This is a genomic window from Yersinia sp. IP36721, from assembly GCF_003634395.1.
Classification (GTDB): domain Bacteria; phylum Pseudomonadota; class Gammaproteobacteria; order Enterobacterales; family Enterobacteriaceae; genus Yersinia; species Yersinia entomophaga.
Map to the genome: position 1 here is coordinate 115,344 of NZ_QCZL01000002.1, position 57,671 is coordinate 173,014.

A 57,671-nucleotide genomic window follows, 5' to 3' on the forward strand; every position below is an offset into this window, starting at 1 on the left:
CTTCGGCGATGGTAACCCGACAAACCAGTACCGGACGGCGCTCATTCGGACGCAAAGAACACAGGTTATCGGACAGATCTCGCGGCAGCATCGGGATGTTGAAGCCCGGTAGGTAGTTGGTGAAAGCACGTTTACGCGCAATCAGATCCAGCTCGCTGTTTTCGTCCACGTAGGAGGTCGGATCGGCAATGGCGATAGTCAGCAACAGATTGCCGTCGCCTTTGTCTGCCACATGCAGCGCATCGTCCATATCTTCGGTGCTGGCGCTGTCGATAGTAACGAAGTTCAGTGCAGTTAAGTCTTCACGCTCCAAACCGTCCTGCTTTAGTTCTGCGGCCACCATGGTTGGCGCTTCGCGCTCCAGATTATGACGGGAGAGGGTGACCCACCACGGAACGAAATGATCGTCGGCATGAGTGATAAAGGCGGTTAAATCAGCGTTGAAAGCGCGATCGCCTTTTAGCGGATGGCGGCGCATTTCGGCTACGGCCCAATCACCGTTTTGGAAATCGTGGGTTAACTCGCGTACCGGACGACAAGGGATAGCATCCCGCAGCAAAGGATGGTCTGGAATAATCGACAGGCGGTCATCTTTTCTCTGCACTTTACCGACAAAGCGAGACAGAAAAGGCTCGACCAGAGACTCTGGCTCAGCAATTTCACGATCTTTTTCGGTATGAAGAGTGGCGACTATACGGTCGCCGTGCATGACCTTCTTCATATACGGCGGTGGGATAAAGTAACTTTTCTGCCCATCTACCTCAAGAAAGCCAAAGCCTTTCTCAGTCCCTTTTACCACGCCTTCAACGCGTGGGGTCTGAGTGTGAAGTTGCTGTTTAAGCTGCGCCAGCAGCGGGTTATCTTGAAACATATCGTCCAGTGAATGGTGTAGTGAGTCGAGTGATTCGCGGCTGACAGTTTTACGCGAATCAGCCGCGTCGGGCAAGCGTCATATCACTCTGATGCACAAATCCCTTAAATAATTCAGGGCATAATGAATGCCCTGCATAAGAGAAATATTTCTAACTCAGGCAATACGTTGCGAGCGTGGCTCTTGCCACGGACGTATCACCACCGGAATAGATTTGGACGTTGGCGTATGGGTTTGATCGCCAAAACTTGATAGCGGGACTAATGGATTGGTTTCCGGATAATAGGCCGCCAGATTGCCACGGGGAATGTCATAACTGACCAGTTTAAAACCGTTAACCTTACGGGTAATACCGTCATTCCACAGCGTTTCAATTTCTACCTGATTACCATCCGCCAAACCTAAATCCGCCAAATCCTGCGGGTTGATAAACAGGACTTCCCGCTGCCCATAAACGCCCCGATAGCGATCGTCCAATCCGTAAATGGTGGTGTTGTATTGATCGTGAGAACGAAGGGTTTGTAGCACGAAAGGCGCGTTGGTATTGCCAATCTGCGGGAACAGACTGTTTGGTAAAGGCGCGTCGCTGAACTCGGCTTTTCCGCTGGCAGTGGCGAATTTCAATTCGGCGGCGGTACTGCCGAGATAGAAACCGCCCGGCTGCTCGCAACGGGCGTTAAAATCGCTAAAACCCGGCACTGTGGCGGCGATATGGTCGCGAATCAAGTGATAATCGTCCGCTAACGCTAGCCAGTTCAGTTTATCGCAGCCCAGCACTGCATCGGCGATGGCACAGACAATGGCGGTCTCCGAACGTTGGCTATCGGACAGCGGTTTACCCACGCCTTCAGAAGCGTGCACCATGCTAAAGGAGTCCTCTACGGTGATGTATTGCGAGCCGGTGGCTTGCATATCTCGTTCGGTACGCCCCAACGTCGGCAGAATTAAGGCGTCGGCACCGGTCACCAAATGGCTGCGATTCAGCTTGGTGCTGATATGCACGGTTAAATCACAGCAGCGCAGCGCCTGAGCGGTCCGTTGGGAATCCGGTGCGGCGGCGGCCAGATTCCCACCCAGGGCTATCAAAACTTTCACTTCACCACGCAGCATGGCTTCCAGCGCTTCCACGGTATTGTGACCGGCTTCTCTCGGCGGAGTGAAATCAAAGTGTGCGGCCAGTCGATCCAACATAGCGGCGGACGGTTTTTCGTCGATACCCATGGTTCGGTTGCCCTGTACGTTGCTGTGACCACGTACCGGACACAGGCCCGCTCCCGGTTTACCGAGCTGACCGAACAGCAACTGCATGTTGGTCATTTCCCGCACCGTGGCCACGGAGTGCTTGTGCTGAGTAATGCCCATTGCCCAAGTGAAAATAACCCGTTCGGCATGCTGGTAAACCCGTGCAGCGTGGCGCAGCTGCTCTTCGCTCAAGCCTGATTGTTGGGTGATTTTCTGCCAGGAGGTGCGGTCGACGGCGGCAAAGTAGGCGGAAGAGCCTCGCGTATGCAGATCGATAAACGTCTGATCGAAAATGCCGTCTAACCCCATAGAGATCTGTTCGCGATGCGTTTCCAGCAGGGCTTTCACCATACCGCGCACCGCCGCCATATCACCGCCTAAATTCGGCTGATAATAGGATGAGCTGATCGGAGAAGACTTCGGCGTAAGCAGCTCAATCGGGTTCTGCGGGTCGGCAAAACGCTCCAGACCGCGTTCCCGCAGCGTATTAAAACTGACAATGCGCGCGCCGCGATCCTTGGCGTGACGCAGGCTGTGCAACATTCGCGGATGATTGGTGCCGGGATTTTGGCCAAAGACAAAAATGGCGTCCGCCCGTTCAAAATCTTCCATACGAATGGTGCCTTTACCCACGCCGATACTTTGGCTTAGCCCGGTGCCGCTGGCTTCATGGCACATATTCGAACAATCAGGAAAATTATTCGTACCCAGCATTCGGCCAAACAGTTGGTATAAATAGGACGCTTCGTTACTGGCGCGACCGGAGGTATACAACTCTAACTGATTCGGATTATTCATCGCGCCGATGTGATGGGCAATCAACCCCAACGCTTCTTCCCAGCTTACCGGGCGATAGCGGTCGCTGCTGGCATCGTAGCGCATTGGGTGGGTAATACGGCCTTGGTATTCCAGAAAGTAATCGCTTTGCTGGCTAAGCGTTGTCACGGTATGCGTGGCGAAGAATTCTGGATCGACGGCTTTGCGCGTAGCCTCCCAACTGACGGCTTTGGCACCGTTCTCGCAAAAACTGAAGGTGCTGTGATTATCATCACCCCAGGCACAGCCGGGACAGTCAAAACCTTTGACCTGATTGACCCGCAGCAGATTACGGATATTGGCAAGCGCACGTTTGCTGTCCAGCACAAAACGGGTCGTAGCTTCCAGGGAACCCCAACCACCGGCTGCGGCAGTATAAGGTTTGATCGATGGTTTGAATTTCATGATTAATGGCCGCAGATGTTGTTTCGAATAAGTAAATTATTATTTAAATACTTGAGAATAATTTGTCACAAGTCTAGTGCGGCGGCGGGAGGGCGTCTAATCGAATGCCGCAATCGCGGCATAGAGGATATTTATCGCGGTAAAATAGCGTTGATTTGGGATGAGGCTAGGCTGTGAAGCGCGGCTTTGCGGGATAGCAGGGCGAACATCATCAGTTTTCCGGGTAAACCTTATCTTTAAATTCGCATAAATCTTCAATAATGCAGGAACCACAGCGAGGTTTACGGGCAATACAGGTGTATCTGCCGTGTAAAATCAACCAGTGGTGACAGTCCTGCTTGAACTCGGCGGGCACGACTTTCAGCAACTTTTCTTCAACCTGATCGACATTCTTACCAGGGGCAAAGTGGGTGCGGTTACAGACCCGGAAAATATGGGTATCGACGGCGATAGTCGGCCAACCAAAAGCGGTGTTCAGTACCACGTTGGCCGTTTTGCGGCCCACCCCCGGCAGTGCTTCCAGTGCCGCCCGATCCTCCGGTACTTCCCCCTGATGTTTTTCCAGCAGAATGCAGCAGGTTTTAATCACATTTTCCGCTTTGGTATTAAACAGCCCAATGGTTTTGATATAGGACTTCAAACCGTCCACGCCCAAATCCAGTATGGCCTGCGGCGTATTCGCCACCGGATACAGCTTGGCGGTAGCTTTATTGACGCTGACATCAGTTGCCTGTGCCGATAGCAACACCGCAATGAGTAGCTCAAACGGGCTGGTAAACATCAATTCGGTGGTTGGGTGCGGATTGTTCTCGCGCAGGCGAGTCAAAATCTCGATGCGTTTCTGTTTATTCATCAGGCTTTCTCAACCATTCCTTTGGGCACCGCCTCAGCGGCGACTCGCCGGGCTTTACGGGCTTTCATTTTTTCATCAATCACATATTTTACTGCCAGTAATAATCCGAGGCCGATAAAAGCGCCGGGCGGCAGCATGGCCAGAAGAAACGGACTATCCAGATGCACGATTTGAACCCGCAGCACCTTAGCCCAGTTGCCCAGCAGCAGATCTGCGCCGTCGAATAGGGTGCCGTTGCCCAGAATTTCCCGCAGCGAACCGAGAACAAACAGAGCGCCGGTTGCGCCTAACCCCATTGCCAGCCCGTCCAGCGCCGAGAGCCCGATTGGATTTTTGGCAGCATAAGCTTCGGCGCGGCCAATCACGATACAGTTGGTCACGATAAGCGGAATAAAGATCCCTAAAGACTGATATAAACCAAAGGCATAAGCATTAATCAGCATTTGAACCGTGCTCACTACCGAGGCGATAATCATCACGTAAATAGGGATGCGAATCTCGTTTGGCACCCAACGGCGTAGGGCTGAAACGGCCGTATTGGTACAGACCAGCACCAACGTCGTCGCCAGCCCCAGCCCAAGGGCGTTAGTCGCGGTGGAGGAGACCGCCAGCAAAGGGCACAGCCCCAGCAATTGCACCAGCGCAGAGTTATTCTTCCACAACCCTTGCACCATCAAATTCTTAGCTTCACTCATTGTTCAACTCCGCAAGTTGGCAGGGTAGACAGCCTGGCTGGCAGGGTTTCCATAAACAGCGCGGTATTTTTAACGGCGCGAACTACCGCCCTTGGGGTGATGGTGGCACCGGTAAATTGATCGAAAGTACCGCCGTCTTTAATGACTGCCCAGCGCTTATCGTCTTTGCCTTCAACCTGTTGATTACTGAAACGGGTAATCCAGTCAGAAATGCGAATATCAATTTTATCTCCCAACCCAGGCGTTTCGTGATGTTCCATCACCCGGCTGCCGAGGACTTTACCTTGAAAATCTGCGCCAACCAACAGCTGAATAGCACCGGAATAGCCATCTGGCGCGGTACTCTCTATGGCGGCGGCAACGGGCTTGCCGTCTTTACGCGCCAGATACAGGCGATGTGGCGCGGTGTTGCCTAAAGCTGGATCTGTGACAACGTAACACTCACCCTGCATATCGTTATCGTATAACTCTGCGGGAACCACTTGATCTAACAATGCCTTCTGCTGCAAGGCTGCCTGATGAGCAATGGTATTTTGTGTCAGGCTGTTCACTACGGCGGTCAGGCCGGTGGCCAGCGCGGCAAAGACGGCCAGCGTCACGCCGTGACGTTTCATGGTAGCTAGCATGGCACTCTCCTTACTTGTGGCCGTAAACGCGTGGCTGGGTGTAATGATCGATCAACGGCACGGTGATATTCGCCAGTAGCACGGCAAAGGCGACGCCGTCCGGATAGCCGCCGTAAACGCGAATTAACCAGACCAGCAACCCGATCAGTGCGCCAAAAATCAGGCGACCACGCGGTGTCGTGGAGGCGCTAACCGGATCGGTCGCAATAAAGAAGGCCCCCAGCATGGTCGCGCCAGAGAACAAATGCAGCAATGGTGAACCGAAGCTTTCCGGTGCCAGCAGCCAGCTTAATCCGGCGCAGACGCTCAAAGACAGCAGAAAACTGAACGGAATATGCCAGTGAATGACTTTTCGCCACAGTAAGAACAGGCCGCCGCCTAAAAAGCCAAGGTTAATCCACTGCCAGCCTAAACCGGCCAGAACGCCGCCAAATAGCGGTTGCTGTAGAATTTCTCTCGCCGGCAGGCTGCGCAGCGAGGTTTTGAAGCTGTCCAACGGCGTCGCCTGGCTGACGCCGTCATAGCCTAGCTGTAAATCACGAATGCTCGCGCCTTGAGAGGTGTGGCCGGTAAAAATGGTCAACAGACTGTCGTAAAAACCAATGCTATTGGCTTGCAGGCTGATCGGGGGCATCCAGCTGGTCATTTGCACCGGGAAAGAGATCAGCAACACCACATAACCCACCATCGCCGGATTGAAAGGATTTTGCCCTAAACCGCCATACAATTGCTTGGCAATGACGATCGCAAAAAAGGTGCCCAACACGATCATCCACCACGGAGCCAGCGGCGGCAGGCTAATTCCCAGTAGCAAACCGGTAAGTAGCGCAGAATTGTCGGCCAGCCGCGTTTTAATCGGCTGTTTACGTAAAGCCAGCACTGCACTTTCGGTCAGCACTGCGGTTATCATGGCCAGCACCATCTGAATCAGGCTACCAAAACCGAAGAAATAGGTCTGAGCGGCGATGCCGGGAAGACAGGCCAGCATCACCAGCACCATAATGCTGCGGGTGCTGCGCTGATTATGAGTGAAAGGGGAACTGGCTATTTGTAACCCTTTGGTGAGGGTGTGTTGCACTGGCCTGAATTTCATGAAGTTACAACCATAGGTTCGTATCGGTAATCAAGGTTCTTAACGTTGTTGTGCGCCGCCGGGCGGGGTACTTGCCGGGGAAACACACTTGGCCATTAGGGATATATTGGGCTGGCGCATTCTACCCTAATCACGGCAAGGGTAATACGTCTTAATTATAAGGGTATTATCCCGATAAAGGAGAAATGATTAAACGATGCTAATCGGAAGGTGATTATTCGCAGTGTACATTTCTCTTGCATTTCTGCACTAATTAGTGACAACGCGTTCGGTAAAAATGCACTTTTATTTATGTGGCTACCGGTTTGTTACTTAAAAGTAATGAAAGTCGCATCAAAAAAGCAAGGCTTGTATATTAATGTAAATCAACTAACACCCTGTATTTATACGTATTATTTGTTGATTTTAGCCTTGGCTAAAAAACCATTGGTTTCAGGTCAGATTAATGTAGTATGCAGTGTAATTATATATTTGAAGATCTCAGTAATGATGAACGAAGACGTATTGTTTATTGAAGAACTTATTGAATGGATCGAAATTAATTTAGAGAAAAGACCGACGTTGGATGATGTTGCCAAAATCTCGGGTTATTCAAAATGGCACCTACAACGGAAGTTTAAAAGTATTGTCGGCCTGCAACTGGCGTCTTATATCCGTGGTCGGGTTTTGACTCGCGCGGCGGTGGCGCTGCGTATTTCTCGCCGTCCTATCATCGAAATTTCCGATGCGTTGGGCTTTGACTCGCAGCAAACTTTTACCCGTACGTTTAAGAAACGTTTTGGCACCACGCCCAACCATTTCCGTCTACAGGATAAATGGAACGTAGAGGGCATGATCCCGCGCTTTAGTTTCTATGAGAACTATACGCCGGAGATTAAACCTCTGACGCTGGAAGCCAAAGAGCTGGTCGGTATTACTCGCCGTCTGAACTTTGATGAACGTAATCTATGCAGCGGACAGCATGCGTCCTGCATGGCAATGAAGGATGAGATTCTGCTCGATTTCTTTAAGGAGATGAATTTCACCAGCCAGCGGATTTATGCGGTTTTCTCAGTCGATCCTGACGAGCGAGATCAAAGCAGCTTCTATTACTCAACGGCGGTAGATAAAGATCAGCGCCATGAGTTGCAAGGTAATAGCGAAACCAACAGTTTCACCATCCCAGGGGGGGAATTTCTGTCTATTTCTCATCAGGGTAGTGCGAAGGAATGCGTGAAGTTTTCTTCTTATTTGTTCAATGAGGTTTTGCCGAAGATTCGAGAGGAAGTGAAGGGCAGCATTGAGATGGAAGTGATTGAAGTAGAGCACTGTCATTCGGAAGCGAAAATGCGTGATATCGACGTGGTATATCAGTATTTGATTTCCGTAGATTAATCCAGTTTTCACTCCCCCGCATCTGATCGTTCGGCCATCCAAGTAACGGGATGGCCGATGACGCTGATTTTACGAAGATATTGCTGATTTTTCTGCGGCTTTTTTGGCTTTGACTCTGGCAATGGCTGCCGCCACCGCCGCTTTACGCGGATCGTCCGTCGGGTTATTCACGGCTTCGCTGACGACGGGAGTGACGCTGGCATCTTGTTGACTCTGCGCGGCTTTCTTGGCTTTGACTCTGGCAATAGCCGCCGCTACCGCCGCTTTACGCGGATCGTCCGTCGGGTTATCCGCGGGTTCGCTGGTGACGGGAGTGGCGCCGTCATCTTGTTGATTTTGCGCGGCTTTTTTGGCTTTGACTCTGGCAATGGCTGCCGCCACCGCCGCTTTACGCGGATCGTCCGTCGGGTTATCCACGGCTTCGCTGGCGACGGGAGTGACGCTGTCATTTTGTTGATTTTGCGCGGCTTTTTTGGCTTTGACTCTGGCAATGGCTGCCGCCACCGCCGCTTTACGCGGATCGTCCGTCGGGTTATTCACGGCTTCGCTGACGACGGGAGTGGCGCTGTCATCTTGTTGATTTTGCGCGGCTTTTTTGGCTTTGACTCTGGCAATGGCTGCCGCCACCGCCGCCTGACGATCGTCGGTTGATTCTGGTGTAGACGTTGTCGCTTCGCGTTTTTCTGCCTGACGTGCTCGAGCCTGTGCTTTTCTGGCTTCTCGAGCGGCGATGATGGCACTGTTATCTGGCATTTCACCTGGTTGTACGTTAATCGCTGTGTCGGAAGATTTCTGCGCCGCAATTCGCTCCATCGCAGCCTGTACTGCCTGTTGATCGCTATCGGTCAATTTGACCGCTGCTTGTTTATGTCGTTGTTCTCTAGCCTGTTTTTCCCGTTCCAGACGAGCCTGTTTGGCCTCAAAACGCGCCTTGGCTTCGGCCGCTCGCGCAGCCTCCTGATCCAGCGCTTTAATTTCGGCTTTTTCTTTTCTGTAATACTGCACTAACGGAATATTACTCGGGCAAACATAGGCACAGGCACCACACTCAATACAATCAAACAGATTATGATTGCGGGCTTTTTCATGCTCTTCGCCGCGGCTGAACCAGTAAAGCTGCTGTGGCAACAGCCCCGCCGGGCAGGCATCGACACACAGCCCGCAGCGAATACAGGCTTCTTCCTGCTCGCTGATACCGATCTCGGTTTCAGCGGGAGCCAGAATACAGTTACTGATTTTGACTATCGGCACATCCAGACTTGGCAGCGTAAAGCCCATCAGTGGGCCGCCCATAATCACCATTGGCTGCGCTTGCGGAGTAAAGCCAGCCAGCGCCAGCAGATGGAGCACCGGCGTACCGATCCTGGCCCAGAAATTGCCGGGACGAGAAAGGGCGTCGCCGGTCAGAGTCACGACACGCTCAATCAGCGGTTCGCCGTCGATAATAGCTCTTTTGATCGCGACGACGGTTCCAACGTTTTGCATCAATACACCGATGGCTGAGGAATGCTTACCGAAAGGCACTTCCTGACCGGTCAGAATTTTAGTGAGCTGTTTGGCTCCGCCGGAAGGATATTTGGTCGGTATGACGCGTAACAGAATCGACGGATGGCCGGCCAACGACTGCTTCAGGGCTTCAATGGCTTCCGGTTTATTGTCTTCGATGCCAATCAACACCCGCTCAGGTTGTAGCAAGTGAATTAAGATATTGATTCCGCTGACCACTTCGTCGGCATGATCCTGCATCAGTCGATCATCGGCGGTAATATAAGGTTCACATTCGGCGGCGTTAATGATTAAGGTTTTAACGCCGTTTAAACCACCCTGTAATTTGCTTGCCGTAGGGAATCCCGCGCCGCCCAGCCCGGCAATACCGGCCTGATGAATACGTTCCAACAAATCGTGGGGCTGAGCCTGCTGATAATCGGGTAGGGGATGGCGTTCACACCAGCGGTCTTCTCCATCCGGTGTAATATGTACACAAAGCTCGGCTAAACCAGATGGATGCGCAGTCGTGTGTGGCGCAATCGCAGTGATCAAACCGGATGTCGGCGCATGAACCGGGACGGTGCGTCCGCGCCCAACGGTCAGCGGCTGACCTTTCAACACGTTATCGCCCGCTTTTACTCGTAGTTCGCCTTCCGGCCCTAAATGCTGCTGGAGCGGGATAATAAATTGATCGGGAAGCGGCGCAATACGCATGGGTACGCGGCTGGATTGCACTTTCATTTCCGGTGGATGAATGCCGCCATCAAAGTCCCAGATTTTATCTTTCTTACGCGGTGTAAATAGCTTAAACATGTTGCTCCACGTCGATCAATTTCACTGGAATAATCTGTGATGGGACGGTTTTCACCGGAATAGCGTTGAGATCCCACTTCCAGTTGGCGGTCGTGGTAGGAACCGGAATCATTTCAATACAATCGGTTGGGCAAGGATCAACGCATAAATCACAACCGGTACAGAGATCCGGCAATACTGTATGCATGGCGCGGGTTGCGCCCACAATGGCATCGACCGGGCAGGCCTGAATACACTTGGTGCAGCCAATACAGTTGCTTTCATCAATAAATGCCACTTTCCGCACCGGATTGGCCAGCGTTTCGTCGCCGTCCAACGGTTGCGGTTCTACGCCCAGTAAATCAGCCAGTTTAAGCATAACCTGCTCGCCGCCGGGGGCACATTTATTGATTTTTTCGCCGCTGTTGGAGACCGCTTCAGCATAAGGACGACAGCCGGGATAGCCACATTGGCCACACTGGCTTTGTGGCAGAAGCTCGTCGACCTGCTCAACGATGGGATCTTCGTCTACCTGAAACCGGCGCGCGGCAAAGCCTAGCACCACACCGGAAATTAGCGCTAGCATGCTGAGTGCGCCAATAGCAATCCATAACGACATCATTAGAATTTCACCAGCCCCGTAAAGCCCATAAAAGCTAATGACATCAGCCCGGCCGTAATCAATGCAATGGAGGAACCACGGAATGGCGCGGGAACATCGGCGACCGCCAGACGCTCGCGGATAGCCGCGAAGAGAACCATCACCAAAGAGAAGCCCGCCGCGGCGCTAAAACCGTAAACGGCTGATTGAAGGAAATTATGTGACTGGTTCACGTTCAGCAGGGCCACGCCCAATACCGCGCAGTTGGTTGTAATCAATGGCAAAAATATCCCCAGCAGACGATATAGCGCCGGACTGGTTTTGCGTACCACTAACTCGGTGAATTGCACCACTACGGCAATAACCAGAATGAATGCCAGCGTTCGTAAATAAACTAGCCCCAAAGGCAGCAAAATAAAGCTGTTCACCATCCACGCGCATACCGACGCCAGCGTCAGTACAAAAGTGGTTGCCAGCCCCATGCCGATAGCGGTTTCCAGTTTTTTGGAAACGCCCATAAACGGACACAGGCCAAGAAATTTGACCAGCACAAAGTTATTTACCAGAACGGTGCTAACGAACAAAAGCAGGTATTCAGTCATTGCGGAACCTAAAAAAATAAAAGCCGCCTATTATCCGAAATTGGCGGCCTGACGACAACAGATGAAATGCAGGGTTATTGCATTTTTCCCTCGATTTTATGGGGAATTAGTGCGTTGCGGCCTTAAATCTCCGTAAAAGTCCCTTTTACCCGAACAGATTTTTGCATATAGGGTACAAAGCAAGCTGCTGCCAACAGAGGCCAGCCGAGGGCTCTCAGGGCAACTTCATCGGAAATTGGTGCGAAGGCGAAGGCTTTCAGTGCCAGAAGAACCGTCAGCAACAGCCACAAAATAAACAGTTTAGGGAAACGGCGGGAACGGCTGCAAAACAGCCATAGCATCCACAGCGTGAAGCCCCACATAAACAGCGTTGTCACCACAGAAAAGTACCATTGAAGGGTAAATGCCTGTGAGTTGGCCATAAGGTATTCCCGCGACTCTGGTGTGACCACCGCCATAGCATACAGTGCCAACATCAACGTAGCGCTGAGCAAGGTGACAATCAGATAGGCCATTGGTGCCAGTAACCAACCGCCGATTCGCTGATATTCTTCAGAGTGAGACATGACAAAACCTTATTCTTCATTACGCATTAATGGCCGGATAACCGGCCAACAGATCGTTAGCTTAACCCGTAGATATGCCCTTCGTCATCTATATCAATATGATGGTAGGCAGGCAAACTACCTAGCCCCGGCATGGTCATGATATTCCCAGCGTAAACCCGAACAAAACCGGCTCCGGCGGATACGGCGCAAGAAGTAATCGGTAGCGTGAAGTCACGGGGAACGTTCTTTTTCGCGGGGTCTGCACTGATTGATAACGGCGTTTTAGCAACGCACAGCGGCAAGTGACCAAAGCCCTGCTCGGTAATATCCGCCAGTTGCTGGCGCGCCAGCGGGCTGAGCAGTACCTCTTTGGCTCCATAACGTTCGGCTAAACGGTTCAGTTTGGCTTCCAATGACATGTCGTTCGAATAAGGCAATTTCGGTGTATTAGGGTTGTCGCAGGCTGCCAGTACGCTGCGTGCCAGTTGCTCAGTGCCTGCACCGCCGGTGGCAAAGGCATGGCTAAGTTCGCAGGCCTGCGCTCCGGCAGATAAGGCGAAATCTTGCAGGAAGGCAAGCTCCTCCTCGCTATCGGTCGGGAAATGGTTTATGGCGACGACCACAGGTAAACCGTAGCTGGCGGCATTATCAATATGCCATTTCAGGTTAGCGCAACCCTTGGCGAGCAGAGGAATATTGCTGTCAGCAATTTCTGCTGGCAAAGACTGGCCCGGTTTAATGTCAAAATCGCCGCTGTTAGCTTTGAGGCTGCGTAACGTAGCCACCAGAACCACGCAGGAAGGAGCGATGCCAGATTGGCGATATTTGATATTGAAGAATTTCTCCATCCCCATATCTGAGCCAAAACCGGCCTCGGTGACGACACAATCTGCCAGTTGCAGGCCTAAACGATCGGCGAGTACGGATGAGTTACCGTGCGCGATATTGGCGAAGGGGCCCGCGTGAATCAACACCGGCGTTTGCTCGCTGGTTTGCATTAACGTTGGGTGAATACTGTCTTTCATCAACGCAGTCATGGCACCCGCTACGCCTAAATCATCGGCGGTAATAGGTTGACCGCTGGTGGAATAAGCCAGAATAATTCGGCCGATACGACGGCGCATATCCTGCAATCCCTCCGCCAGCGCGAGAATAGCCATAAGCTCCGAAGCGGCTGTTATTTCTACGCGGTCGGCTCGTTCCACGCCGTGGCTGCCACCTCCCACCCCTACGGTAATCTGGCGCAGAGCACGATCGTTATGATCCAGTACCCTTGGCCATAGAATGCGATGTGGATCGATACTTAGCCGTTCCATGCCGGTCTGCGGGCCGAAATCCTCACCTAGACGTTGTTCGTGGTAAAGGCGAGCGTCCAGTGCGGCGGCGGCCAGATTATGGGCTGAACTGATGGCGTGGATATCGCCGGTCAGATGAAGGTTGAGCTTTTCCATCGGTAAAACTTGCGACGCGCCACCGCCGGCGGCACCGCCCTTAACGCCAAACACCGGGCCAAGACTCGGTTGACGAATACAGGCGACACACCGCACGCCGAGTCGGTTGATGCCTTGGCTGAGCCCGATGGTTGTGACGGTTTTACCTTCGCCTAATGGGGTAGGTGTAATGCTGGAAACCAGGACCAATTTGCCCTGCGGCTTGTCGGCATCAATACAATCGATATCAATTTTAGCCATGTGCTTCCCATAGGGAATCAAAGCTTCATCGGCTACCCCAAGGCTGCGGGCGACGGCCTCAATAGGCAGCAAAGCAGGGGCAACGGGCTTGTTTTCAATCGTCGATAATTTTTGTGTCATGGCGATAGGTGTTCCTGTTATTTGGCGGCAGAGCAACTGGCTGAACATAACCCGTGAATTATGTCATAGACCGGAGAGGAAGCTTGGCAGCAAATCAACAAAATGCGAATCAACGCGAAAAATAAAAAGAAACTGATGTAAATAAACCGGGGATATTGCAGAGGACTTGTTTTGAACATATTTTAACCATCAGTGCCGAGGGCGATTTGTTGATAATAATCCTCAAATAAAAATATTAAAAAATAATGTATTAATAGCTGTTAACTTTCATTATTAATGCTTAATAAAGTTTTAATACTATTAAAGAAATGAAGTAGATAGAGAACAAGAAAAAATAACCAAAATCTGTCCATATCGATTGTGATTCCCCTGCCTTTACCCTGAAGCGGATCGAGTTTATGGCATTAAATTTATATGATGTGTTTTTATTTTAATTCATTAAAAACAATATGATAAAGAAATGGATTTATGATAAACCCTTAAAGTTGTATATTAAATGCATGTTTAAGGATATGATGATGCCTCGAACGATAGCCGATGGAACATTGATCACCGTTAGATTCAAACGATGAGCGAAGGAACGGCAATACATTCTAAATGATTTAGAACGAGGTAATGATGACGCAAATATCAATGTCAGATATGAAAGATAAAGGGCGTTTAATCACAGACTGGCGGCCGGAAGATGCTATTTTCTGGAAACTACGTGGTCAATTTGTAGCAAGACGGAATCTCTGGATTTCTATTTTCTGTCTGCTATTAGCTTATTGTGTCTGGATGTTATTTAGCGCATTGGCAGTTAATTTAAATCACGTCGGATTTTCATTTTCGGCAGACCAACTGTTTATGCTGGCCGCATTACCTTCGGTATCTGGCACGTTATTGCGGGTAGCTTATTCCTTTATGGTGCCAATTTTTGGTGGTAGACGCTGGACCGCGGTGAGCACGGGGTTTTTGATTATCCCCTGCGTGTGGCTAGGTTTTGCGGTGCAGAACCCCAAGACCACCTTTGAAACCTTCGTCATTATCGCTCTACTATGCGGGTTTGCCGGAGCCAATTTTGCTTCCAGCATGGGAAATATCAGCTTCTTTTACCCGAAAGATAAACAAGGGCAGGCGCTTGGTTATAACGGCGGTTTGGGCAATATTGGCGTAAGCCTGATGCAATTGGTGGTACCCATTGCTATTTCGGTTTCGTTGTTTAGCGCCTTTGGCAGCGCAGGGAAACTGATGCCCGATGGGGAAACGCTGTGGCTGGAGAATGCGGCGTGGATCTGGGTCATTCCCCTTGGCATCGCCACGCTACTGGCCTGGTTTGGCATGAACGATCTGGCGATGAACAAAACTTCCGTCGGCAAACAGTTCGGCATTTTGAAGAACCGCCATTTATGGGTTCTGGGATTATTGTATCTGGCGTCTTATGGCTCATTCATCGGTTTTGCCGCTGCTTTTGCCATGCTATCCACCATTGAATTCCCTGAGGTCGAGATACTCTATTACGCCTTCTTTGGCCCGTTTCTCGGTGCATTAGCGCGCTCCGTGGGCGGAATCATGGCGGATCGTTTTAGTGGCGTATTGGTCACCGCGCTCAATTTTGTTGTGATGGCGCTACTGATCCTGTTGTTGATTATGACATTACCGGATGCTAATAGTCCTGGCTCGTTTGTTGCTTTTTTCAGCGTCTTTATGCTGCTGTTTATCACTGCAGGGCTGGGCAGCGGTTCAACCTATCAAATGATCGCGGTGGTCTTTCGTAAAAGTACTGCCGACAAAATAAAAGCGCAGGGCGGCAGTCAGGAAGAAGCGGAGCGTCACGGCGTGGCTGATACCGCCACCGCTCTGGGCTTTATTTCCGTGATTGGTGCATCGGGTGGCTTCTTTATTCCGAAAGTCATGGGCTCGTCATTGGCAATGACCGGCTCGGTCTTTACAGCAATGTTGTTTATTTTTGTGCTTTATATTTTATCCATCACGATGACTTGGCTGGTTTATGGCAGAAGAAAAGGGTGTTAACGTCCGCCATAACGCCAGAGAAAAGTTGTTCAGTGTTTACAAAGAGGGTTATATGCAGGAACTCATTTGCTACAAAAAAATGCCGGTTTGGAACAGTCGCACGTTGCCTGCGATGTTCCAGGAAAAACACAATACCAAAGACGGTACCTGGGCCAAGCTGACGATATTGCAAGGCGAGCTGACTTTTTCATTGCTCACGGAAGACGGGGAAGACATTGAGTCCTTCATTTTTAGCAAGGTTAACCAGCCGAAAATGATCGAGCCGCAGGTATGGCACCGGATTGCGTCTTTCTCTGATGATATAGAATGCCAGCTAGAGTTTCTCTGCACGCCAGAAGATTTCTATCATAAAAAATACGCTTTGACGCCGACTCATTCGGAGGTTATCAACGCTGCCCGTCTGATAACACCTTGTAAAGCGATGGATTTGGGCTGCGGTTCCGGCCGTAATTCACTGTATCTCAATCTGCTCGGTTTTGATGTGGATGCCTGCGATCACAACGCTCAGTCGGTGGAATTTATTGATGAAATTATTGAAAAGGAAGGGCTGCAAAACATCCATACGCAGGTACGTGATATTAACGATCTGGTGATCGACGGTCAGTACGGTTTAATTTTATCTACCGTGGTGTTTATGTTTCTCGACCGTCAGAAGATACCGGCGATTATCGACAATATGCAACAATCGACTCAGCCTGGCGGTTATAACCTGATCGTGGCCGCGATGTCTACGGATGATTACCCGTGCAATATGCCTTTTTCCTTCACCTTTAAACACAATGAGTTGAAAGAATATTATCGGGATTGGACTATCGTGAAATACAACGAGGACCTTGGGGCTTTGCATAAGAAAGATGCAGAAGGCAACAGAATCAAACTGCGCTTTGCCACTTTATTAGCCAAGAAAGATTAGCCAAGAAAGGTTAGCAAAAAATGTTTGCGAAGAAAGATTAGCTAAACATGTTTACGAAAAAGTGAGTTAAGAATAATAGTTAGCCAAACATAGTTAGCCAAGGCAAACGAGTGTGCGAATCAATATCCGGTCGAGCGAATCAAGGGGGATAGGCTAAAAACGCAATGTCATTATGGATAAATAGCATGATGAATAAACGCAATGACGCTCTCAAAGTCGCTGTGCCGTATATTGAGCGTTTGCGATAGCTATAGCCTTAAAGGAATAAGGCGCAATAAAAACGCTCTGGCCACTACGGAGCAGAGCGTTTTTTCATCGTCATGATGTTATTTGCGATTACGGTTTTAAAGCGATTAACCTCAGCGAGGTGGGCAACCGATATTTAGCGTTGATCGCCGTTGCTTTCAATCACTTTTTGATACCAGAAGAAGCTTTTTTTACGTTGACGCGCGAGCTGCTTTTGGTGATCAACGTAGACAAAGCCATACTGCTTCTGGAATCCATTAAGCCAGCTGAGCAAATCGATAAATGACCAAGGGTAGTATCCGCGTACATCCGCCCCTTGCTTGATTGCATCTTCAATAGCACCGATATGCTGGTTGAGATAATCAATACGATCGTCGTCCACCACTTCGCCATCGATAATAGGATCTTTAGCGCCTAAGCCATTTTCGGTGATGTAGATCGGAATATCACCATAACGGGCTTTGATATTCATGATGCCTTCGGTCAGACCTTGAGGGTAGATTTCCCAATCCCAGTCGGTGTAAACGCCGTTTGGATTACGGACAAACTTGAACAGTCCTTTGAAACCGAATTCATTACCCTGCTGGTGGCCTGCGCCTTTTTGCCCGGTTGTATTAATCTTTAGCTGAGTATCCTGATTATTGGCGGCGATAGTCTCGCGCTTATAGTAATTCAAGCCAATAAAGTCGCAGATATTGCTGCGTAACAGTGCGTCATCCCCTGGTGCAAACCTCGGAACTCCCCAGATAGCCTGAGCTTGCTCCAGCAGCTCGGCAGGATATTCGCCTTTCAGCACAGGATCGTATAGCCAGTGGGTGAAAATGCCTTCAGCCAGATTGAAAGCCGCCATATCTTCCGCAGAGTGGCTCAGCGGTGTATGGGTTTGCAGCACGTTCACAAAACCAATCTTCCCGTCGATACCGCAGGAACGGAAAGCCGCTACTGCTTTAGCGTGAGCCACAAATACGTGGTGACAGGCTTGAATGGCGCGCGCAGGTTCCTGAACGCCCGGTGGGTGCGCGCCAGTAATATATCCGAAACCAATGAAACACACAGTTTCATTGAATGTTGACCAGAGTTTGACCCGATCACCGTATGACTCATAGCAAAGGCGAGCATATTCTTCGAAAGCATCGGCAGTACTGCGAGCTTCCCAGCCGCCTTCATCCTGTAATGCTTGAGGTAAATCCCAGTGATACAGGGTAATCATTGGCTCAATGTTGTGTTCCAACAAAGCATCGATCAAATCGCTATAGAATTTTACGCCGGCTGGATTGACTTCCCCACGGCCCGTAGGTAACAGGCGAGGCCAGGAAATAGAGAAACGGTAACTTTTCATTCCCATTTCGGCCATCAACGCGACGTCTTCACGGAAGCGATGGTAGTGATCTACGGCCACATCGCCGTTCGTTCCCTGATAGGTCGTACCCGGTAAATGGGAGAAGGTATCCCAGATGGAAAGGCCCTTGCCGTCGGCGTCGTAAGCCCCTTCAACCTGATAGGCGGCGCTGGCGGCGCCCCAGAGGAAATCTTTTGGAAAAGCAGACATAAAACATTCGCTCCACGTAAATTGAAAATGGGATCGTCCAATTTGTTAAGTTTAGTGTAAGCGGAATAGATTTATTCCTGCAACCGGTTTCTGAAACCGGTTGCAGGAAATGAATGTCACTTTGCGCAACATCAATTTTAATCGGTATGAAGAGAATTTCAGAAGAAAACAGAAAAATTCAGCATGTGTGGGAGCGATTTATCACCTTGTCAGATGGGTAACAACCGACTTTAAACATACCAGACAATCCAGTATGAGAACCTGATGCTAGTAAGCGTTTTTGCGGGAAGAACGCATAAGATTCTGAATAAATGAGGGGGAGGTTAACGCGGGTTGAGTGGGATGAATCACTGACTATTGACATCTAGATAGCTGATTAAGAAGGGCTTCGCGTCAATGATTTCCCGGTAGAGAGGAGCAATGTTATATCACCGCCGCAATATTGAACCTCATGATCTTTATCTATCGCATCGTCTATCGCATCGTCTATCGCGAGGACGGTATCACCTGGAGAATAGCGATCACATCGTGCGGATTTAGCCTGATTGTCCGGGTGGAAAGGGAATTAGCTCTTGTTCAGAGTGACATCATGGTGTCAAATCGATCCAGATTTAAAATAGAAAAAACTAATGGCGAGAGGATAAACGATGGCTGAAAATATTAGAGTTGGGTTGCTGGGCTACGGTTATGCCAGTAAAACCTTTCACGCGCCGCTGATTTCGGGGACTCCCGGCGTAGAATTTGCGGCCGTCTCCAGCAGCGATGCCAGTAAAGTGCACGCCGACTGGCCGTCGGTTACCGTGGTGAACGATGCTCAACATTTATTTGACGATCCGAGCATCGATGTCATTGTTATTCCTACTCCCAATGATACCCACTTTCCATTGGCGCAACGGGCGCTGGCCGCAGGCAAGCATGTGGTCGTGGATAAGCCGTTTACCGTGACGCTGTCACAAGCTAACGAGCTAAAACGCCTGGCAGATGAGGCCGGTTTGCTATTGTCGGTTTTTCACAATCGTCGTTGGGACAGCGATTTTCTGACGCTGAAAACCTTGCTGAAGGAAGGTGCGTTAGGAGATGTCGTGTATTTCGAATCTCATTTTGATCGCTTCCGTCCGGAAATTCGTCAGCGCTGGCGGGAACAACCCGGAGCCGGCAGCGGTATCTGGTATGACTTAGGGCCACATTTGCTGGATCAGGCGTTGCAGCTGTTTGGATTGCCGGAAACCCTTAATGTCGATCTTGGTTTGCTGCGTCCCGGCGCACAGTCGGTGGACTATTTCCACGCGGTATTAAGCTATCCTAGCCAACGTGTTGTGTTACATGGCACGGTGCTGGCGGCGGCAGAAACGGCGCGTTATATCGTTCACGGCACTAAAGGCAGCTATATTAAATACGGTCTGGATCCGCAGGAAGATCGCCTGAAAGCCGGTGAACGCCTACCTCAAACCGATTGGGGCTATGACATGCGTGACGGAGTCGTGACATTGTCACAAAATGGCGTATTGGTGGAACAGCCTTTGCTGACGCAGCCGGGTAATTATCCAGCTTATTATGCTGGCATTCGCGATGCCATTTTGGGTGTAGGCGAGAATCCCGTCCCTGCAACCGAGGCGATTACCGTAATGGAATTGATCGAACTGGGGCTGGAATCAGATAAACATAAGCAAGCGTTGCCGGTTAATCCCCGTTAGCACTAACCATTAATACAGGCTATGAGTAATAGCTTTCCTGCACTTTTGATAATTACGTCTATCGTTTAGGTCTATTATTGATGGTTTCCTCTGATTGATATTTTTTATTAATCGGAGGCATTTTGATTGAAGGAATACAGTGGCATGTCTTGGTTGCAACGCTTACGTATTGATACGTTTTTACTGGTATTAATTGGGGTGGTGATCATCGCCTCTTTTTTCCCCTGTGAAGGGGAAACCAAAGTGTGGTTTGAACGATTGACCACCGCGGCCATTGCGCTGCTGTTTTTTATGCACGGTGCTAAATTATCCCGCGCGGCAATAGTGGCCGGCATGGGGCACTGGAAGCTGCATCTGGTGGTATTCCTCAGCACTTTTGCGCTATTTCCGCTGTTAGGGCTGGGAATGAACGTGTTGGTGCCGGGAATTCTAACGCCAACGCTGTATTTGGGATTCCTGTATCTGTGCGCCTTGCCTGCCACGGTACAATCGGCGATTGCTTATACCTCGGTTGCAGGTGGAAACGTGGCGGCGGCGATTTGTAGCGCCTCGGCGTCCAGTATTCTCGGCGTTTTCTTGTCACCGTTGCTGGTGGGCGCGCTGATGCAAACTCAGGGCGGCAGTACAGATACCTTGCACGCCATTGGTTCTATCATCATGCAATTGATGGTGCCGTTTATCGTCGGCCATTTGTCCCGCCCACTGATCGCCAAATGGGTCGAGCGCCATAAAAAACTGGTCAATATAACTGACCGGTCATCGATTCTGCTGGTGGTTTATGTGGCTTTCAGCGAAGCGGTGGTGGAAGGTATCTGGCATCAAATCGACGGCTGGTCGCTGCTGGCGATTCTGGTGTGTTCGCTGGTGCTGCTGGCTATCGTTATTGTAGCGAATACGCTGGCTGCGCGTTGGCTAGGCTTTAATACCGCCGATGAAATTACCATTGTGTTCTGCGGCTCGAAGAAAAGTCTGGCCAACGGGATTCCCATGGCCAATGTACTGTTCCCGGCTTCCGTGGTCGGCGTAATGGTATTGCCGTTGATGATATTCCATCAGGTACAATTGATGGTGTGCGCGGTGCTGGCACAGCGTTACGCTCGTCGAGTGGCGCGTGAGCGGGATGCGAGCGGAAAACGGGAGCAGGGCGAAGCCTGAGTTCACTCATTTATCCACTGATTTTAATCATAAAAAAGGGTCAGATCATTTCCGGCCCTTTTTTTTTATTTTATCGTTTTCACCTGATGCGGGTTTACCGAGCTACACAGGCAAAGCCGTTAACCACGAATTTTATCGCGCAGCGCCTGCTTTTCCGCTTCACTGATAAAGGCCATCGTCAGGCCGTTTTCCTGAGCCTGACGAATTTCATCACGAGTCAGGCCCGCTGCAGGAGCTGCTACGTGGTACTCATTGGTAATTTCAATCCCCTGAACCGCCGGATCGTCGGTATTGATGGAAGCCAACACGCCGTGACGCAGGAAGGTCGCTAACGGATGTTTGGCTAAGGAAACCACGGTACTGGTCTGAATATTGGAGGTCAGGCAGGACTCGATACCGATATTGTTTTCTGCCAGATAATCCAGCAGGCGGGAGTCATCGATAGCTTTGACGCCGTGACCGATACGTTCCGCGCCCAGTTCGTGAATTGCCTGCCAAATGCTTTCCGGACCAGCGGCTTCACCGGCATGAACGGTAATGCGCAAACCCGCATCCCGCGCACGGTTGAAATGGTTGAGGAACAGCCCGCCGGGGAAGCCCCGTTCATCACCGGCCAAATCCAGCGCGGTAATGCCGTCACGGTGAGCCAGCAGGGCATCCAGTTCTTGCAGGCAGGCCTGCTCGCCAAAAGTCCGGCTCAGAATACCGATCAGACGAATATCAATGTCGCGATCGCGGCAGCCAGCCTGAATCCCATCAATGACCGCTTCAACCACACCGGCAACGGGCAGTTGGTGTTTCATCGCCATGTAATAAGGGGAAAAACGCAGCTCGGCATAGTGCAGACCGGCGTTAACCGCGTCCTCTACGTTTTCATACGCTACGCGGCGGCAGGCATCTAAATCGCCCAGTACCGCCACGCCCCAATCCAGTTTTTGCAGGAAGCTTATCAGGTCCGGTTCGGTTTTGGTGATTTGCACATGAGGGCGCAGCGCTTCTAACTCATTGGCCGGTAACGTCATATTGAACTGACGCCCCAGATCCAGAATGGTTTGGGCGCGAATATTGCCATCGAGATGGCGGTGAATGTCTGTCAGAGGAAGGCGGGAATCGATCATGGATGCACTCACTTATATTTATGAATGATATTTATTCTGGGTAAAGTGCAGAACAGTATAAAAACAAATGGATGAAAACATCCAGTGAGTTGCAGAAAAAAGAGATTCAGATCACACTTAATAAGCCGTTTTTTAATAAATTCGTTGATTGACGGCCCAAATAAGGCATATGACAGTGAAAAACACACCCTGCGTTAAGCAGGGTGTGAGGATGGGGGAAGGTTTACGATATATCAGCAGAAACTAGCGAAGCCTAATGATTACCGATGACAGCGTTCAAACCATTTATCAGTTTATCCATTCCGATTTCCACCTTACTGCGGGCGCAACCGACGTTAAGCCGTAGGAAGCCGCGGCCTTCTTCGCCGTAGGTAAAGCCCGGCATTATCGCCACTTTTTCCTGCTCAATCAGTACTTCCTGCAATTGGCGGTCGTCGATATGCAACGGGCGTAAATCAATCCACGCCAGATAGGTAGCCTGCGGCGGTTGCCAGTTAAGCTGCGGAAAGGCCTGATTTAACCGTTCCGCGACGTATTGCAGGTTGGCCTGTAAATAGGCGCGCAGCTCATCCAGCCAGGGCGCGCCCTGACGGTAAGCGGCAATATGTGCCACCAGCGCCAGCACCGCCGGGGAAGACAAACCGTCGCGACTTTTCAGCATGTTGCTGTAGGTTTCGCGGGTTTCACTGTCGCTGATAAAGCCGTAAGCGCCGGTTAACGCGGGAATATTGAAGGTTTTTGAACCCGATGTCAGCAGCGCCCAAGGAGATTGAGCCACCTGACTCCACGGCGTATGGGGCTGTTCTCCCCAGGTCATATCCATATGAATTTCGTCGCTAATGACCTTAACCTGGTGGCGTTCACACAGTTCGGCCATGTGCGCCAGTTCTTGCAGGCTCCACACTTTACCGGTTGGATTATGCGGGCTACACAGCAGCAGGATTTTGGTTTGTGGGCGCGCCAGCAGTGCTTCCAGATGAGCCATATCACAGTGCCAGTGATTATCCACTTTATGCAGTGGGCAAGATAATAACTGACGCTGATTGCCCAAAATCACCTTATAAAACGCATCATAGGCGGGCGTGTGAGTCACAACGTATTCACCCGGCGCAGACCAGCAGCGAATCAATTGCGCAACCATATAAATGACCGACGGGCCGTACACCGCCGTGGCGGTGTCGATACCGCATTGAAAACGTGCCTGATACCAATGGCGAATTGCCCCAAGAAAATCTTCGTGCTGCCAGCGGCTATAACCCAGAACGCCGTGCTCCAGACGTTGGATCAGGGCTTGCAGAATCACCGGCGCGGTAGGGAAATCCATATCGGAAATGGTAAAGGGCAGCAGGTCGGCGCTGCCAAAACGGTCGGCAATATAATCCCACTGGGTACACCAGGTACCGTGGCGATCTACCGGCGTGGAGAAATCAAACATCAGGCTCTCACTTTTTATCGATGAGGGAAAAAACAAACGGGGCACCGGAGCACCCCGCAGAGTTGTATTATCGAGACTTATTATGCTGAGGCTATGAGTGAGTCTAATTCATCTTTCACCGATTGCACCTGAGGGCCGATAACTACCTGTAAATTATGGTCGTTCAATTGGATGACGCCCAGCGCCCGATTGGCTTTCAACACCTCTTTGTCCACCTTACTCATATCTTTGACGGACATACGCAGACGAGTAATACAGTTATCCAGCGAAACGATATTCTCCGCGCCGCCCAGCGCCTGCAAAATAGCCTCGCTGTTATAACCGGATTTACCGACCACACCCGGCGTCGGTGCTTTTTCTACGCTGGCGCTGTCACTCTCGCGACCTGGCGTTTTGATATTGAAATGCTGAATGGCAAAACGGAAAATCAGGTAATAAGCCACGAACCACAGGCTGGCTACCACAGGCACCCAATACCATTTGGTGGCGGTACCGTGCAGAATGCCGAAGACTACGAAATCAATCAGGTTTCCGTCGGTATTACCAATAGTGACCCCCAGCAGTGCCATTACGGTAAAGCCTAGACCGGTTAACAGCGCGTGGATCAAATACAGGAACGGAGCCACAAACAGGAATAGGAATTCCAGCGGTTCGGTCGTGCCACCGATCACGCAGGCGACTACGCCGGAAATCAGCAATCCTTTAATTTTATGGCGATTCTCTGGCTTGGCGCAGTGATACATCGCCAGCGCAGCGCCCGGTAAACCTCCGAGGAAGGCGGGCATTTTACCTTGAGACAGGAAGCGAGTCGCACTTTCTGAGAAGCCGCTAGTGGTTGGGCAGGAAAGCTGCGCCTGGAAGATAGTCAGCGCGCCACTGACACTGTGACCACAGACATCCATCGTGCCGCCGGCTTCAGTGAAGCGAATCAGCGCCACCAGTATATGGTGCAGGCCGAAAGGCAGTAACAGGCGTTCGCCGCTGCCGAAGATCATCGGGCCAAAAATCCCCGCGCCGTTAATCAAGCGGCCCAAACCGTTAATGCCCGCGGCAAACCACGGCCAAATGAGGGGAATCAATAAACCGACCAGCCCCAGTACCACGGTGGTAACAATAGGAACAAAACGGGTGCCGCCGAAGAAGGCCAACGCATCCGGCAGGCGAATGGTATTAAAACGCTCGTGCAGCAGGTAAACGATGATCCCCACGATCACCGCGCCCAAAATACCGGTATCAATCGACTGAATGCCTAAAATATTTTGGATATTGTGGGTTTTCAGCACCAAGGGGTCGGTAGTCGGCAATACGCCGCTGGTGGTGAGATAGAAGTTGGTCGCCAGATTCAGCACCGCAAAACCGACGAAACCGGCAAAGGCAGCAACACCTTTGTTTTCCCGCGCCATACCTAAGGGAATGGCAATGGCAAACATCACTGGCAGGAAGCTAAAGGCAAAGGAGCCAACTTTGCTCATCCAAGTGAATAACAGCTGGAAAGCCGGGTGGCCTAACACCGGCAAAAGGGTAATAACGTCTTTGCTGCTTAACGAACTCCCAATGCCCAGCATAATGCCGCAGAAGGACAGCAAGGCGACCGGCAACATGAAGGTTTTCCCCAGACTCTGGAAAAACTCCCATAGCGTAATTTTTTGTTTTTTTACCGCCGACATAGGTGGCTCCTGGTGTGTGAAAAAGGATCTGTTCTGTGGATCTTTAGCGTCCTGAGGTTAAATTAAGATAAAACGTTTAACCTAAATAATATGCGCGGCAAATCACAGTTATTGTGGCCTTTAACGCCGGTAAATGAAATTCTGTGAGATACGCCCGAAAATGCCATTTTGTCGATAGAAACTCACTTTAGCTCAAGCTAATGATAAGCCGAGGGTGAAGTTTCCAGCCATAACAGGCACGCTGATGTTTAGGCTCAGGCAGGTCTTCCCGGCTTTTGGGGCGCAGGCCTGGACGGGTGCCGCCAGTAGGTGGATGAGAGGTTAAAATCGCTATGTAGCGCACAGATACTGATTAAAACGATTAATCGTTTTACCCAGATTATTGAATTGGGTGTAACATTTGCCCCGAAGCATAGATTTGTCTGCCAAAGGACGTGAGACAAAAATGATACCGAATAGCCGCGATGAATCATAAAAAGATCACCATTACCGATGTTGCCAAACACGCCGGAGTTTCTGTTGCCACGGTCTCGCTGGCCGTCAGCGGCAAAGGTCGTATTTCACCGACAACCGCCGAGCGGGTGAATCAGGCCATCGAACAGTTAGGTTATGTGCGTAATCGGCAGGCGGCTCAGCTGCGCGGGGGGCATTCCGGGGTGATTGGGTTGATTGTGCGCGATATCGGCGATCCTTTTTATGCGGCGATGACGGCAGGACTCAGCGAAGCTATTGAAGCCGAGGGGAAAGTGCTGTTTCTCACTCAAAGCGGCAAAGAAGGGAAAGGTCTACAGCGCTGCTTTGATTCCCTGATAGAACAGGGGGTTGACGGGCTGGTTCTTGGCGGCGGCGCGAATCAGGAAAGTGGCCTGAAAGAGAAGGCCGAGCAACAGGGCATCCCGTTGATTTGTGCCGCGCGTGCCAACGTATTGGACGGCGTCGACGTGGTTCGCCCGGATAATATGCAGGCGGCCAAAATGGCGACGGAACTGCTGATAGGCAGAGGACATCGTAAAATTGCTTATTTGGGCGGTCACGGTCATTCATTGACGCGGGCAGAACGATTGGGCGGATTTTGTGCCACGCTGGTGCAGTACGGTCTGCCGTTTCGTTCGGATTGGGTGATTGAATGTGATAGTCAGCAGCAAGCCGCGGCTGATGCGGCGGAAAGTTTGCTTAGCCATCATCCCAACGTTAGCGCGATTATTTGTCATCAGGCTTCCGTGGCGCTCGGTGCTTATTTTGGCATTCTGCGCACCGGCAGAGGAATTGGCAGCGCTGGGGTGGATACTTATCTCGATCAGCAGGTGGCATTGATCGGTTTTGGCGACGTACCCGAAGCAGAATTAACAGAGCCGCCGCTCACTTTTATTACCAGCTCGGCGCGAGAAATTGGCTATAGCGCCGGCCAGCGGTTATTGCAGCGTATTGCCGGTGTCGATTTGCAATTGCAAAACGTTATTCTCCCGCCGGTGCTTATTCGTCGTGGCTCGGTGTAGCCGGCACGATTGGCGCTATTGGCACGTAACAATCCATTTATCCTTCTGTTCCAGATTCGCTATAAACATCGCAATAATCCTATTCAATAGTCGACGATAATCGTCCGATCAAACAGGGACACCGATCCCTGTCTCAATTCTGACTGCCTACTGATGATTTAGATATTTGGTTCATTTTTGAAAGTAAAATTTAGCATTCACAGTTCTAATGAATCTGCATGTATTATTCTTTAAATCTATAGTTCCAATCCGTTTTACAAAAAAGTGCCGGATGCATTTTTCGATTTTTATTAAATCAAGGAGGGGATATGCCAATTATTAGTTCTCCAATGTTGCGCCGCTATTTAAATTTAAATTTGGCGACTAAAGAATTAAAAACGCTGGAAAAAACGAACCTGCTGAAGGTTTCAAATGTAGTAATGACATGTTTGACCAGTACGTTGAGCAGCACAAAAAATATAAATAAAATCAACAGAATAAATAGCATCATAGCAAAGATAAACGATGTCAGATATCTCGCCGTCGTAGATAAACGCCGTAATGAAGTCAGTGAAGAGTTATCCGATTTGATGCGGATGAAAGTGACGCTAAACAGATTAAAATTCATAGAACAGGAAAAGGCTGCCGCGGCAGTGGAAGCCAGTAAAATAGCCGCCAAAGTGAGTGAGGCCAATCATCGTCGGTTAATAGAACAAAGTCAGAAAGAACACATCATCACCGGTTTGCTTTATTCCAGCACCACACCGCCAAATATGAACATCGACCCAGCTCCGGTTACGGCTGAATTGCAAAAACTGCCGCTGAATATATTAAAGACTGCGGACTCTTTGGGGCAGTTTATAACATTGACCAACGATAATATAACCAATCACCCACGAATGAACGCGCTGAAAGGTCAAACGCCGCGTGGTTGGACCAATGGCAAAACCTGGGATTCAGTCCCCGGAGTTGGGGCTTTGGGTAAAGGGGCAGAAAATGAGTTTCATGCCGATGAAACCGTGGTGGCATTAACGCAACTCGCCAATGGCAGCTGGCAATTAGCGACGGAGCATGGTTCTGCCAATCTGGTTTTGCATGAATACGCGCATGCCATTGATCGCAGCTTTGGTGAAAAGGCAAATATGGGAGATAAAGGTCTTGGTGAGGTTGGCGATAGTTTGAGCTGCCGTCAAAGTTTCCGCGATATATGGCAGACGGAGCTGGGGTCAACCTCCCAAACCGATAGCAATTATTATTATTGGCAAGGCGGTAGCGACGGCGGCGCGGAAGAAGCATTTGCTGAGGCCTTTAGCGATCTTTACGGAGGAACTTCCCAGCGTCCGTGGCCTAATATAAAAGCTTATATTGCCGCAAAAATGGCATCGGTTAATCCGGAGAATTAATCCTGTCGGATAGAGAGTTATCTTCGCCGTACTGATATTGCTGTCATTTTACCTCGGGCGCAGCTAAACCCACGCTTACTCATCTACATCTATCGATAATCAGGAACGTGGCCATAAAAAATGCCAGCCCTGTAGCAGGGGCTGGCATTAATCATTATGTTTCGATCTTGGCCCAATCAGCGTTTACCTGAGGATAAGCGACTTCTTGTTCCGAATCGATATTACTCTGCGGCAGGGGCTTCAGCAGCAGGGGCTTCTTCTTCCTGCGGCATACCGCCAAACATACCGAACAGACCGGCAAATTCCTGCAGCGTCATTTTCTGACCGTTCAGATCGATTTTGTTATCGGCGAAGCTGAAGCTGCTACTGATAACGTCATCTTTGGTCGTGGTCAGTTTGAACATCTGGCCCATCGCGGCAACGCCCTGAACCTGCTGAACGGCCATTTTAGCGGCTTCTTCAGCGCTGTAACCCTGCAAACGTGCAGCCTGAGTCGTGAACTCGGTCGCCATTGGCATTGGGATGGTCAGATTAGCGTCGATTTTCTTGATAGCACGAGTCAGGATTTCTTCCTGGCTGGTGATTGGCGTTGTCACTTTGCTTGGATCGGCCAGCACGACGTCCAGTTTCAGGGCGCTTTCGCCTTTGCCGTTTTTCCAGCTCAGCGGAGAGATGCTGAAGCTAGGATCGCCTTTCAGCAGGCTTGGCAGCTTGGTCAGAACCAGCTCGGTCATCTGCAACTGGTAAGTTTCAGGATCGATGTTACCGGTTTGCAGACCCTGCATAGCGATTTGGTTGTAGGAGGTAGCGAAGTTCTTCACTGCTTCGCCGTCCAGACCGGCAAAGGTAAAGTTCAGCTTACCGGAACCAAAGTCATTACCATGAATTTTCAGGGAATCCAGCGTGTAGCTCAGCTTACCGTTCAGGTTTTTGTCCGACTCGCCCATCTGCGAAGTTAGCGTAAAGCCATCAAGAACCAGCGCTTCTTTGCCTTCCACGCTCAACAGAACCTGTTTGATCGACAGATTCTGGTCGCCGATGCTGAGATCAAACTTACCGGTTTTGCTGTCGTTCTTCAGGCTAAGGCCTTTAACAGTAAAGGTTTCTACCTGATCCATTTCGTTTTTCTTGAACAGCACGATGCTATCGCTTTCGCCGTTCAGTTTAACGTCACGCATATCTTTAGAGAAAGCAGCGTCAAGGCTGGCACCGGAGAAGTTCAGGTTCAGGCCGTCTTTCTCGTAGGTGATAGGGATCAGTTTGATCGCAGAATCGGTGCTACCGTTATAACCAATGCGTGAATCAGCGGTAAACGGTGATTTGCCTTTGGTGATATCAAACAAAGCTTTAACCGCAGCCGTGTTTTCCAGTTCGGAGTGAACCGACGCCATGCTAGGGATCAGGTTGAATTTCTTCAATTGAGCCATTGGGAAAGGACCGTGATCGATAGTTTCGATAAAGGCGATCTCTTCACCTGGCTTCATCACTGCATTTTCGCCGGTGATAGTCCCGTCTGGTTGCAGGATATAACGGACTTTACTGCTGAAGGTTCCGCGGTGGTAATCGGTATAAGCCAGTTTCAGACCGGCCTGTGGCGCCAGTCGTTTAATTTGTGAATTGGCGTTATCGACGATTTCACTCATCCGCTGTTCCATCAATTTGCCGGTGTACCAAGAGGCACCTGTCCATGCAGCGCCGAGAACGACAATAACGCTGACAGCCACTAACGATTTTTTCATGGTTCTGTTCATCCTTTTCTAATTCAGCAAATTCAATACGTTGAACGCGGTTGTAGGCACAATAACGCCCATAAGCGCGTTATTGTGAATGCAATAGCTACTGATTGGCAACAAATAAGAAAGATTTGTAACACCAATTAGTTAAATAATGTTGTAAACCCGCGCAATATGACCAGAACCGCGGAGGTTAATAGGGGATTCATTGGCGGAAACAAAGCAGGATTCCCCAGGTTGTAGCACAATCTGCTGTGAGTCTTTTTGCACAATACTCTGTCCGTCGATACAAAAGATAATCGCCGCGCTGTTCTGCTCGATGTTTTCCGACTCGTCCGTCAGGCGATGAATGGCAAAGGCAAAATCATCCACAGGGATCGGGAAGATCAGCGCGTTACCCTGATCCTTCGGCGCGGTCAGTAACTCCGACTCCGGCTTGGGAACAAATTTCACGTTAGCAACTAACTCGGGAATATCGATGAATTTCGGCGTTAACCCGGCGCGTAGTACGTTATCCGAGTTAGCCATCACTTCCAGACCCACGCCGTCCAGATAGGCGTGCGGCGTTTCTGCATACAGGAACATGGCTTCACCCGGCTGTAGAGTAATAACGTTCAGCAGTAGGGGGGAGAACAAGCCGCTATCCTCAGGGTAGATTTGCGCAATGTGACGAATAGTATCCCACGGTTCGCCTCGCTGATTATTCAACGCGGATTTCAATACGCCCAGCGCTAACGCTTTTTGCTCGCCTTCCATACTTAACAGGCTGGCAAACAGCAGCGCCAGATGTTCGGCATCCGGCTGAAGCAGGAAGGCGCCGATATCCGGATGCGCCGCAGACACTGGCTGCAATAGCCCAACTAACTGCTCTGGCGTGCGGAAACCATTCATAGCGTGGAAGGGCGTCAGTGCATAAACCAGCTCCGGTTTATGGTTGGCATCTTTGTAATTACGCTCGGCGGCGTCTAAAGGAATACCGGCGGCATTTTCACGGGCATAACCGATTTCCGCCGCCTGTTTACTAGGATGAACCTGAATAGACAGTGGCTGAGCCGCACAGAGTACTTTGAACAGGAAAGGTAGCTCGCCAAAACGTTTAGCGACTGCATCCCCTAAATGGCCCGACGGGTCGCTGTCGATAAGCTGGCGCAGTGATTGTGGCTGCCCCTGAGCATCGACTATTTTTGAACTGCTTTTAGGATGCGCGCCCATCCACAATTCCGCCATCGGGATATGTTGCGGATTAGGAATGCCATAAAGACGGGTCAGGGCGTCGGTACTGCCCCAAGCGTAGTTTTGTACTGCATTGATCATCTTTTGCATGATTGAGGTCTGCTGTCTCAGCGGCTGAAAGGAATTCAGGCCAGATTAAAAATATAAGCTAGTAAACAATGAGGTTAGATGGGTTGCAAGGATTGCACACCGGGAATTATGCTTTTTGCCGTAAATTTGCGCGACGATCCCATTGGGAAGGATAGCAAGGATGGGAAGTCATCTGTGTTCTTGGCGCTGATATTTTGGTCGTTTTAGCGGCTAAAAACTGCGGTATAAAAAGAAGGTTTCCCAACAATCGATAACTTGGATAGATACTTTGGCAATGAAACTTGTTAAAGAAAATATAGATTCATGAACCCCAGCGTATTACCGCCAAACTGCTGGTGGGCAATAGGCAATAGGCGGTGAGCGGAAAATCGGCCGTTTACAAAAAATCAACATAAAAGTTATCTCCCAAACCTACAATAAAGGCGTCCCGGTCGCATAATCAGAATGATTGTTATGGCATGATAATCATTATCATCAGCAACTATTATTGCTGATGTTCGATACCTACTTATTCCGCTATCTGTGCTAAGGAGAGAGTCATGGCAGCCACTCGCATTGAAAAAGACTCAATGGGGCCAATAGAAGTACCCGCCGACCACCTGTGGGGGGCACAAACGCAGCGTTCACTGGAGCATTTCCGTATCTCCCAGGAGAAAATGCCGACCGCGCTTATCCATGCGTTGGCGCTGACCAAACGCGCTGCCGCTAAAGTGAATATGGATTTAGGACTGCTGGCTGAAGAGCGGGGCGTCGCCATTATTCAGGCCGCCGATGAAGTTCTGGCGGATAAGCACCCTGATGAATTCCCTCTCTCCATTTGGCAAACCGGTTCTGGCACTCAGACCAATATGAATATGAATGAAGTGTTGGCTAATCGTGCTAGCGAAATTTTGGGTGGAGCCAGGGGGAATGCGCGACTGGTTCATCCTAATGATGATGTGAATAAAAGCCAAAGTTCCAATGATGTCTTCCCGACGGCGATGCATGTCGCGGCGGTACTTTCGCTGCGTGAACATCTGTTACCGGAGCTGAAAGTATTACAAAAAACGCTAGCGGATAAGGCCGAAGCTTATAAAAGCATCGTAAAGATTGGTCGCACCCATCTACAAGACGCCACGCCTCTCACATTAGGGCAGGAAATTTCCGGTTGGGCGGCGATGCTAAACTACAGTCTGCATCATATCGAAGCCTCGATTCCCCATATCTGTGAACTGGCGCTAGGGGGAACGGCGGTAGGGACTGGCTTGAACACCCATCCGGAATATGCAGTGCGTGTGGCTCAGGAGCTGGCAAATCTGACCCAACAACCTTTTGTCACCGCGCCGAATAAGTTCGAAGCGCTGGCGACCTGTGACGCACTGGTTCATGGACACGGTGCGCTGAAAGGTCTGGCGGCCTCTCTGATGAAAATTGCCAATGATGTGCGTTGGCTTTCTTCCGGACCTCGTTGTGGTATTGGCGAAATTGCTATTCCGGAAAACGAACCCGGCAGCTCTATCATGCCGGGTAAGGTGAATCCGACCCAATGTGAAGCCATGACTATGCTGTGTGCTCAGGTGATGGGGAATGATGTTGCAGTGAATATTGGTGGCGCGTCCGGTAACTTTGAGCTGAATGTGTTCCGACCAATGGTTATTCATAACTATCTACAGTCAATTCGTTTGCTGGCTGACGGTATGCGTGGCTTTAATGAGCATTGTGCCGTCGGTATCGAACCGAATCGGGATCGTATTACTCAACTTCTGAATGAATCACTCATGTTGGTTACGGCGCTGAATACCCATATCGGCTACGACAAAGCGGCCGAGATTGCCAAGAAGGCGCATAAAGAGGGGCTGACCCTTAAAGCGGCGGCGTTGAAACTGGGGTATCTGACGGATCAACAATTCGATGAATGGGTAAGGCCAGAAGAGATGGTAGGAAGTATGAAGGATTAGCTCTTCCTTAAGCTAAGGATATAAGAAGTAATGATAAAAGCGTTGGCGGTGGGAAAGCTGACGCTTTTCAGTTTTAGATGACCGCGGTTGGTTTAAGGCAGGGTTCCGGTCAAATTCCAAATAGTCCCGCTATCCATACTTTGGTTCAATACGGAAACGGAGGCATTCACTGCGCCTTTTTGATTGATAGGATCGGTGATCGTTTGAACTGAATGCGCGATCATGGCAGCAGCCACCGTGCCGGTTCCTATTTGAACTTGAATATTGGCATCTCCTGCCGCCGTCCTTCCTTGCATGTCGAGACGGGCACTGCCCACAGTATGTAAAGTCCCAGGGCCACGGCCAAGGTCGGCATAATCAAGCATAAGGATAACTGCCTGACAATCTTTTCGTTGTGCGGAGGTAGGGTTAACAATTCCGCGAATAGGATTTTGAGTATTTGTCTTAGTTAATGGCATAGTATACCTTCCAATTCTATTAGGATTATGGCATTGCGCTGTGAAACGCTGTGAAAATATAAATAATATCGAGCTCTATTAACCCGGAATTATAAATATGCCTGATTCTGGTTATAAAAATAAAAAAAACACGAAAGATTTAGCTGCTTAAATAAATTAAGAGTGAACATTGTGTTAATTTGTTTCTTATGTGATTATTCAATCGGCTATATTGTTTCTTGCGAATATTTAAAATATCGTGTGACAGACTGGATTGGTTAGCCTGCTACTATTTTATCTTTAACTATTTTATCTTTAAGAATCAAACTAAAATCATTTTTATCACACAATTAATTATCTATATTCTGTGTGATGAGTATTAATCATAGCAATAAACAATAAGACTGCCAGAGAGTAAGCGATATTTTTTTTCATCGCATCATTGCGCGTAACTAAATGATTTAAGTTACGGCTGTTTTTGGATAATGGGAAAATAACCCATTGTTTTTTATAAGCGGAAAATCCGCTGAGTCATTCGATATCTGTATAAAGATGCAGTCGTGGAATTAACAACCGCAACGGTTTAGCCTGCGGTTTATGTTTGTGTTTAATCTGTGTGGCATCGTAATTGGGTAGCTCTCCAATTTTAGGCATACCGGCACCTAACTCTTTTTGGCATAAAGCAATTAACGGCATAGGGCAGGGATGCTGCACCTGTTTTTGCTGTTCCTGATACCAGACACGGGCAATGGGCTGAACCTTGACAGGGCGTTTAATTTTCAATTTTGCAGTTTCGGGTAATCTTTGCACGTCGGCAATTTCTTGACTTACCCATTCGGCCCATTCTTCTTTGGTAAAGGGCGGCACGGCGCGACCGGCATTCAGGCTCTTATTTAGCTGCGCCAGCAAATCTTCTTTGGTTATATTTTTAATTATATTCTTATTTGCCCAGCCGAATCGCACTGAACTTGGATTAATCAATGGGGTGAGGGTGCGGTAAGTATTTAGCGTAATCAGGCCGTGCAGGTGAGTGTGAACGAATTCAAAGCGTTGCTCGCTGGGCAGGCCGGACTCAACGGTAATAATCTGCTCTAACTGGTGTTTCAATTGATTAATATGTTCAATCAGGGTGATGCAGTCCCGATATTCTGTCTTATTCAATGCGAAACACAGTACGCCGGGGAGGCGAACGGCCGCTTTGCTGCTGACATTTTGCTTATTATGATGAATAAACAGGCGACGGAAGTGCTGTAAACCCAATTCGCGGGCTTCTTCTCCGACTACTGGCGTGACGTTAATCTGTTCAATCTCTTCATGCTCCAAGCCTTTTTCGATATCGGGCAGGGTGAAGACTTGGGCGGCCAATAATGGAAACTCTGCCAGCTGCTGGTGGAGCGACGCCAATGATAATTCCAGTTGGTTAAAACTGGTATTCATTCTCAAAATCAAATCGTACTTATCCATAGAGTTATCTCGTTAAAAACACGCTTTAGTTACAACATGCATTAAGCTTCTTGCAAACAACAGTGCGCATTCAAGCAAAAGTGCAAAAACATTAAGGACAGAGCTAAATTCTTCATGCAGAACGAAGGGGGGCCGTGGGCAGAATTATGATTTTACTAAACGGTTATATTAATTTTTTCATAAGGTTAGCTTTATGCTGGCCGAGTAGTGTAGCAGAATACGTGGGGGACTATCGGGCGAATATGTCTGACTTTTCGATATGAACGGCTTATCGGTATTTCTGGATGCTCGCTATTTTTTGATCGAACTGATGTTGATTATTTATTCCCTAGAAAATAATCCCTTAGATGTGAATCTGGGTAAGCAGGCTCTGGTTAACGCCCAGAGCCACGAAGATAAATATTCAACAGTTAAATACGCGCAGCTTCAGGTAACACACGTAAACGTTGGCCGACGGCCAACGCAATAAGCAACAGCAGCGCGATAAACCCGGTAACGCCGTACCAGCCCAAATTCAGCCAGAATATGCCTCCCAAGGTGCCCGCGACGCTGGAACCGGCGTAATAGCAGAATAAATACAAAGAAGAAGCCTGCGCTTTGGCGCGTCTGGCGCGGCGGCCAATCCAACTGCTGGCAACCGAGTGTGCTGCAAAGAAACCGGCGGTAAATATCATCATCCCAATCAATATGGCGATAACCGATGAAAATGCAGTAATCAGCACGCCACCCAGCATCAGGCCAATTGACCAGAGCAATACTGGCCCACGTCCCAAACGCGTGGTCAGGGCGCCGGCTTTAGGGGAACTGTAGGAACCAGTGAGATAAACAACGGACAGCAGGCCTACCAGCGCCTGACTCATCCCATAGGGTTCCCCCAATAGGCGATAGCCGATGTAGTTAAACAAGGTGACGAAACTGCCCATGATCAGGAAACCCTCGGCAAACAGCAGCGGCAGACCGGAATCGCGCCAGTGCAGTTTGAAGTTAATCGCCAGCGTTCTGGGGCGTAGCGAAGTGGCACGAAAGTGTCGGGAAGGTGGCAAAATACGCCAGAACATGAAAGCGGCGGCCAACGCAAACAGCCCAATCACCGCCAGCGCTACCCGCCAGGAAAAGAAATCGCTTAATACGCCGGCAATCAGGCGTCCGCTCATTCCCCCAATCGAGTTACCGCTGATATACAACCCCATCGACAGCGCGACAAAACTGGGATGAATCTCTTCGCTTAAGTAGGTCATGGCAACCGCCGCCACGCCGCTGAGGGATAAACCAATTAATGCGCGCATTAATAATATGCCGTGCCAGCTGGTCATCAAGGCACATACCAGGGTGCAGATCGCTGCCAGCATCAATGACACCACCATGACCGGTTTGCGGCCAATCGCGTCGGAAAGCGGGCCGGTAAACATCAATCCTACCGCCAGCATTCCGGTGGCAGTGGATAAAGACAAGCTGCTACTGGCGGGGGAGATACCAAAATCTTGCGACAGCAAAGGCAAAATAGGTTGCACACAATACAGTAAGGCGAATGTCGCCAGTCCGGCGGAGAAAAAAGCCAGCGTGACGCGAATAAACTGCGGTGTGCCGCGTTGGATATAAGGACGTTTATTAATCGGTAAAGTCGAGGTGTGGCGGGCAGAGGCAGTATTATCATTAGCTACCGGTGTCGGCGCTACAGAATTCGCAGAGCGCAAAGAGGTGTTCACTTTCATTCCTTATCCAAAAAACCACACTAAAACAGGCTGTTTGCCCCATAGAAAGGGGGAACACAGTGATCATAGGAATAGCGCAGTTTTTTGTCTAATATATTAATAATTGGGAATAAGACGTTTAACCTATTAATGGATTTTCATGCCAATCGAACTCAGACACTTACGCTATTTTATTGCGGTCGCTGAAGAACTGCACTTCGGACGGGCGGCGGAGCGACTTCGGATTTCGCAACCGCCGTTAAGCCAGCAGATTCAGATTTTGGAAGAGCAAATAGGCGCCCGGTTGTTAGCTCGGAATAACCGTAACGTCAGCCTGACGCAGGCCGGAGAGCTATTTCTCAAAGAGGCTTACCAAATTTTGGCGCAGGTCAATAGCGCGGCGGAAAAAGCGGGGCGGCTGCACCGAGGTGAGTTGGGTGAGCTGACCATCGGTTTTACATCGTCCGCCCCCTTTATCAGCGTGGTATCAAAAAATCTGAGAATATTTAGGCAGTTGCATCCATGCGTGCATATAAAAATGCAGGAAGTCAATACCAAACAGCAGATTGAACCGTTGCTTGATGGGCGTCTGGATCTGGGCGTGATGCGCAATACGCGTTTGCCCGATGCGCTGCAGCATCGTTTACTGCTACGGGAACCTTTGGTCGCGGTAGTCCACGAGGAACACCCGTTGGCCGCAGTGCCATTGGGAACGCTGAAATTCCATATGCTAGCGCAGGAACCTTTCGTTTTTTTTGCTCGTGAGGTAGGGACGGCGCTATACGACGAAATCTTGAATTTGTTGGCGCGAAGCGGCATCACGCCTTACATCACGCAAGAAGTGGGGGAAGCCATGACCATCGTCGGCCTGGTGTCTTCCGGCCTGGGAGTTTCGATCCTGCCAGCCTCCTTTACGCGGGTGAAAGTGGACGGAGTGAAATACCTGCCGCTGGATGAACCTGAGGCAACAACCGAGGTGTGGTTGGTCAATCATCGGCATCGTCCCGTTACTGCTCCCGCCGACGCGTTGATTCGTTTAATGATACCGGAAACGGTGGCGCAATCTGTTTGAATAAACGCCTTAAAGGGTGATATATACTGGGAATGTGTGCAGTAAATCACATAACTAATCAAATAGTTGACGCCTTATACCAAAAGCCCCAACATAGCCGTTAATATTTATTTAGAAGCGCGAAAATACTCGGTAAGTGGCAAAGAAGGAGCCGGTTTTGTGATTATGGATGGACAGCCTGGGCATATTGATCAAATCAAGCAGACCAATGCCGGGGCGGTATATCGCCTGATCGACCATTTTGGCCCAATCTCCCGCATCGAACTCTCGAAACGCGCGCAGCTGGCGCCCGCCAGTATTACCAAAATTGTGCGGGAACTGGTTGAAGCTCACCTGGTAAAAGAAACCGAATTTCAGGATGTCGGCAGCCGTGGGCGTCCGGCTATCGGGCTAGTGTTGGATACCGAGGCGTGGCACTATTTGTCTGGCCGCATCAACCACGGCAGCATCACTCTTGCGCTGCGGGATCTCAGCAGTAAACTGGTGGTTGAGGATTTACTCCCACTGCCAGATTCCCACCCCGAACCCTTGCTAAACCGCATTCTTAACGAAGTAGACCAATTCTTTATCCGCCACCAGGAGAAGCTGGAACGTCTGACCGCTATCGCGATTACCATGCCCGGCATGATCGATGCACCTGCCGGTATCGTGCATAAAATGCCGTTTTATGATGTGGATGAGATGCGCCTCGGCCCCGAACTGGAACAACGCACCGGTCTGCCGGTATTCCTTCAGCATGATATTTGTGCCTGGACTATGGCTGAAGCCTTATACGGTGCCGCCAAGGGCAGCCAGAATGTTATTCAAGTGGTGATTGACCATAACGTCGGCGCAGGAGTGATCACCGGCGGCAGGGTGCTCCACGCTGGTAATCGCAGCGTAGTCGAAATCGGCCATACTCAGGTTGATCCTTATGGTAAGCGCTGTTATTGCGGTAATCATGGTTGTCTGGAAACCGTTGCCAGCATTGAAAATATGCTGGAAATCGCCCAACAGCGGCTCAATGTCTCTATGAGTTCGTTGCTACACAGTTCTCCACTTACGGTGGAATCGCTATGTCACGCCGCAATGGCAGGCGATCAGTTAGCCAAAGATATTATTCTGGGCGTGGGTCATAGCGTGGGTCGGATTCTGGCCATTATGGTCAATTTATTTAATCCGGAGAAAATATTAGTCGGCTCGCCGCTTAATCTGGCGTCTTCTATTTTACATCCAGCAATTGAATCCTGTATTCGCCAGCAGGCATTGCCGGCTTACAGCGAAAATATTCAGGTAGAGTCCACCCGATTTTATAATCGGGGAACGATGCCCGGAGCAGCATTGGTTAAAGAGGCGTTATATAACGGCTCATTATTAGTGAAATTGCTACAGGGTTAATCCACTGCTGCTAATAACTTAGAGTTAATTATTAATAGGTATTAAATACTCTTTTCTCCGCTAATGACTCTCGCGCCATCCGCTCGTTAGCTAAAAAAACATTCCAGTCCGGCAAAACATTGCGCTAACGCAAGCTGTTTATCTTCATCATCGCCTAGACTTTTCAGCTCATCGACAATTTCGCCAAGGTTCGGCGGGACTATTTTGAGTTAAAACGGCAAAATTGCGGAGTAATTCCTTTATGTTAACGCGCGTATTTGTTACTGGAACGGATACCGCCGTGGGTAAGACGGTGGTGTCTCGGGCTTTACTGCAAACTTTCAGTCAGCACGGTAAAAATGCTGCGGGATATAAGCCGGTTGCCACCGAAAGCAAAGAAACACCGGACGGGCTGCGTAACGCAGATGCCTTGGTGTTGCAGGCTTCATCATCCATTGCGCTAGATTATTCGGCTGTGAATCCTTTCCCGCTACATGAGGAAGTGATCCATGCCAGCACTGACACCCTGATCGACTATGATCGGATGAGCGCCGGGTTAGCCGCGTTAGAGCAACAGGCTGATAGCGTAGTTGTGGAAGGCTGTGGCGGCTGGAGCGTGTTGATGAACGATCAACGCTTTTATTCCGAATGGGTGGTTAAAGAAAAATTACCGGTTATTTTGGTGGTAGGAATTAAATTAGGCTGTATCAATCATGCCATATTAACTGCTCAGGCAATAATCAACGATGGGTTACCTTTATTAGGCTGGGTCGCTAATAGGATTAACCCGGGTTTAGCGCACTATGCAGAAACTATTGATGTATTACGCCACCAGATACCTGCGCCACAATTAGGTGAATTGCCTTATTTACCTCGGCCGGAACAGCGCGATCTGGTTAAATATCTGGATTTATCTCCGCTGATTAAAGAGTGAATAAGTTATAATTTTTGCCTCATATCTCTTTTATTTTATATCCGATTTTGGCGGTTATATTTCCCGCTAAATCGGCGGCTTATCCCGAATGGTAAACCGATAATGGTCTTATCCAACGGGCAATTGCCGTTGCGATCACGCAAGATAATAATAAGCCCGGCAAGAGCGTGTATTCGCCCGTCATTTCACACACCATCAGAGCCGCCATAATCGGCGCATGAGTGGTGGCTGCCAGCAGTGTGGCCATGCCGGTCAGCGCCATAAGCAGGGCGACATGTTCACCTAAAGATGGCCATAAGGCGAAAATCTGCCCGATCAACATCCCCAAGGCTGCCCCGACAAATAACGTCGGGGTAAACACCCCTCCAGGCGCACCAGAACCGCTACTGGCTAATACCGCAATTAATTTACAGATCAGAACTCCGCCAATCAGCAATATTCCCGGTGGTACGGCCAGCATCGATTGCACCACGCTATAACCATTTCCCCATACTTCAGGGAATATTAGCGACAGCAAACCAACGATAATTCCTCCCAGCCCCAACTGAAGCGGAAGGGATAAATTCAGGGAACGAAAAACATGACCGCTGGCGGTCATGGCTTTCAAAAATAGTGGCCCGCTAAATCCAGCAATCACACCCAATGTGGCCATCAGCAGATATTGCATCGGTAACGGAGAAGGAAGCGCCTGCACCTGATATAACGGTGCCTGTTCGCCTAAGAGTATATTAGTTGTTAACAGCGCCGTCACTGCGGCAATAATAACGGGGCCTAGCGAAGCCAGCATTAAAGTGCCAAACAGAATTTCGGCAATAAACAGGCTACCCGCTAGCGGAGCGTGATAAGCACTGGCCATACCGGCGGCCGCGCCGCAGGCGACCCAAAGCTTCCACTCGTTAGCTTTGGCATAGCGTTGGGCAAAAACCGATGCAAACAGCGCCGCCAGCAGCACCATGGCACCTTCGCGACCGATGGCGCTACCGCTGGATACCACCAAGAGAGAAGCGAAAGACTTAACCAAACTGGCAGAGATATCGAGCCGACCATCGCCAATCTCGATCGCCTCCATATAATCGGTAGGGGCTGTGGGCCGTTGATGGCGATAGCGCTGGAATAACCACAGCACACCACCTGCCGCCACTCCACCCAGCGCCGGTGTTAACGCCCGCCGCCAGCCAGAAATCGAGGAGGCAGCGGCCACCAAACTGCCATCGGTACGGGCAAATAGCAGCCACTCTAACCCCAACATGCCGCGGTGGAACAGCCAGACAATCACCGCCGAAGTCATCCCCAGCATGATTGCAATCAGCAACCGCCGTAACATGGCGCGATAAAAATGATGATGGAGTGGCTTTTTCATGTGTCGCGAGTTAACTGATTGAATTCAGACCACCATTGTTACTTGGCCGGATGTGAATGGCTAGTGAATATTTAGCTTGGATCAAAACGGAGAAAAATGCAGGCAGTTTTCGTTAAAGAAGAACAATGGAAGTAAAAAGGAAAGATTTAACAAGCTAGAAGCTCCCGCCAGAGGCTGGCCGCAAGGCGGGAGCAAAGGCGATTAAGCGTTATTTTTCAGATGTCAGCGTGAAATAGCTAGTCATCAAATTACGATAATCAGGAATGTGGTTGGAGAACAGCGCGCCCAGACCTTCTACGTCATTGCGCCAGTCGCGGTGCAATTCGCAGGCTGCGCCAAACCATGTCATCAGCTGAGCACCGGCGGCAGACATACGATCCCATGCGGCATCGCGAGTTAACGGATTGAAGGTGCCGGAAGCATCGGTAATCACGAACACATCAAAGCCTTCTTCTAACGCGGACAGCGCTGGGAAAGCCACGCAAACCTCGGTTACCACACCGGCGATAATCAGCTGTTTTTTACCGGTGGCTTTAATCGCTTTAACGAAATCTTCGTTGTCCCAGGCGTTAATTTGTCCTGGGCGAGCAATATAAGGCGCGTCCGGGAACAGGGCTTTTAGCTCAGGAACCAGCGGGCCATTAGGACCGGTTTCAAAACTGGTCGTCAGAATGGTCGGTAAGTTAAAATACTTAGCCATATCGGCCAATGCCAACACGTTATTTTTAAACTTATCCGGATCGATGTCCCGCACCAGAGACAACAAACCCGCCTGATGATCTACCAGCAGCACGGCTGCATTGTCTTTATCGAGACGTACATATGGTTTGTTCATTTCTCACTCCATTGTTTACTACCTGAATGGCCGTTGGTTGATATAAACCAACCCAACAGCGTGTAATCAGCGGCTAATTCCGCTGAGCAACTGTGTAATAAAGTATAGATAAAGTTCCAATAAGTGATAAGTAGCTCAAATTAAGCCACAGTGTTCCATAAACGGAACAATGAGCTTAGCGCGAAGGAAGAGGGAACCTTATTGGCGAACGGAGGAATAGTGCGCTTCAGACCGGATCACAACGAGGAATTTTGGAATGGAGAAAACGTAAATTGAGAAACCGTAAAAATAGAAAAGGGCGCAACCCGTGCGCCCTGATGAATATAGCTTAACGAAACTATTCGCCGCTGGTAATCCGGGTATAAACAATCTTTTGCGTATCGTTTTCGCAGTGCCCAACAACTTGGCCGCCGGCTTTTTCAACCTGATCGTTAGGTACGATTTCCAGCGTAAAACCCGACTCCGGTACACCGTTATTGATAATCTTTTGCGCAATATCCGCTTTCACGCTTTCGCAAGATGCCTGTGCGGCCAAAGGCGCAACCGCCAGTAACAATGTGCCGATAATAAGCGTTTTTTTCATCAGTAAATCCTTATTTGGGATGAATTGCTAGTGTCGCTAATAGTAGTTCAGACAGCCTGAACTTCAAGTAAAAAGCACCGTTCTTAGCTATTAAGGATTAATCTTATGGCCGCTTTGACGATCTAAACAACGCTGGGTATTCGGTTCCCAATAGGCATTGAAATTAGAGCTGCTCAAGCATTTATCTTTAGCATCTTCAGCAACGTCGTATTTGTCGAAGTCTTTCTCTTTACGCGTATTAACCTTATTACGTAGGCGGCGGGTTTCATCCCACTGTTCTTTGCTTTGACGGGCGGCTTCTTTCGCCAAAGGGTCATTGGCATTATTGCCGCCAACGGTAACGCAGGTGCTTCCTTGCGAACAATGACTTAATTGCGCCTGCGCCATAGAGGACCAGGATAAAGGCAGCATCAATACCGCAGCAGGCAACAGAACGCGCAATGCGATACGCAGGCGATTGTTTTTCATCATTAAATCCTTCTTTATCGATGAGTTAAGCGACTCATTTTGTTTAAGCATACAAACCTATAGATAAACTATATCATTGCTCTGTGACGATGTACCCACTACCGCAAACTCATTTAACCTTTAGAGAGAAAACTCGTCGTTATGTTGAAGACTTCATTACTTTTTTTTGCCACCGCACTCGCGGAGATTATAGGCTGTTTCCTGCCTTACCTCTGGTTGAGGAAAGGGGCACCGGCCTGGCTGCTATTACCGGCTGCGGCGAGTTTAGGCCTGTTTGTCTGGTTATTAACGCTACATCCGGCAGCAAGTGGGCGAGTGTATGCCGCCTACGGCGGGGTTTACGTGGCTACAGCCTTAATCTGGCTGCGAGTGGTGGAGGGTATAAAGCTATCAATGTTTGACTGGTTAGGTGCAGGTATTGCGTTGATTGGTATGCTGATTATCGTGGCTGGTTGGCGGGTCAATTAGCGGAAATCAGTGAAAGTAATGAGTAAAAATAGAGCACAGTGACTTCACTGCGCTCGATCTGACACCGCGTATTATGATTCTCGATGAATGTTCAACCCAGCGAATGATTGGCTAACCGGCATCATTTCTAACGTATTAATATTGACGTGAGCGGGCAGAGTCGCTACCCAATAGACCGCTTCGGCAATATCACCTGGCATCAATGGGTTAGCTCCATCATAGGTTTTATTCACCTTTTCATCATCCCCTTTGAAGCGAACGGAGGAAAACTCGGTTCCTCCGACCAATCCGGGTTCAATATCGGTCACGCGAATACGCGTTCCGTGTAAATCCGCACGCAGCCCTAGGCTGAATTGCTTCACAAAGGCTTTAGTAGCGCCATATACGTTGCCACCGGCATATGGCCAGTTTGCCGCGGTCGAGCCAATATTAATCACGTGGCCAATATTACGGCTGACCATTTCTGGTAGCAACGCGCGAGTCATATTCACCAAACCCTTGGTATTGGTATCGATCATGGTTTCCCAATCATCGGCATTGGCTTTGTGCGCGGGCTCCAAACCTAATGCCAAACCGGCGTTATTCACCAGCACATCGATATTTCGCAGTGATGCAGGTAATTCGTCAATAGCCTGTTGAATGGCGGCGCGATTGCGTACGTCCAACCGCAAAATATGCAGGGCCTCACCTAATTCGTTCTTCAGTTGCTCCAGTTTTTCTAAACGTCGCCCGCTGGCAATAACCTGATGGCCGTGGCTAACAAATTTACGGGCAATGGCTTCGCCAAAACCGGAGGTTGCACCTGTGACAAAAACGATCATATTCCGTTCCTTACCAATAAAGTGGGGCGATAACTGATTTTATATCATTAGCATACTCGGATAATTTTTATCACGATATAATTACCATTACTTGGAAAGAATCCGAACTGAATAGGGTGGTCATGGTTAAATCGTGACCGAATACACCGATGTGCGTCATTTTCTTCGGTTACTTTACCAGAGGCAACTTCATCACGGTGAAGCAAAAAGGAAACTAACAGACAGGGAGAGAAAATACCGGGGAGCTATATTCCTCTTTGATTCGCTACAGCCTCTATCCCGAGCAGATTAAGACATTATAGCGTTACAAGAGAGTCTCACTAAAAATTACCGATTGTGCTTATCTCAGGTAAACATTAATCGTGACGCATTCATATGGTCAGTGATAATGGAACGATAAGATTCTGGTGCCAATATGAATGGCACCAGAAAAGTTCGAGCATAAGCTATTATTTAAAGTTATGGTTAATTTAACTTTATAATTCTGAGTTTCGCTTTGTAGTGCTGTGAGTAATAAATTTATATAGGGATATTATTTTTTTTGGTTGTTATCGCAGCTTGTGTAAAAATGAAACACCTCACATTATAATTCAGATGGGAAATACTTTTTAACTAAGGCGGAAAGGACTGCGAGCGTTTCTTCATCCATTTTACCGTCATAGCACTCTGGGCGAAAATGTAGTTGGAAAGCTCGAATTAAAATCTCATAACCTATGTTAGTATCAGCACTACTGGTATCATAACCATAAATATTAAATAATTTTAGAATTTCATCTTTATCCGGCATGGAGTGATTATACTGGCATAAATATTCATTTTTTGTTTCATCATCATACCAGGCTCCGACGCCACACATATACAGTTCAAACCACGGGAAGGCAGCCCCGGGATCACTTTTACGCCCCAAGGAAATATCTGAATGAGCCAATACATGGGTGGGGGATATATCCGGATAACGTTGTAAGATGTTAAGCGCTAAATCTTTTACGGCTTCAATTTGCTCATCATTATAGGGTGGGAAAGTAAAATTACCATTATTATCAGATGCCTGGTTAACAATCTCAATGCCAATCGAACTGTCATTCAGATTGGTTCGCTGGTGCCAGCGACTTTCCCCTGCATGCCAGGCCCGATCATTTTCATCTACCAAATTAAATATACGCAGCTCGTCAAATCCGGCGGCTATATAGCTCGGATCCATAGGATCTGGAATTAAATAATGCGAACTGACTAACGGGCCAGTTAATGCGGTGATCGAACCGGTGAAATCAACGACGGTATAGTGGAGAATCAAATATCTAACGCGTTTATCGAATCCTTTCACAGCACGGAATGAATTATAATCTATATTTATTAATTGAGTGTTTTCCATTTAAGTACTCCTTGTTATTTGTGAATGATTAAAATTATTTTATTCATCTTGCCGTCCATTAACACCGATTGAGATTTACATTAATTTAATTTAATCGAACGGGCAAGTTTGATTTTAAATTATGGTGCGAACAACGACCGTTTTATATCACTAAGTCAATGTCGTATTGAATAGAATCAATAGCATATAGAGATGACAAAAAGTCATTCAGCTCATCTGATTGGTGTGAAACTTAATAATCATTAAACATGACATCTGAAAGTTGTGTGTTACTTATTTAATAGATTTATGAATGGGCCGGGGAAACTAAAAAAATACTGGCGCAGCATTTATCAGATACAGGATGGTTCAGGATTTTATTTCTACTAAATTGATATCTTCGCATCTTAAACTCGCTAAAATGACAGAGACTCATATTAATGACATTATGGATGGGATGCTTAGTTATAATATTCAAGTAAGAAATTATTATTTTAACCGCCTGTTGAAGAACCAATAAAGAGCCAATGTAGCCGCTACGACCTGGAAAAAGTTATGCTGGTAAATATGTCTGTGGCCATGCTGACGACCTTATGTTACCCCGGCGTATTGGGTGGCCCGGCGCTAATTGGCTGGATAACGTATCTCTCTGATCTGTATGTGGCATTTTTTGTGGTTGTGGCCGTATTCCTGATTATTACTTTAGGTGCCTATACATTACAGTATTAGATTTTAACTGAGTGGCAATTGTGCCTTTTATCCTGATTATCTTATACCGCAAGGAGTTTCAATGAGCGTCAAACTTATCGCAGTTGATATGGATGGCACCTTTCTAAACAGCAAAGGTCAGTATAATAAATCTCGTTTCAGAAAACTGTATCAACAGTTATTGCAGCGCGGTATTAAATTTGTTGTAGCCAGTGGCAACCAATACTATCAGTTGAAAAGTTTTTTCGATGATATTGACGACCAAATAGCTTATGTGGCTGAGAATGGCGGATATATCGTTGATAAAAAACAGGAAGTTTACTGTGGAAAGCTACCTTCTGCGCAGGTGGCTCAAGTGCTGGAATGCATCAGTACCTTATCGGGAATCAATTTTCTGGTATGCGGTAAAAAGAGCGCTTATATGCTGGAGACTGGCGCTCCCGATTTCTTTAATGGAATGCGTACCTATTATCACCATCTCAACACAGTCTCTGATTATGCGCAGATCGATGACGTTATCTTTAAGTTTGCCCTTAGTTATGAACAAGATGACGTAAGCGGGCTGATGGATGAAATAACACAAAAAATAGGTGACATTGTCACAACTGTTTCTAGCGGACATGGTTCTGTAGACCTGATAATTCCCGGGAATCATAAGGCTAATGGTATCAAGCGAATCCAAGGCATCTACGGTATTGCAGATAATGAAGTCATGGCATTGGGTGATGGCGGTAACGATCTGGAGATGTTAAGACACGCAGGTTACAGTTTCGCTATGGAAAACGGCTCGCTGGCGGCAAAACAAGCGGCGAAATACCGTGCTCCGGCAAATAATGAGGACGGTGTATTAAAAGTGATCGATGATTGCTTGAATAATCGACCACCATTTGATTTATACCACAAATAAATGATGCAACTACGTGAAATCAGCAGGGTCATAGCTGATGATTTTTCTCAGATTTCACGTAGCGCGATCGGAAATAGGCAGTGGTTTGCTGCTATAGCCAACAATTAATCGATGAACATCCCGTGAGCATCTCGATTAAAATTAATCTTAACGCAGTGTCATTGGTCAATGGGTAGTCAGGTCGTTCACATTAAAATTGGTTCAGAAGAACTGGAGTACTCGAAGGAGCAAGTTGAGTGAGCGAAGCATTCAATGAGTTATCGGTTAGCGGGAATACATGTCGGTCAGTAAAAGATATAGGTAACAAAAGAATGAAGCTGTGAATGAGGAATGTTTGCGAGCTTGACTAAGGATGAGTGCATTATTCAGAATCAGGTTTTAGTTGGGATAAATAAAACCCAAAATGAGCCTGGAATGAAGAGCAACAGGAATAAACAGCCAATGGATAAGGATTAAGGCCAAAATCGGGAAACTCACACACCTTTACCTCGGTTCGCATAATGTATATTATGTTAAATAGAATATGATGGTTGTTAATGAGTTCATGCACCATATCTCGGTGTGTTTATTAAGCCCTTCCCTTTAACAGAGATGCCTCGCTAACTTTGCCATAACAGCGCTTGACCTCCGTCCTTCCGCCTTATTGATTAAATACCCGCCACGGATAATACTGCTAAAGTAAGATTCTAAAATCTCGTGGAACTGGACATGAAAATTATTATCATAGTGCTTGTGTTGTGTATGAGCGCCTGTACATCTTCTAAGCATATAGGTATTAGCGGCGGTTCGGGTGGGATTTCGGGCGTTAGCATGGGCACTGTTATTCGGTAATTTACCGCGTATGTGGTTGATTATAGTGATGACGAATACCGCCTTTCGCGGCATGAACGGTTGTTTCCCTCGTAATATCCTCGATGCAATCTATGGTATAGAGAATAAATGTGAATACAGTCAGGAAATGTGGGACGGTTATCAATAGATACCTTTTTTGTTAATTTTATTACCCGCTATGACTTAAAAACTCTCGGTTTGCAGTACCAATCCTAACGCAGAATATACAGGCCGTTGCAGACTGACATGATGATCAGTCTGCATACAGCTGAGCGAAGCAAAACCGAGAGTGAAAATCAAACCCGCGCTTGGTTAATTAACCACGTAATAAGATAAAGTGGCTTTATCGAGGTGAATATCACATCGATTCTTATCCTCATGAGGCGTTTCCGCTACGGTAGAAACCAGCCATTGCCCTTTCGCCGTAATAGGTAGCGTTAATTTCCCATTGCTGTCCGTCTGGCCTTTTAAATCCACATCTTCAAAGGCGTAAGTGTGCGCCAAGGCGGGATGAGACAATGTATTATTTTTTTCATGGGCGTGATCGTGATGATGGTGTTCATGACCCTGTCCCTCGGCGTCGCTGCGTTCCTCCCCATCATTAAAAATAACGCCAAAGGTGTGATTCGCCAAAGGTTTACCGTTATACAGCAGTTGTAATTCCAAATCGTCGCCAATCGACAGTTCATTCGGATTCTGTAATGGGACAAACTCTAATCTTAATCCCATCGGTTGGGTAATAAACGGATTGGCATCGGGATTTTTCACAAAGCTGATGGTTTTACCGGACATAGTGTTATCGGTGCAAAAACTACCTGGCCATTGGGTTTTATCTTCTTCCTGACGCCATTCGTCTTTCTCCCCTACGCGCTTCACTGACCAAATAGTTGGCTTATAGGTAGACAGAGCGATATAAGAGCCAGGCTTCAAGTTCTCCTGCTGGAATTTGACGTTTTTACCGTCGATGTTAAAACTGTATTCCTTACTGCCGTTGGTCAATTTTAGCGGGGCAAAGAAATGCAGTCTTTGAGCCGGAATCGCTTCCCCATGTGGAAATCCGTGACCATAGGCCATTTCTACCGTTGCCGTAGTGGTGTTCGCCGGAGGCATATTGGTCCATAAATCATGGGCGCTGACCGTTGAATGTAACAACGAAGCGCACAGGCCAAGAGAAAAACACAGGGTATGAGTTCGATTCATTTAACTACTCCATATTTAATATCCAACAATATCTGGACGTTCAGGTCAGCTATCCCTTCCCGGCCACAGAATTTGAGTGTGATAATGTAACAAACTTCATTTCCTATGGCGAATTTTTTGTTATGTTATAACATAATTATCATCGCGGTAATTAACGATATCTCACAAAGTAGCGATAGTGAACATGGCCGCATAAATGCTCTGTAATGTTCTGCATGAAGCCATAACCCCCCTTTCCCGTTGAAGAATGATGAATTAGTGCTTTCATCACCTTTTCTATCGTATGATTGAAATCATATGCATTTCTAACAACTTGATTCCCCCAAATACGACAGCCGTCGCTCACGAGCTCATTTCCGCTTTTCAGCCACGAGCTATAGATAAAATCCGGTTTATAGCTATTTTTTATAACTGTTTTTTATAACTATTTTGTTTATCACCCCTAGGCTTGCAATGACTAGGTTTATAGACATGAGGCGGGAATAATTAAGCCTCCTGAAAACTGCCGGAGAGAATCATTCAGTGAGAAATTACGATGAAAAAAAGTAAGACGCTGTTCTGGCGGCACGCTAGCGCCCTGTTTGGTTGGGCGTTAATCTATTATGTTGCGGGTGTGGTTTCGCAACAGTTTGATTCCCCGGCGTTTCAAATATCTCTGGTGTGGTTTCCCTCCGGGGTGGCTGTCGCTGCCTTTTTGGCGGTCCGCTGGGGCTCGTGGCCGCTGCTGTTCTTTATTTTTTCGATGGTGAGCGTTCTACTTGAACAACACTGGCGCGAAGATGTGCTCAGTGCGTTGTTCTATTCCGTCCTGTCGTTACCTGCCAGCGTGGTTATTGCCTGGATAGTGCGGCGTTTTGCTCGCCCCAATGACGATTTGCACGCTATTTTACTGTGGATAAGCGCGACTCTTATTATCAGCGCGCTGGATGCATTGATAACCGGTGGCGGAATTGCGTTGGCGGCAGGTTTACCGCTATTCAGCCTGTTCTGGGTCAGCCTGATTGCCGACGTGACCGGCATTCTGTTTGTGACCATCATTATTATGGGTTTCCTGAATATCAGAGTGCGTTCCGCTCGACTCACGCTAAGGGCAAAGCTGGCGGGAGCCGTTGTTTGGTTACTCCTTTGTGCTAGCACCTGGCTAATCTTTTCCGGAAAACTACAGGATTTCGCGGCCAGCGGCGCCGCGCTGTATTTTGCGCTGTCCTGCATTCCTATCGCTATCGCTATCGTGCTATCGATTATAGCCGGTAATCGGGGCGGTTCGCTGGCATTGCTGACATTGGGTGCCATTGTGATTTTTTATACCTATCAACACCAAGGTCCATTCTTCTTACAAGGGCTTCATAGCGGCGAACCCTTGCTGCTCACTCAGTGTTATCTGACCGCCACGGCTTTATTGATGGTATTCCTGCGTGGATTATCTCACTCAATACACAGTTTCAACCCAGAAACCGGTCGTATTGAAGGAGACGGGGTGATGTACCAGCTAAACCTGGAATCGGGCGAAATCCTGTGGGATAGCGACATTGGTGCCCTATTCGGTGAGCGAGGATCGACCGCTTTCCTGCATATTGATGCTGTATTGCCGCGCATCCATCCGCAGGACAGAGAAAAACTGAAACAACATTGGCGGGCGGCAGAAGGTCGGGAGCCGCAAGGTGCTTTGGCGTTGCGCATCCGGACAGCCAACGGAGAATGGCTTTCTATCGTGGATGGCGGCTGTGTGCTGCTGACCGGTACTGAAGGTAATCGTGTGATGGGTAACTGGCAAATTAGCCAGTACAACTAGATTAGCCCGTACAAACAAGGGAAATAGAGGTATGAACCGTTATTTACCGCAGAGATGCCTACTATGATTCAAATCGCCCTGCTGTTATTTGGCGTTGATTTTGTCCGCTCCAAAGCCCGATTTCTTGGTTTTCTTGGCGCAGTCTGGGGATTAATTGGCATCGGGATTTTTATCGATGGTATCGATGGTACGCTGTATTTTCCCATAAAGACCTTTGGCGTGCTGCTATTACTGGAAAGTCTGGTGACGCTCAGCGTGGCCGCCAGCGGCGTAGGCGCACAAAAAGCAGTGCTGTATTTTAAAGGCGGGTTGTTTTGTTTCGTGGCGCTGCTGATCCTGTCGAATAAAACCTACAGTAATCTGCTGCTGGCGATTATCTTCGGCTTTGCCTATTTCATTATTGGTGCGTTAGTGATTGCTTCCGCCTGGGTGGTTCGTTATCCCCGCTGGAAACAGGCAATGGCCGGCGGAGGCTGTCAGATTCTATTCGCCATGTTTATGTTTAGCCCTTATCCCACGCACTATCAGGCTACTGTGTCATTCTTTCTGGGTGTCCTAATGTTTATCAGCGGGGTGAATACCCTACTGCTGGCAAGGCGCGCCAACCAGTTGAGTGAAGGCACTTCGGTATTCGCGCTGTTGGCTCCTTCGGATATTCTGTCCGGATTGACCAAAAAGTCTGCGGCAAAACCGAGGGCACTTCCACCTGAGCATGTGGATTTCACTGGACCACTGACCGTGCATATCTGGACGCCGGAAGGTGCCGCGAGTGCCAGAACCATTCCGCGCCCAGTGATCAATCGCTATATTGCGGCGGTGGATACACAAGGGGTGATTTCCACCGGCCATGCGGCGCTGGAATTATCGCCGAAAGTGTACATCAGTCTGTATCCCGCAGCGGATATCGATCGTTCTCCATCCGAGTTCTTGCGGTTGCTTAAGGCTACGCGCGATAACGACGTTGACGGGAGTTTTCAGCCGGATTACGCCACCGAAGCGGCCAATTGGTGTGAATCAGACAGAAAAATATTATTCCATGAATACAACGGTCCGGCGCTTTTGCGCTATTGGGACGTTTATCAGCGCCAGAAAACCTATAACCTGACATCACGTAATTGCTCCAGCAGCGTAGCATACGCGTTAGAAGCGTCATTAGATGGCGTACTGGCCGAACAGGGGAAACACTGGCGGCCAGCGTTACGAACCTTGTTTATGCCTGAACTGTGGATCGCAGCTCAGGTTCGACGACGAGCAATAACCATGGCCTGGACGCCGGGTTTAGTGATGGATTATGCCCGTGCGCTGCGAGCGATTGTGCATCCGGTGCCACAATCCTGGTATCAGCGAATGCCGTGGAAATGGCGCGTAAGCGATGATAATAAGGCGGGAACAGAAACTGATAAGATTTTTTAGACCCAATCTTGTTGATTAAAAGTGACAGCGTCACTCATTCGGTGACGCTGTCGTCGCATTCTGAAAGCGTAGGTAGCGAAAGTTTAACGGAACGGAGGCTCGTTAAAGGTGCGCAATTTACGCGAGTGTAATTGGTCGCCCTCTTCGCGTAACAAATCAATGGCGCGAATACCTATCTGCAAGTGTTCGGAAATCGCCCCCTCATAAAAATGGTTCGCCTGACCGGGCAATTTGATTTCTCCATGCAAAGGTTTATCCGAAACGCACAGCAAAGTACCGTAAGGAACGCGGAAACGATAACCCTGAGCGGCAATGGTCGCACTTTCCATATCCACGGCGACGGCGCGGCTCAGGCTAAACCTCAGCGCTGAAGCAGAGAATCTCAGCTCCCAGTTACGATCGTCCGAAGTGACCACCGTACCGGTACGCAACCGCTGTTTAACCTCTTTCCCCGGCATTCCGCTAACCGCTTTGGTCGCGTCATACAGCGCCCGCTGCACTTCGGCAATGCTGGGAATGGGAATATCCGGCGGTAATACGGCGTCCAGAACGTGGTCATCCCGCAAATAAGCGTGTGCCAGCACGTAATCCCCAATCGCCTGACTTTCCCGCAGTCCGCCGCAGTGTCCAATCATCAGCCAGGCATGAGGCCGCATAACCGCCAAATGGTCACAGATCGTTTTGGCATTGGATGGACCGACGCCAATATTCACCAGCGTGATTCCCTGCCCGTTTTTAGCGATCAAATGGTAGGCCGGCATTTGATGTTTTTTCCACGCCAAATCCGAAGTGGTTTTTTGCGGATCGGCGTTTTCCGCCGTGATAAAAGTGCCTCCGGCGCAGGATAATGCCTCATAAGGGCTACTCGGATCGAGAATCTGTTCGCAGGCCCAACTGACAAACTCATCCACGTAGCGACTGTAATTGGTAAATAGAATATAAGGCTGAATATGTTCGGCTGGCGTACCGGTGTAGTGTTTCAAACGCGCCAGTGAAAAATCGGTGCGCAGCGCGTCAAAGTGAGACAGCGGGAAGTTCTCCGTCGCGGTATCCAATCCATCGGTAATACCGTCGCCAATCTTGGCTAGATCGGTGGTGGGAAAGTGCTGCGCCAATCCGGCGGTCATGGTGCGGTCTAATACCAGATCTGAACCGTCGATCACAAAGGGATAGGGCATATCTATTTGTGACGGCGTCACTTCAAAACGTGCGCCGTACTCACCTTCCAACAGAGTCAACTGTTCGGTGAGATAGCGACGGAACAACGCTGGGCGCGTCACCGTGGTGCTGTAGCAGCCGGTTCGGGAAAAACGTCCATAAGCGCGGGTACGAATATTGTCGCGGAACTGGCCTTCCCAACTGACGCTTAGCTGAGGATAGGCAAATAAACCTTTGGCACGTTCTGCCGCATCGGGCAGTTTTCCTTCGTGCACAAAGTCGCTGATAGCTTCTCGCAACGCAACTAATGCCGCACTGTACAGCGCCTCGAGTTTATCCAACGCCTCCGATGCAGTGAGATGAACACTATCTTGCGTTTTTTTCAAAATATCTCCTTAAAGCAAAGGGTAAGGCGTTTGATTTAGCTTACTAATATAGTCGTCTTTAGGAAATGATTGATATAGTGATTTAGTTTTATCAGAAGAACAAACAGAGCCACCTTCCTGAATCCTTTCTTGTGAAATAAACAGTATGGCTCTCTGCACAAAATGGAGCATTCCAAGCTGACTACTGCCGAAATCATCTATAGTGTTCTGTCTGCTATATGGATGACAGATTTTCTGAAAATGGCCTCAGTGCTGAAGGAACCATGGTAAATAATATAAACGGCCCCGATCATACTAACAAACACCCTATGGCGGGTTTTCCGCAAGTTTGTTACATCAAAAATACGGTAACTAATCCCAATATTATTATCGGAGATTATACCTATTACGATGATCCTGATAATTCCGAGGATTTTGAGCGCAATGTTCTGTACCACTTCCCATTTATTGGAGATAAATTGATTATTGGGAAATTTTGCGCCATTGCCAGAGGTGTTAAGTTCATTATGAATGGTGCAAATCACAAGATATCAGGCGTCTCGACTTATCCTTTCCAAATATTTGGAAACGGCTGGGAAAAAGTAGCCCCTTCTCCTGAAGATCTCCCGTTTAAAGGCAATACTGTGGTGGGCAATGATGTGTGGATAGGATTTGAAGCGCTAATTATGCCGGGAGTGAATATCGGTCATGGCGCGATAATCGCGTCCCGTTCTGTCGTAACCTCAGACGTACCGGCCTATTCGATCGTTGGCGGTAATCCAGCAAAAGTCATTCAATATCGTTTTGCTCCAGACCTGATTGTTAAACTTGAGCAACTAGCATGGTGGGACTGGCCAGTAGAAAAAATCACTCAGAATTTATCGTTAATAGTGTCGGATGACGTGAATGCGTTGGTTTCAATCATGAATATCTAGCTAATGTTGGCAGAGCTGACCTGCGGCGGTTTCCCCGTGGTCAGCGAGTAAGCCATATGAAATAGCTATAACGGAGACTATCTGCGCCAAACGGTAATTCCGACTTTCCGACTTTATTTCCCTCCCTCCTTTTATTCATGCCGAATTAATCAGCGTCGAACAGTTTATTTATTTTCTCTCGATTCTTACCTTATTTGTAAGAAATCAGATAGTGCCAATCACTGCCATTTGAATAATAAGTTCACGCCCATATCTGATATTCAATACCATTATTTATTAAGTAGTTACCTGTGTTATGTCATTTGATTTGGCCAGTAAAGATGTGGAATCTAGGACTTCCCACAAGGGAGAAAAAAGGTAGCGCCAAATGGCTTCAAGGTTATAGGCGCTATAAATAACAACATTCCACCCTTTAAATTAAGAGAGAAATATATGACGACTAACAATTCACAACTGAGACATGGCCGAATTACTACTCCTAAAACTCGCGGATTAGTGGCAACCGATTTAGGATTAATCGGCGAATGGGAAAATAATGAAATGGAAGGCGGGAAAAATTTCCCTGACTTAAACGCGGGTCCGGTTCCTGCGCCGTTCCAGGCGGATAATCCAAGTAATATTCCTCCTAAGGATGGGTTGATTCTCAGCGGCGGCCACGCAGGCAACCGTGAATCGGTCAACTTTACCGATCAGGAAATGCAGCAAAAGCTGCGAGCGCTGGGCAAAGCCGATGACAGTTTCAGTTGGCCTAAAATTGCGGTAAAACCTGGCGAGCTGTTTGACGTCAAATGGGCCTACACCGCCCCTCACACCACTCGCGGTTATCGCTGGTTTATTACTAAGGACGGTTGGAATCCGCAGGCGCGCATCACTCGCGATCAGCTGGAAGTGGCTCCGTTCAGCGAAGATTTCTACCCGTTCGTGCCTTATTACTCACATCAGGCTAAATTGGTAGCAAAAACCAACCATCAGGTTCTTTTACCTACAGGTAAAAAAGGCCATCACGTTATTGTACTGCTTTGGATCGTGGCGAACTCTGGTAATGCTTTCTATCAGGCATTTGACGTTGATTTCGGTGCATAAACCCCATGGGTGATGCTTGACTATAATTGTTATCGCGACGCCGGTCTGCTTAGGAGTACCGGCGTTTTTGCCTTGTTTCCCGCTTTTCTTCTTTAATGTCCCTCTTTTGTACACTATCCCTGGTTCGCCCCTATCTTTTCGCGTCAATTTATTCCGTATAGCGATTGTTTTTGATAAACAAGGGGTGGTTTTGCCACCTATTCAAGCGTTTGATTGGTGTTAATGAGAATTAAAGTATCCGCTGTTGCAGATAACACATTATTTTCTGCGTTAGACATCTCTCATAAAGGGTCCCTTTTGCGTGGCAAAATCATTTTTACGCAGTGGAAATTTAGATGACATGCTTGCCTTGGGCGAAAATGGGCAACCGGTTTATGCTTCGGCACTCCAGCTTCGGGAAGCGTTACGCTTAAGAAAACAGCAACATATTGCTGACTGTCTGGCGATTCCTCAGCCAAATGAAGACGGCGACCGCATGGATTGGTATTCCCCTATATCAGGCAAGGTTACCTCCTGGATTGCGGCCAGCCATAGCCAGCGCACTTCGGCCATAAAGCAACTGGAAATGTGCCAGGCCACGGTGGCGGCGATTAGCCAACGCGCTCAGCAGGCGGAAAAAACCGGTCATAAGCTATTCGGCGCGCTGTTGGCAAAAGCCTTCCAATTTCCCGATCAGAATCACGTTTATTTGGTAGATGACAAACCAGTCATTACCTTCTGGGGTTTCGTCAATCTGGATAAAAAATCCCGATCCGACGCTCTGGATTGCCTGCGTGCCACGGTGCATGAGCCAGCCGTTGAGATGATGCCAGCGGCTGCGCCGGTTAGCCCGAAAACAGCGTCTGCCGCGACCATACCGCCGACGATCCCCGAGCCGGTGATTGCCCCGCCGCCACCGCCAGTAGCAGAAAACCAGCCGGTGCCGCCAAACCGCTGGCGTCGCCTGCGTTTATGGCTATTG

General features: G+C 48.8%; 46 protein-coding genes and 1 pseudogene (2 of these 47 cut by a window edge). 19 read left to right on the top strand and 28 right to left on the bottom strand.

Features of this window, described 5'->3' with window-relative positions:
- From DBA33_RS02640 to rsxD, 6 genes are all read right to left on the bottom strand, one after another.
- Positions 1-871, bottom strand: the start of a protein-coding gene (locus tag DBA33_RS02640; RefSeq protein ID WP_064513687.1) for an exoribonuclease II. It extends 1,064 nt beyond the left edge of the window; the window shows 871 of its 1,935 coding nt (coding positions 1-871); the start codon lies at positions 869-871; its stop codon lies beyond the left edge, outside the window.
- A 156-nt stretch (positions 872-1,027) separates the two neighbouring features.
- Positions 1,028-3,334, bottom strand: coding sequence for an FdhF/YdeP family oxidoreductase (locus DBA33_RS02645; protein WP_120805472.1), 2,307 nt, complete (start codon positions 3,332-3,334; stop codon positions 1,028-1,030).
- A 211-nt stretch (positions 3,335-3,545) separates the two neighbouring features.
- Positions 3,546-4,187: an endonuclease III gene (gene nth / locus DBA33_RS02650; RefSeq protein ID WP_064513691.1), complete on the bottom strand. Its 642-nt coding sequence runs from the start codon at positions 4,185-4,187 to the stop codon at positions 3,546-3,548.
- Positions 4,187-4,882, bottom strand: coding sequence for an electron transport complex subunit E (locus DBA33_RS02655; protein ID WP_064513693.1), 696 nt, complete (start codon positions 4,880-4,882; stop codon positions 4,187-4,189). Before DBA33_RS02655 ends, nth begins: the two co-directional genes overlap by 1 nt.
- Complete coding sequence (rsxG, locus tag DBA33_RS02660; RefSeq protein ID WP_064513695.1) at positions 4,879-5,508, bottom strand: electron transport complex subunit RsxG; 630 nt, start codon at positions 5,506-5,508, stop codon at positions 4,879-4,881. The genes DBA33_RS02655 and rsxG overlap by 4 nt, the downstream gene beginning before the upstream one ends.
- A gap of 10 nt (positions 5,509-5,518) precedes the next feature.
- Positions 5,519-6,601 (bottom strand): electron transport complex subunit RsxD, encoded by a 1,083-nt coding sequence (rsxD, locus tag DBA33_RS02665; protein WP_120805473.1) that lies wholly within the window; start codon positions 6,599-6,601, stop codon positions 5,519-5,521.
- Positions 6,602-7,087: 486 nt separating this feature from the next.
- Between rsxD and DBA33_RS02670 the strand changes: the two genes are divergently transcribed.
- Positions 7,088-7,975 (top strand): helix-turn-helix domain-containing protein, encoded by an 888-nt coding sequence (locus DBA33_RS02670; RefSeq protein ID WP_120805585.1) that lies wholly within the window; start codon positions 7,088-7,090, stop codon positions 7,973-7,975.
- Between the two features lie 69 nt (positions 7,976-8,044).
- Here DBA33_RS02670 and rsxC read toward each other — a convergent pair whose 3' ends face one another.
- The 5 genes from rsxC to DBA33_RS02695 form a co-directional block, all read right to left on the bottom strand.
- Positions 8,045-10,276, bottom strand: coding sequence for an electron transport complex subunit RsxC (rsxC, locus tag DBA33_RS02675; RefSeq protein WP_120805475.1), 2,232 nt, complete (start codon positions 10,274-10,276; stop codon positions 8,045-8,047).
- Positions 10,269-10,877: an electron transport complex subunit RsxB gene (gene rsxB / locus DBA33_RS02680; RefSeq protein WP_064513703.1), complete on the bottom strand. Its 609-nt coding sequence runs from the start codon at positions 10,875-10,877 to the stop codon at positions 10,269-10,271. The genes rsxC and rsxB overlap by 8 nt, the downstream gene beginning before the upstream one ends.
- Positions 10,877-11,458, bottom strand: coding sequence for an electron transport complex subunit RsxA (rsxA, locus tag DBA33_RS02685; protein WP_064513705.1), 582 nt, complete (start codon positions 11,456-11,458; stop codon positions 10,877-10,879). Before rsxA ends, rsxB begins: the two co-directional genes overlap by 1 nt.
- A gap of 122 nt (positions 11,459-11,580) precedes the next feature.
- Complete coding sequence (locus DBA33_RS02690; RefSeq protein WP_064513710.1) at positions 11,581-12,024, bottom strand: DUF2569 domain-containing protein; 444 nt, start codon at positions 12,022-12,024, stop codon at positions 11,581-11,583.
- Positions 12,025-12,080: 56 nt separating this feature from the next.
- Positions 12,081-13,817 carry a formate--tetrahydrofolate ligase gene (locus DBA33_RS02695; RefSeq protein WP_162975152.1) on the bottom strand — a complete coding sequence of 579 codons (1,737 nt, stop codon included), beginning with the start codon at positions 13,815-13,817 and terminating at the stop codon, positions 12,081-12,083.
- Positions 13,818-14,435: 618 nt separating this feature from the next.
- On the opposite strand from DBA33_RS02695, the gene DBA33_RS02700 reads away from it, so the two are divergent.
- Together DBA33_RS02700 and tehB are read left to right on the top strand one after the other, a co-directional pair.
- Entirely contained in the window at positions 14,436-15,830 is a 1,395-nt protein-coding gene (locus DBA33_RS02700) for a NarK family nitrate/nitrite MFS transporter (protein ID WP_064518257.1), read from the top strand.
- Positions 15,831-15,882: 52 nt separating this feature from the next.
- A complete protein-coding gene (tehB, locus tag DBA33_RS02705; RefSeq protein WP_120805587.1) occupies positions 15,883-16,743 on the top strand; it encodes an SAM-dependent methyltransferase TehB in 861 nt (286 codons plus the stop codon).
- 382 nt (positions 16,744-17,125) lie between these two features.
- On the opposite strand, the gene DBA33_RS02710 is transcribed toward tehB, so the two are convergent.
- Positions 17,126-18,538: a family 1 glycosylhydrolase gene (locus DBA33_RS02710; RefSeq protein WP_064513712.1), complete on the bottom strand. Its 1,413-nt coding sequence runs from the start codon at positions 18,536-18,538 to the stop codon at positions 17,126-17,128.
- Positions 18,539-19,185: 647 nt separating this feature from the next.
- Here DBA33_RS02710 and DBA33_RS02720 point away from each other — a divergent pair.
- Positions 19,186-20,232, top strand: a complete 1,047-nt coding sequence (locus DBA33_RS02720) for an oxidoreductase (RefSeq protein WP_120805481.1) — start codon at positions 19,186-19,188, stop codon at positions 20,230-20,232.
- A 144-nt stretch (positions 20,233-20,376) separates the two neighbouring features.
- Entirely contained in the window at positions 20,377-21,387 is a 1,011-nt protein-coding gene (locus DBA33_RS02725; RefSeq protein WP_120805483.1) for a bile acid:sodium symporter family protein, read from the top strand.
- A gap of 119 nt (positions 21,388-21,506) precedes the next feature.
- Here DBA33_RS02725 and add read toward each other — a convergent pair whose 3' ends face one another.
- From add to malX, 3 genes are all read right to left on the bottom strand, one after another.
- Complete coding sequence (add, locus tag DBA33_RS02730; protein ID WP_064513719.1) at positions 21,507-22,505, bottom strand: adenosine deaminase; 999 nt, start codon at positions 22,503-22,505, stop codon at positions 21,507-21,509.
- Positions 22,506-22,758: 253 nt separating this feature from the next.
- Positions 22,759-23,940: a MalY/PatB family protein gene (locus DBA33_RS02735; RefSeq protein ID WP_162975153.1), complete on the bottom strand. Its 1,182-nt coding sequence runs from the start codon at positions 23,938-23,940 to the stop codon at positions 22,759-22,761.
- An 80-nt stretch (positions 23,941-24,020) separates the two neighbouring features.
- Entirely contained in the window at positions 24,021-25,607 is a 1,587-nt protein-coding gene (gene malX, locus DBA33_RS02740; protein ID WP_064513722.1) for a maltose/glucose-specific PTS transporter subunit IIBC, read from the bottom strand.
- Between the two features lie 464 nt (positions 25,608-26,071).
- Here malX and malI point away from each other — a divergent pair, with 464 nt between their 5' ends.
- Positions 26,072-27,103, top strand: coding sequence for a Mal regulon transcriptional regulator MalI (malI, locus tag DBA33_RS02745; RefSeq protein ID WP_064513724.1), 1,032 nt, complete (start codon positions 26,072-26,074; stop codon positions 27,101-27,103).
- A 308-nt stretch (positions 27,104-27,411) separates the two neighbouring features.
- The gene (locus DBA33_RS02750; RefSeq protein ID WP_120805485.1) at positions 27,412-28,485 is read left to right on the top strand and encodes a hypothetical protein; all 1,074 of its coding nucleotides are present in this window, start codon (positions 27,412-27,414) and stop codon (positions 28,483-28,485) included.
- A gap of 221 nt (positions 28,486-28,706) precedes the next feature.
- On the opposite strand, the gene DBA33_RS02755 is transcribed toward DBA33_RS02750, so the two are convergent.
- Together DBA33_RS02755 and manA are read right to left on the bottom strand one after the other, a co-directional pair.
- Positions 28,707-30,224, bottom strand: a complete 1,518-nt coding sequence (locus DBA33_RS02755) for a YdgA family protein (protein ID WP_240442676.1) — start codon at positions 30,222-30,224, stop codon at positions 28,707-28,709.
- 141 nt (positions 30,225-30,365) lie between these two features.
- Complete coding sequence (gene manA, locus DBA33_RS02760; protein ID WP_120805489.1) at positions 30,366-31,541, bottom strand: mannose-6-phosphate isomerase; 1,176 nt, start codon at positions 31,539-31,541, stop codon at positions 30,366-30,368.
- Positions 31,542-32,080: 539 nt separating this feature from the next.
- On the opposite strand from manA, the gene fumC reads away from it, so the two are divergent.
- Complete coding sequence (gene fumC / locus DBA33_RS02765) at positions 32,081-33,478, top strand: class II fumarate hydratase (protein WP_064513736.1); 1,398 nt, start codon at positions 32,081-32,083, stop codon at positions 33,476-33,478.
- A 92-nt stretch (positions 33,479-33,570) separates the two neighbouring features.
- On the opposite strand, the gene DBA33_RS02770 is transcribed toward fumC, so the two are convergent.
- The 3 genes from DBA33_RS02770 to DBA33_RS02780 all read right to left on the bottom strand — a co-directional run bounded on the left by DBA33_RS02770 (position 33,571) and on the right by DBA33_RS02780 (position 37,085).
- Entirely contained in the window at positions 33,571-33,936 is a 366-nt protein-coding gene (locus DBA33_RS02770) for a hypothetical protein (protein ID WP_064513738.1), read from the bottom strand.
- A gap of 510 nt (positions 33,937-34,446) precedes the next feature.
- Positions 34,447-35,379 (bottom strand): DNA replication terminus site-binding protein, encoded by a 933-nt coding sequence (gene tus / locus DBA33_RS02775; RefSeq protein WP_064513739.1) that lies wholly within the window; start codon positions 35,377-35,379, stop codon positions 34,447-34,449.
- Between the two features lie 410 nt (positions 35,380-35,789).
- Positions 35,790-37,085, bottom strand: a complete 1,296-nt coding sequence (locus DBA33_RS02780; RefSeq protein ID WP_064518261.1) for an MFS transporter — start codon at positions 37,083-37,085, stop codon at positions 35,790-35,792.
- A gap of 145 nt (positions 37,086-37,230) precedes the next feature.
- Here DBA33_RS02780 and DBA33_RS02785 point away from each other — a divergent pair, with 145 nt between their 5' ends.
- The 3 genes from DBA33_RS02785 (at position 37,231) to bioD (ending at position 40,432) form a co-directional block, all read left to right on the top strand.
- Positions 37,231-38,142, top strand: coding sequence for a LysR family transcriptional regulator (locus tag DBA33_RS02785; protein WP_064513741.1), 912 nt, complete (start codon positions 37,231-37,233; stop codon positions 38,140-38,142).
- A 159-nt stretch (positions 38,143-38,301) separates the two neighbouring features.
- Entirely contained in the window at positions 38,302-39,519 is a 1,218-nt protein-coding gene (locus DBA33_RS02790; RefSeq protein WP_064513743.1) for an ROK family transcriptional regulator, read from the top strand.
- Between the two features lie 241 nt (positions 39,520-39,760).
- Entirely contained in the window at positions 39,761-40,432 is a 672-nt protein-coding gene (gene bioD, locus DBA33_RS02795; protein ID WP_064513745.1) for a dethiobiotin synthase, read from the top strand.
- A 79-nt stretch (positions 40,433-40,511) separates the two neighbouring features.
- Here bioD and clcB read toward each other — a convergent pair whose 3' ends face one another.
- The 4 genes from clcB to DBA33_RS02815 form a co-directional block, all read right to left on the bottom strand.
- The gene (clcB, locus tag DBA33_RS02800) at positions 40,512-41,792 is read right to left on the bottom strand and encodes a voltage-gated ClC-type chloride channel ClcB (protein WP_064513747.1); all 1,281 of its coding nucleotides are present in this window, start codon (positions 41,790-41,792) and stop codon (positions 40,512-40,514) included.
- A gap of 208 nt (positions 41,793-42,000) precedes the next feature.
- Positions 42,001-42,627, bottom strand: coding sequence for an isochorismate family cysteine hydrolase YcaC (ycaC, locus tag DBA33_RS02805; protein ID WP_064513748.1), 627 nt, complete (start codon positions 42,625-42,627; stop codon positions 42,001-42,003).
- Between the two features lie 337 nt (positions 42,628-42,964).
- Positions 42,965-43,210 carry a DUF1161 domain-containing protein gene (locus DBA33_RS02810; RefSeq protein ID WP_064513750.1) on the bottom strand — a complete coding sequence of 82 codons (246 nt, stop codon included), beginning with the start codon at positions 43,208-43,210 and terminating at the stop codon, positions 42,965-42,967.
- A gap of 90 nt (positions 43,211-43,300) precedes the next feature.
- A complete protein-coding gene (locus DBA33_RS02815; protein ID WP_064513753.1) occupies positions 43,301-43,678 on the bottom strand; it encodes a DUF1283 family protein in 378 nt (125 codons plus the stop codon).
- Between the two features lie 141 nt (positions 43,679-43,819).
- Here DBA33_RS02815 and DBA33_RS02820 point away from each other — a divergent pair, with 141 nt between their 5' ends.
- Positions 43,820-44,146, top strand: a complete 327-nt coding sequence (locus DBA33_RS02820; protein WP_064513759.1) for a YnfA family protein — start codon at positions 43,820-43,822, stop codon at positions 44,144-44,146.
- Between the two features lie 71 nt (positions 44,147-44,217).
- On the opposite strand, the gene ydfG is transcribed toward DBA33_RS02820, so the two are convergent.
- Positions 44,218-44,967 (bottom strand): bifunctional NADP-dependent 3-hydroxy acid dehydrogenase/3-hydroxypropionate dehydrogenase YdfG, encoded by a 750-nt coding sequence (gene ydfG / locus DBA33_RS02825; protein WP_064513761.1) that lies wholly within the window; start codon positions 44,965-44,967, stop codon positions 44,218-44,220.
- A gap of 583 nt (positions 44,968-45,550) precedes the next feature.
- Positions 45,551-46,339, bottom strand: coding sequence for an N-acetylmuramoyl-L-alanine amidase (locus tag DBA33_RS02830; protein WP_064513764.1), 789 nt, complete (start codon positions 46,337-46,339; stop codon positions 45,551-45,553).
- A 525-nt stretch (positions 46,340-46,864) separates the two neighbouring features.
- Here DBA33_RS02830 and DBA33_RS20600 point away from each other — a divergent pair.
- Both DBA33_RS20600 and DBA33_RS02835 read left to right on the top strand, forming a co-directional pair.
- Positions 46,865-47,047, top strand: a pseudogene (locus DBA33_RS20600) (MFS transporter); the annotation flags it as partial.
- 61 nt (positions 47,048-47,108) lie between these two features.
- Positions 47,109-47,933 (top strand): Cof-type HAD-IIB family hydrolase, encoded by an 825-nt coding sequence (locus DBA33_RS02835; protein WP_064513765.1) that lies wholly within the window; start codon positions 47,109-47,111, stop codon positions 47,931-47,933.
- 1,143 nt (positions 47,934-49,076) lie between these two features.
- Here the strand turns inward: DBA33_RS02835 and DBA33_RS02840 are convergent.
- Positions 49,077-49,964, bottom strand: a complete 888-nt coding sequence (locus DBA33_RS02840; RefSeq protein WP_064513768.1) for a DUF4198 domain-containing protein — start codon at positions 49,962-49,964, stop codon at positions 49,077-49,079.
- A 535-nt stretch (positions 49,965-50,499) separates the two neighbouring features.
- Here DBA33_RS02840 and DBA33_RS02845 point away from each other — a divergent pair.
- Positions 50,500-51,756 (top strand): MASE1 domain-containing protein, encoded by a 1,257-nt coding sequence (locus DBA33_RS02845; protein ID WP_064513770.1) that lies wholly within the window; start codon positions 50,500-50,502, stop codon positions 51,754-51,756.
- A 63-nt stretch (positions 51,757-51,819) separates the two neighbouring features.
- Positions 51,820-53,169 carry a hypothetical protein gene (locus DBA33_RS02850; RefSeq protein WP_064518263.1) on the top strand — a complete coding sequence of 450 codons (1,350 nt, stop codon included), beginning with the start codon at positions 51,820-51,822 and terminating at the stop codon, positions 53,167-53,169.
- 83 nt (positions 53,170-53,252) lie between these two features.
- Here DBA33_RS02850 and DBA33_RS02855 read toward each other — a convergent pair whose 3' ends face one another.
- Positions 53,253-54,713 carry an AMP nucleosidase gene (locus DBA33_RS02855; protein ID WP_064513772.1) on the bottom strand — a complete coding sequence of 487 codons (1,461 nt, stop codon included), beginning with the start codon at positions 54,711-54,713 and terminating at the stop codon, positions 53,253-53,255.
- A 263-nt stretch (positions 54,714-54,976) separates the two neighbouring features.
- On the opposite strand from DBA33_RS02855, the gene DBA33_RS02860 reads away from it, so the two are divergent.
- The 3 genes from DBA33_RS02860 to DBA33_RS02870 form a co-directional block, all read left to right on the top strand.
- Complete coding sequence (locus DBA33_RS02860; RefSeq protein WP_120805491.1) at positions 54,977-55,627, top strand: Vat family streptogramin A O-acetyltransferase; 651 nt, start codon at positions 54,977-54,979, stop codon at positions 55,625-55,627.
- Positions 55,628-56,059: 432 nt separating this feature from the next.
- Positions 56,060-56,710, top strand: coding sequence for a lytic polysaccharide monooxygenase auxiliary activity family 9 protein (locus DBA33_RS02865; RefSeq protein ID WP_064513774.1), 651 nt, complete (start codon positions 56,060-56,062; stop codon positions 56,708-56,710).
- A gap of 301 nt (positions 56,711-57,011) precedes the next feature.
- A protein-coding gene (locus DBA33_RS02870) for an SrfA family protein (protein ID WP_064513775.1) crosses the window boundary here: on the top strand, positions 57,012-57,671 show its 5' end (the start). It continues 735 nt past the right edge of the window; the window shows 660 of its 1,395 coding nt (coding positions 1-660); the start codon lies at positions 57,012-57,014; the stop codon falls past the right edge of the window.

Coding starts and splice junctions, on each gene's coding strand:
- DBA33_RS02645 (WP_120805472.1), bottom strand. CDS start 3,334: ATGAAATTCAAACCATCGATCAAACCTTATACTGCCGCAGCCGGTGGT.
- nth (WP_064513691.1), bottom strand. CDS start 4,187: ATGAATAAACAGAAACGCATCGAGATTTTGACTCGCCTGCGCGAGAAC.
- DBA33_RS02655 (WP_064513693.1), bottom strand. CDS start 4,882: ATGAGTGAAGCTAAGAATTTGATGGTGCAAGGGTTGTGGAAGAATAAC.
- rsxG (WP_064513695.1), bottom strand. CDS start 5,508: ATGCTAGCTACCATGAAACGTCACGGCGTGACGCTGGCCGTCTTTGCC.
- rsxD (WP_120805473.1), bottom strand. CDS start 6,601: ATGAAATTCAGGCCAGTGCAACACACCCTCACCAAAGGGTTACAAATA.
- DBA33_RS02670 (WP_120805585.1), top strand. CDS start 7,088: ATGATGAACGAAGACGTATTGTTTATTGAAGAACTTATTGAATGGATC.
- rsxC (WP_120805475.1), bottom strand. CDS start 10,276: ATGTTTAAGCTATTTACACCGCGTAAGAAAGATAAAATCTGGGACTTT.
- rsxB (WP_064513703.1), bottom strand. CDS start 10,877: ATGATGTCGTTATGGATTGCTATTGGCGCACTCAGCATGCTAGCGCTA.
- rsxA (WP_064513705.1), bottom strand. CDS start 11,458: ATGACTGAATACCTGCTTTTGTTCGTTAGCACCGTTCTGGTAAATAAC.
- DBA33_RS02690 (WP_064513710.1), bottom strand. CDS start 12,024: ATGTCTCACTCTGAAGAATATCAGCGAATCGGCGGTTGGTTACTGGCA.
- DBA33_RS02695 (WP_162975152.1), bottom strand. CDS start 13,817: ATGACACAAAAATTATCGACGATTGAAAACAAGCCCGTTGCCCCTGCT.
- DBA33_RS02700 (WP_064518257.1), top strand. CDS start 14,436: ATGACGCAAATATCAATGTCAGATATGAAAGATAAAGGGCGTTTAATC.
- tehB (WP_120805587.1), top strand. CDS start 15,883: ATGCAGGAACTCATTTGCTACAAAAAAATGCCGGTTTGGAACAGTCGC.
- DBA33_RS02710 (WP_064513712.1), bottom strand. CDS start 18,538: ATGTCTGCTTTTCCAAAAGATTTCCTCTGGGGCGCCGCCAGCGCCGCC.
- DBA33_RS02720 (WP_120805481.1), top strand. CDS start 19,186: ATGGCTGAAAATATTAGAGTTGGGTTGCTGGGCTACGGTTATGCCAGT.
- DBA33_RS02725 (WP_120805483.1), top strand. CDS start 20,377: ATGTCTTGGTTGCAACGCTTACGTATTGATACGTTTTTACTGGTATTA.
- add (WP_064513719.1), bottom strand. CDS start 22,505: ATGATCGATTCCCGCCTTCCTCTGACAGACATTCACCGCCATCTCGAT.
- DBA33_RS02735 (WP_162975153.1), bottom strand. CDS start 23,940: ATGTTTGATTTCTCCACGCCGGTAGATCGCCACGGTACCTGGTGTACC.
- malX (WP_064513722.1), bottom strand. CDS start 25,607: ATGTCGGCGGTAAAAAAACAAAAAATTACGCTATGGGAGTTTTTCCAG.
- malI (WP_064513724.1), top strand. CDS start 26,072: ATGAATCATAAAAAGATCACCATTACCGATGTTGCCAAACACGCCGGA.
- DBA33_RS02750 (WP_120805485.1), top strand. CDS start 27,412: ATGCCAATTATTAGTTCTCCAATGTTGCGCCGCTATTTAAATTTAAAT.
- DBA33_RS02755 (WP_240442676.1), bottom strand. CDS start 30,224: ATGAAAAAATCGTTAGTGGCTGTCAGCGTTATTGTCGTTCTCGGCGCT.
- manA (WP_120805489.1), bottom strand. CDS start 31,541: ATGCAAAAGATGATCAATGCAGTACAAAACTACGCTTGGGGCAGTACC.
- fumC (WP_064513736.1), top strand. CDS start 32,081: ATGGCAGCCACTCGCATTGAAAAAGACTCAATGGGGCCAATAGAAGTA.
- DBA33_RS02770 (WP_064513738.1), bottom strand. CDS start 33,936: ATGCCATTAACTAAGACAAATACTCAAAATCCTATTCGCGGAATTGTT.
- tus (WP_064513739.1), bottom strand. CDS start 35,379: ATGGATAAGTACGATTTGATTTTGAGAATGAATACCAGTTTTAACCAA.
- DBA33_RS02785 (WP_064513741.1), top strand. CDS start 37,231: ATGCCAATCGAACTCAGACACTTACGCTATTTTATTGCGGTCGCTGAA.
- bioD (WP_064513745.1), top strand. CDS start 39,761: ATGTTAACGCGCGTATTTGTTACTGGAACGGATACCGCCGTGGGTAAG.
- clcB (WP_064513747.1), bottom strand. CDS start 41,792: ATGAAAAAGCCACTCCATCATCATTTTTATCGCGCCATGTTACGGCGG.
- ycaC (WP_064513748.1), bottom strand. CDS start 42,627: ATGAACAAACCATATGTACGTCTCGATAAAGACAATGCAGCCGTGCTG.
- DBA33_RS02810 (WP_064513750.1), bottom strand. CDS start 43,210: ATGAAAAAAACGCTTATTATCGGCACATTGTTACTGGCGGTTGCGCCT.
- DBA33_RS02815 (WP_064513753.1), bottom strand. CDS start 43,678: ATGAAAAACAATCGCCTGCGTATCGCATTGCGCGTTCTGTTGCCTGCT.
- DBA33_RS02820 (WP_064513759.1), top strand. CDS start 43,820: ATGTTGAAGACTTCATTACTTTTTTTTGCCACCGCACTCGCGGAGATT.
- ydfG (WP_064513761.1), bottom strand. CDS start 44,967: ATGATCGTTTTTGTCACAGGTGCAACCTCCGGTTTTGGCGAAGCCATT.
- DBA33_RS02830 (WP_064513764.1), bottom strand. CDS start 46,339: ATGGAAAACACTCAATTAATAAATATAGATTATAATTCATTCCGTGCT.
- DBA33_RS02835 (WP_064513765.1), top strand. CDS start 47,109: ATGAGCGTCAAACTTATCGCAGTTGATATGGATGGCACCTTTCTAAAC.
- DBA33_RS02840 (WP_064513768.1), bottom strand. CDS start 49,964: ATGAATCGAACTCATACCCTGTGTTTTTCTCTTGGCCTGTGCGCTTCG.
- DBA33_RS02845 (WP_064513770.1), top strand. CDS start 50,500: ATGAAAAAAAGTAAGACGCTGTTCTGGCGGCACGCTAGCGCCCTGTTT.
- DBA33_RS02850 (WP_064518263.1), top strand. CDS start 51,820: ATGATTCAAATCGCCCTGCTGTTATTTGGCGTTGATTTTGTCCGCTCC.
- DBA33_RS02860 (WP_120805491.1), top strand. CDS start 54,977: ATGGTAAATAATATAAACGGCCCCGATCATACTAACAAACACCCTATG.
- DBA33_RS02865 (WP_064513774.1), top strand. CDS start 56,060: ATGACGACTAACAATTCACAACTGAGACATGGCCGAATTACTACTCCT.